Raw genomic sequence first — 57,475 nt, forward strand, 5'->3', positions numbered from 1 at the left:
GCAGTAGAGTTCGAGCACCTGCTTCTGCCGCTCCAGATCGTCCTTCTGGTCGTGGCTGGAGACGCGGGCATAGGCCACGGTGCGGCGCTGCGCGTCTGCTTCGGCGCGGAACAGTTCAGGCTTGAGCTTGGCAAGATCGTACCGGCGGTGGCCGCCCGCCGTGTGTTCGGCGACCAGCCGACCCGATGCCTCCCAGCGGCGCAGGGTCGTGATAGACACACCCAACACCGAAGCAGCTTCACCTATGCTAATCAATCTTTCCATATTGGAGAGATTAGCATAGTTATGCACAGATTTGGCACAAACTGTTGAAACCCCCTTTCGTCGCTAAAGCGGGGGCGCTTCAGGTCTCCCGCCGCTCACTTGGCAACGTACTGCGCCTCGCCGTTGCCGAACGACCAGTTCTCGGGCAACACCTCCACCAAATTGATGAAGACATCCTCCTTCCTGACGCCCGGGTTCTCCGCCAACAGCTCGACGATACGGCGGTAGAGGGCCTGCTTCTTTTCAAGCGGCCTGGTGTTGCTGACTGTCAGTTGGATCATCACGAAACCGTCGCTACGCTCGATGCCGAGGTAGCCGCGGTTGTAGATCAAGTCCTCGGGGGCATGCTCGGTGAGGACCATGAACTGGTCGTCCTTCGGTACGTTGAACGTCTCGACGAGCGCACGCAGCACGCCGTCGGTCAGCGCGGTTTTGTATTCGACCGAACGGCCGGCGGGGAGCGAAATACGAGCGAGCGGCATAGCGGTTCTCCGTGTTGTTCATGGGGCGTAGTCAGAATACGGCGCGCGATACATAATGAACAGAAATGAATCATGATTTCTCCCATTTACGTTTGAAATGAAAGTGCTCGATCTCGATACGGTGCGCGCCTTCGTTCACGTTGCAGATCTACGCAGCTTCACGCGTGCGGCCGACCTGCTCGGGACCACGCAGTCCGCCGTCAGCTTGAAGGTGAAGCGGCTCGAAGCGCATCTTGGCAAACCGCTCTTCGAACGCACCCCGCGCACGGTCCGTTTGTCCTCCGCCGGGGGCGCGTTCCTGGAGGCCGCGCGCGAACTGCTCCAAGTGCACGACCGTGCGTTGGGTTCGCTCGGCACCGAGCGCCGGCGGCTCAAGGTCGGGCTCAGCGAACACGTCGCCGGGCCCGATCTCGCCCCGCTCGTCGCGAGCCTGCATCGACACGATCCGCGCCTGCTGATCGAGATGCACTTGGGCTCCTCGGCCGCGCTCATCGCTCAGTACGACGAAAGAAGGCTCGACGCCGCCATCGTGCGGCACGAGCCCGACGAGGTCGCGGCGCGCACCGCGCATACGGGCGGCATGCCGGATGGCGAAGCGCTGTTCGTCGAACCGCTCGTCTGGCTCGCCGCGGCCGATTGGACGCCGCCAGTCGACGCGCCGTTGCCGCTGGCCGTGCTCTCGGGGCCGTGTGGCGTACGCGCCGCCGCGGTTCGGGTGCTCGAGCGCGCATCCATCGCCTGGGAGGAAACGTTCGTCGGCGGCGGCATGGCGGCGCTCGGGGCGGCCCTGTCCGCCGGGCTCGCCGTGTCGGCGCTCGCTCGGCGCGTGGCGCCGCCTGGCGTGGTCGATGTCGGCGAGAAGTTCGGCTTGCCGCGGTTGCCGCAATCGCATGTCGTGATGTATTCGCGCGTGCGCGATCCGCGCTCGGCGGATGCGCTGCGGACACTGGCAAAATCGCTCGCCCGGGGGTAGCTGCGCCATGCTTCGCCGATCGCTCCGCACACGGTCTACGGAGCGCGGCGGCTGGCGGCGGAAGCTCAGCCGAGGTCGACGCGGTACTGCACGAACTCGCTGCGCGGCGTATAGCTGTCGTAAAGACCACGCGCCCGATAGTTGTTTTCTTTCGTCGTCCAGTACACGCGCGACCAACGCTGCGCGCGCGCCTCGGCGAGCAACCAGTCGATCAATTGGCGTCCGACGCCGCCCGCCCGCACGAGCGGATCGACGAACAGGTCCTGCAGGTAGCAGACGGGCGTCAGCAGCGATGTGCTCTCGTGAACGATGTAGTTCGCGATGCCGATCACCTCGCCGTCCCGCTCGGCGACGATGGCATGGACCGGCGAATGCTCATCCATAATCCGCGCCCAAGCGTGGCGCGTGACCGGCTCCGAAGGCTCGCGTTCGTAAAAGCGCGTGTAGCCGTCCCACAGCTCACGCCACCGCGCTTCGTCGCGCGCCTCGATTCTGCGTATCGTCGTTGTCATCGGTGGTAATCCCCGTCGATAGAATGGTAGCCAGGCATCTAGGCGCCACGGCAGCACGCCAAAAAATTTCATGAACATCCGAGTTATAGGAGAAATTTTATCCACGAATCAGTCGTTTTGACATAGATTTAAAACGCAAATACTAGTATCCGCCGCGTAGCATCTAGCCCATTCGAATCTCTTTTCGATCCCCTTCTCGCTCCGGCAGACGAATGAACAATTTCAAGTATTTCGACTATGCAGCGACGACTCCGGCGGATGCGCGGGTTATCGAGGCAATGTGTAGTTGCCTCGGCTATTCCGGCGCATTCGGCAATCCGGCATCGAGTTCCCACGCCGCCGGCCTGCAGGCACGCGACCTCGTCGAACGTGCGAGAGAGCAGGTCGCGAACCTCATCAACGCGCGACCCGACGAGATCATCTGGACCTCGGGCGCCACGGAATCGAACAACCTCGCGCTCAAGGGGTTCGGCGATCTCTCGCCTGAGGCGCATCTGATCACGAGCAGACTCGAGCACAAGGCCGTTCTCGATACCGCCAACAGCCTCGAGCGGCGCGGTATGCAAGTGTCCTATCTCTCGCCGAATTCCGATGGCTGTATCACGCCCGACGCTGTCGCTGCCGCGATGCGCGGCGACACGGGTCTGGTCTCTGTCATGCTCGTCAACAACGAGCTGGGGACGCTGACTGACGTCGCAGCGATCTCGCGCCTGGTTCATGCCGCGGGTGCGCTTCTTCATGTCGACGCCGCTCAAGCGCTCGGAAAAACGCCGATCGACGTGCGTGAAATGGGCGTCGACCTGATGTCGATGTCCGCCCACAAGGTCTATGGCCCGAAGGGCATAGGCGCTCTATACGTGAGTCCTTTGGCAGCCGGTCGGGTCGCCTGTCAGATGCACGGAGGCGGCCATGAGCGGGGTTTGCGCTCGGGCACGCTGGCCACGCACCAGATCGTCGGCATGGGGCTCGCATGTGACATCGCGCGCGTAGAAATGGGCGCAGAAAGCGAGCGTATCGCCGCGCTGAGCGAACGGCTGCTCCACGCCCTGCTTGCGCGGGGCACCGTCACGCATAACGCTGCCGGCGCCCCGCGCATTCCACACACAATCAGCCTGACGATCGATTTGCCTAGTTTCTTCCCGTTTATGCTGACCGATCACCTCGCCGTTTCGTCGACATCTGCATGCAACTCGGCAGCCGGTACGCCATCGCATGTACTGACTGCAGTGGGTCTGACCGAAGAGCGCGCCGAACGGACCGTGCGTCTCAGCCTGGGCCGCTTCACGTCCAACGAGGACGTCGATTTCGCAATCGACTGCTTCAGCCGAGTACTGGAGGAGTGCGGTGCAGTCGCGATGACGCCCGAAGCCGAGCATGCATGATCCGCTACTGCCGTTTCCGGCGACCGGTGCGGGCGATACAGCGTCGTCGCCCCTTGAATGAGGAATTGGAAGTGACCGGGCCGGAAGCCGGATCACAGGTCATCTCAACAGAAGTGAATGATGAAACCTTCGTATTCAGTGGAAGCATTCGTCGACGAAGTCTCGAACACGGTTAGCTACCTTCTCCTTGATGAGGCTTCAAGAGCGTGCGCATTGATCGACACGGTTCTGGATTTTGACGCGAAGACCGGACGTACGGCTACGACGTCGGCCGACCGAATCGCATCGAGAGTGCGGGACCTCGACGCAACCGTGGAATGGTTGCTCGAAACACATGTCCATGCCGACCATCTGTCCGCCGCGCCCTATTTGAAAAGCGTCGTGGGCGGAAAGATTGCGATCGGTGCTCGGGTGACCGAAGTTCAGAAACTTTTCAGGGGAGTCTTCAACGCAGAACCGGGTTTTTGTACGGACGGCACGCAATTCGATCAGCTGCTCGCAGACGGTCAGAAGATCGCGGTCGGGATGCTCGAAGTGGAGATAATGTTCACCCCGGGCCATACACCCGCATGCGTCACCTATGTCGTAAGCAGGGAGTCAAACGGATGCGCGTTCGTTGGAGACACGCTTTTCATGCCCGACTACGGGACAGCCCGTTGTGACTTTCCCGGCGGAAATGCGCGGGCGCTTTATCGGTCGGTAAAGAAGGTGCTGTCGCTTCCACCAAAAACAAGGTTGTTCATTTGCCATGACTACTGCCCGGGCGGACGGCCGTTGCAATACGAATGCTCAGTCGCGCAAGAGCGTGAAGAGAATATTCATTTGGCCGTCGGCGTCGCCGAGGACGACTTCGTTCGCATGCGTCAGGCAAGAGATGCCACGTTGCCTATGCCCGCGCTGATGCTCCCTTCGGTGCAGATAAACATGCGTGCAGGACATATGCCCGAACCCGAGGACAACGGTGTGTCCTATATCAAGATTCCGATCAACATGTCCCTGCAACACGGAACCTCAGAATGAATGTAAAGTATTTGAGCGACACTTTCGCGGTTACGGCTCAACTCGCCCCGGCGGATCTGCGAGAGGTCAAGGCGCAGGGTTTCAATTCGGTCATCTGCAACCGTCCCGATTTCGAGACGCCGGATCAGCCGACTTTCCGGGAAATCGAAGAGGTAGCCCGCGAGGCAGGGTTGGTCGTGCATTACCTTCCAGTTCAAAGCGGCCGGCCTTCGCCTGACGACGTCGATCAATTCCGCAAGCTGCTCGAAAGCGTGCCCAAGCCTGCGCTCGCCTACTGCCGGACGGGCACGCGGTCCGCGATGATCTACACGATGTCGAAGCAAGCAGCAGACCAGGCTGGCAAGTGAACGCATGGTCCTCTCGCTATTGCTCGGCGCTGCTATTGGCGCAATCCTCGGGTTGACAGGCGCAGGCGGCGGCATTCTGGCGGTACCGGCACTGGTCGCGGGCATGGGCTGGCCGATGCAGCTTGCGGCACCCGTCGCCCTGATCGCCATTTCCGGCAGTGCCGCGATTGGTGCGATCGACGCTTTCCGCAAGCGTCTCACGCGTTACCGGGCAGCCTTGGCCATGGCTATTGCCGGGATCCCCATGACGGCGGTGGGCGAACACATCGCAAAGCATCTCTCGCAGCGCAGTCTGACGCTCGGATTCTGTTGCGTGATGTTGTTCGTGGCCGCTCGTCTGTTGCGCGAGGCGTATGCTCCACGCCGCACAGCGGACCGCGGCTCGTCCTCCTTTATCGCTCGCGTCGATGCGCATACCGGTCGATTCATCTGGTCGCTAACAACCTGGATTTGTCTGCTCGGAACCGGTGCGGTGACCGGCCTGGTGACTGGTCTGCTCGGAGTCGGCGGCGGCTTTATCATCGTTCCGCTGCTACGCAAGTTGACCAATCTCGCGATGCACGGCATTGTGGCCACTTCGTTGATGGTTATTGCGCTCGTCGGTGGCGGCGGAGTTGCGCTCATGTTGCTGCGAGGCACCGTGCTGCCCACCCAGTTCGTTCTGTGGTTTGCGGTCAGCACGGCCGCGGGAATGGTTACGGGCAGAACGGTCTCGCATCACCTCGACGCGAAGCAGGTGCAGGTGCTGTTCGCGATTGTTCTGCTTTGCGTGTCGCTTGCAATGCTGGTGAAGACTATTCACTTGTAGTGTGCCGGCCGACATCGCACCCGCTGCGCAGGAAAGCAAGCCGGTCTTAAACGCGCTACGCCTCCCGCGCTGCTGCGGGAGGGTCTCTTCAGGTATCCATCTCCTCTATCTCCGCGGCGCGGTGGCACGCTACCTGCCGTCCTTCCGCTTCGCGCAACTGCGGTACCTCTTCGCGGCACCGGTCGATCGCATACGGGCAACGCTGATGAAACGTGCATCCCGACGGCGGATTGAGCGGCGACGGCAGCTCGCCTTGCAGCTTGATCTGAATGCGCCGGTCCGACTCGAAGATCGCCGGCGTCGCCGACATCAGAGCGCGCGTGTACGGATGCCACGGCCTCGCGAAGATCGTTTTCTTGTCGCCGAACTCGGCGACACTACCGAAGTACATCACCATCACGTCGTCGGCGACGTGCTCCACCACGGACAAGTTGTGCGAGATGAACACGTAGCTCGTCTTGAACTGATCCTGCAGGTCCATGAATAGGTTCAGGATCTGCGCTTGGATCGACACGTCGAGCGCGGAGACCGGTTCGTCCGCAACGACGATCTGCGGATCGAGGATCATCGCGCGCGCAATTGCCACGCGCTGGCGCTGGCCACCCGAAAACATGTGCGGATAGCGCTTCGCGTGCTCGGGCCGCAGGCCGACCGTGCGCATCATCTGCGCGATGCGCTCGGCGCGTTCAGCCGTCCCCAGGCTCGTGTTGATCACAAGCGGCTCGTTGAGTGTCTGCTCGACGGTCTTACGCGGATTGAGCGACGCGAACGGGTTCTGAAACACCATCTGAACACTGCGGCGCAGCCTGCCGATCTTGGTCTTGTCGGCGCTCCCGACATCGATGCCGTCGACGACCAGACGACCTGACGTGAGCGGATCGATTAGCGTAAGCTGGCGGGCCAGGGTCGACTTGCCGCAACCCGACTCGCCCACCACCGCAAGCGTCTTACCGCGCGCGAGCGAAAACGAGACGCCGTTGAGCGCCTTGACGGTTCCCTGCCCGAACATCCCGCGCCGGACTGGGTAGTGCTTCGCCAACTGGTCGGCGACGAGTACGAGATCGTTGCCATGCTGAGCGCGAGGCGCCTGATGCGTCCGGGGCGCTTGCGGTGCTCGAATCGTTTGAGGGACTGCGTTCATGATGCGACTCCAAGCGAGGAGGGGGGCGAAGCGTGCAAATGATGCGTCCGGCTCGACGAATTTGCATCGAGGTTGAGCGGCTTGATGCAACGTGCACGCATCCGTTCGTCGGACGCGTCAAGCATGGCAAGCGGCGGCCGCGCCTTCATGCAATCGTCCGCCGCGTACTTGCAGCGCGGCGCGAACATGCAGCCCTCCGGACGGTCGTCGCGGCCCGGCACCATGCCCAGCAATGCGGCGAGTCGCAACGCGCCGACATTGTGCTCGGGAATCGCCGCGAGCAACGCCTCCGTATAGGGATGATGCGGCCGCGCGAAGATGTCGGGTACGCGATTCGTCTCGATGACTTCGCCCGCATACATCACCGCCACGCGCTGCGCCACCTGCGAGACGACGGCCAAGTCGTGCGAGATCAGCACAAGCGCCATGCCGCGCTCCTTCTGCAGCTTGACGAGCAGATCCATGATCTGGGCCTGGATCGTCACGTCCAGCGCCGTGGTCGGCTCGTCCGCGATCAGCAGCTTCGGATTGCAGGCCACGGCCATCGCGATCATCACGCGCTGATTCATGCCGCCCGAGAGCTGATGCGGAAACGCCGTAATGCGGCTCTTGGCGTCGGGGATGCCCACCTGATCGAGCAGCTCGAGCGCGCGCCGATCGAGCGCCGCGCCGCGCAAGCCTTCGTGCAGCTTCAGCACTTCCTTGATCTGATAACCGACGGTATAGCTCGGGTTCAGGCTAGTGAGTGCATCCTGGAACACCATCGCAATGTCCTTGCCGATAATCTTCCGGCGCGCTTTCGCCGAAGCGTTGAGCAGATCTTTGCCATCAAACGTGACTTCATCGGCGGTAACAATGCCGGGCGCGTCGATGAGGCCCATCAGCGCCATTGTCGTCACACTCTTACCCGAGCCCGACTCGCCGACGATGCCGATCGTCTCGCCCGGCGCGATGTCGATATCGACGCCGTCGACGGCCGGCAGGCCGCTGAAATTCACCCGCAGGTTGCGGACGGTCAGAAGATTGTTGATCGTCGTCATCACACCATCCGTTTTAGTTTGGGGTCGAGCGCGTCGCGCAACCCGTCGCCGAGCAGGTTGATCGCGAGCACCGAGATCAGAATGGAGAGGCCTGGCATCGTCACGATCCACCACGCGTTGTCGATGTAATCGCGCGCCGAAGCAAGCATCGCGCCCCACTCGGCCGTCGGCGGCTGCACGCCGAGGCCGAGAAAGCCGAGCGCAGCCGCGTCGAGAATCGCCGACGAAAAACCGAGCGTTGCTTGCACGATCAGCGGCGCCGTGCAGTTGGGCAACACCTGCGAGAACATAAGCCGCAGCGTGCCGGCACCTGCCACGCGAGAAGCGGTTACGTACTCCTTGTGCAGTTCGCCCTGCGCCGACGCGCGTGTCAGACGTACATAACCAGGCAATGCGACGATCGCGATTGCGAACATCGTGTTCGTGAGCCCGGGACCGATGATCGCCACCACCGCCACCGCGAGCAGCAGCGACGGCAGGGCGAGCAGCACGTCCATCGCGCGCATGATCGGCGTGTCGGCCCACCGGAAAAACGCCGCGCACAGACCTAGCACGATACCCGGGATCAGGGCGAGCACGACGGAAACAAAACCGATCCAGAACGACATCCGCGCACCGAACATTAGGCGGGACAAGATGTCGCGACCGGCTTCGTCGGTGCCGAGCAGAAACTTCCAGTTGCCGCCGTCGAGCCATGCCGGCGGGATCTTGATGTAGTCCCGATGTTGCTCAATCGGGCTGTGCGGCGCGATCAGCGGCGCAAAGAACGCGACGAAAATCAACGCGAGCACGATCGCGCCCGCCATGACGGCGCCGCGATTGCGCGAGAAGTTGGCCCAGAATTCTCGCAGGGCAAGCGTGCGGCCGCTGGAGGGCGTGACCGCTTGGGGGACTGAGATATGGATATCTGCCATAACTTGTTTACCTCGTATGGCGAATGCGCGGGTTGAGCACACCGTACAGCAAATCGACGACGAGATTCACGACGATCACAAGCGTCGCGATCATCAGAATCCCGCCTTGCACGACCGGATAGTCGCGTCGGCTGATCGCGTCGATCAGCCACTTGCCGACACCCGGCCAGGAGAACAGCGTCTCGGTCAACACGGCGCCGGCAAGCAACGTACCGACCTGCAGCCCGATCACGGTCACGACCGGAATCAGAGCGTTACGCAGCGCATGCACGACGACCACGCGCACCGGCGAGAGGCCCTTCGCACGTGCCGTCCGGATGTAGTCCTCGCGCAGCACTTCAAGCATCGACGAGCGCGTCATCCGCGCGACCACCGCCAAAGGAATCGTGCCGAGCACGATCGCCGGCAGGATCAAGTGGCTCACCGCCGACTTGAACGAGCCTTCGTCGGGCGCGAGCAGGGCGTCGATCAGCATGAAGCCAGTTACGTGCGAAATGTCGAACTCGGCCGCGATGCGGCCCGACACCGGCGTCCAGCCCAGACCGGCCGAGAAGAACATGATGAGGATCAAGCCCCACCAGAAGATCGGCATCGAGTAGCCGGTGAGCGCAGTGCCCATCACACCGTGATCGACCACCGTGCCGCGCTTGAGCGCCGCGAACACGCCGGCCGGCAAGCCGACGACGAGCGCGAAAATCATCGCGCAGAACGACAGCTCGACGGTCGCCGGGAAGCGCGCGAGGAATTCACCCGTGACGCTCGTATTGGTGATGAGCGACATGCCGAGGTTGCCGTGCAGCGCGCGGCCGATGTAGTGGAGATACTGCAGCGGCAGCGGCTCGTCGAGACCGAGCTGGTGCAGCGCGGCGGCGTGCACAGCCGGATCGACGCCGCGCTCGCCCATCATCAATTCGATGGGGTCACCCGGTATCAAGTGGATGAGTGCGAATGCGAGGATGGTAATGCCGATGAATGTCGGTATCACCATGCCGATGCGTCGAAAAAGGAATTGGACCATGGTACGCCTGGAGACACAAATTGAAGCAGCGTGGGGCTCGGGACACGATCCTGCACATCCGCGCCTGCTTCAATGCAACCGTTCACGCCGCCGGCCGTACCGCCCCTAGCGCGGGCAGTTCGACCGGCGGACCCGCTTAGAACTTGTGGCGCATGCCGATCACTACGACTTCCTGCGAGTTCGTTCCGGAGTTGACGCCGAACGAGCCGATCGACGCGTCCGCGCTTACCATCGCTCCCTTCGAGTTCAGTGTGGTGCCGCTAGCCTTCTGGTAGCCGCCCATGGCATAGAAATCGGTACGCTTCGAGATCGAATACGTTGCGCCAAGGTTGAGCTGGTTGTAGTGCGCGCTCACCGGGCCGGTGAGTGACGTGTAGTTGTAGCCTAGGCCCACCAGCAATGCAGGCGAGAAACGGTAGTTCGCGTAAGCGGAACCGTTGTTGAACTTCGCCGTCCTATGGAACGCCGATAGCGAATCGCTACCATATTGCGTGTTCGAATACGCGGCGCCGAGCGTCGCTGCACCGATGTTGTACTGTGCGCCGACGCGGGCAATCTGGATCGAGTCTGCACTACCAAAACCCTGGTTGATGACGGTATTGAATAGCGTGTCGGAGCTGCTGCTCCAGGTGCGCACGCTCGGTGTCGCCGATGTCGTCGTGTTACCGCCGTTCGCGTAGAAGAACGCCGCAGCAACCGCGAACGGCCCCTGTGCGTACGAAGCGCCGAAGCTGTACGTACGGCCGTTGCCGGCCTCGCCCGCTACGCCGCCGAGGCCATACATACCTTCGAACTGAAATCCGGCGAACGTCGGACTCACGTACTTGATCGAGTTACTGACGCGCAGGCTATTGTCGTAGTTGTCGAGATCGCCCGGGCTCGCGAAGATACCGCCGAAGTAGCCGTCTTCGGTATATGGTTGGACGAGGTCGACGACGACATCGTACTGCCGGCCCAACATCAGCGTGCCCCACGTCTGGTCCGCGAGGCCAACCATTGCCTTGCGGCCGAATTCACGCTGCCCTTGACCGAGCGCGCCTGTGCCGACATTGAAGCCGTTTTCGAGTTGGAAGATAGCCGACAATCCGCTGCCGATATTTTCGGTGCCCTTCATGCCCCAGCGGCTGCCGGACAGGTTGTTGCTGCTGAACTTCACGAGGCTCGACTGGTTTGCGCCTGACGAGTCCTGTGCATTGTGGACATACGCGATGCCCGAATCGACGATGCCGTAAAGGGTGACCGAGTTCTGCGCATAAGCGTTGGCGCAGCAAAGAAGAGCAGGAGAGACTGCCAGGGCGATAAGGCGCTTCATCATGTTTCCAGGTATTTTTATCGGACGCACCTTTGCGGGGCACGTCATAGCTTGTACGAAGTAGTATTGGTTGTTGATTGCGAATGATTTGTGTTAGATGTGACGACTCTCCTTCGAAATGGTCCCGACTACCGCGCCCGAGTCCGACTTGTCACGAGCCCGCGCGCAACGCCGCGGCGCCGGACAAGCGGACATCGTGCAGATCACATCCGGGCGGCGGCAATGCACTACCCGGACAGCCAACGTCAAGGCGCGATCATTGAAGCGAGACATCCGCGAAGTTTTGCCGGCCGAACGGACTCACGCGGTAGCCGGACACGTTCGCCCGCGTCAGCGCGGCAGCGGTTGGATAGCCCAACGGAATCCACAGCGCCTTGTCGTGGATGATCTTTTGCGCAGCACCGTACGCGTCGATACGAGCGGAAAGATCAGTCGTGCTGCGGCCTTGCACGATCAACTGATCGAGCTTCGCGTCACAGTAGCGGGCGAAGTTGATACCCGACTTCACCGCATTGCAACTGAACAGCGGAGACATGTAGTTGTCGGGGTCGCCGTTATCGCCAGCCCAGCCCATGAAGAGCATGTCGTGCTGCCCAAGCTTTGCTTCCTTGATGAGTTCGCCCCATTCGATCACTTTCACGTCGGCCTTCACGCCGATCTTCGCAAGGTCGGCTTGCAGCATTTCCGCGCCCGCCTTCGGGTTCGGATTGAGCACGCTGCCGTTCGGGCGCACCCAGATGGTCGTCGAGAAGCCATTGGGCAGCCCGGCCTCGGTAAGCAGCTTCTTCGCCTGGGCCGGATCGTACGGGTATGCCTTAATCGCCGAGTCGTAGCCCCAGGTGTTGGGCGGGAACGGATTCACGGCCGGCGTCGCCGTATCGTTGAAGACGACCTTCAGGTACGCCGCTCGGTCAAAGGCGAGGTTCACCGCTTGACGCACCTTTTCGTTGTCGAAAGGCTTCTTCTGCGTGTTGAGCGCGACGAATGCCGTCATGAACGCGGGCGTCTCCACGACCTTCAGCGCCGGGTTCCGCTTCGCATCGGCGACGTCCTGCGGCTTCGGCGATAGTGCAATGTCGCACTCGCCCGCCTTCACCTTCTGTGCGCGCACCGTGGAATCAGGCGTGATCACGAACACAAGCTTGTCCGACTTCGGCTTCGGCCCCCAGTAGCTCGGGTTCGCGTCATAACGGATCACGGCGTCCTTCGCATAGCTCTTCAGTTGGTACGGGCCGGTTCCGATCGGCTTGGCGTTGAGGTCGCCCATCCGACCTGCACGCATCAGCTGGTCGGCGTATTCGGACGAGTAAATCGACGCGAAGCCCATCGTCAGCATCGAAAGAAACGTGGCGTTCGGCTCGTTGAGCGTGAACTTGACCGTGTGCTCGTCGACCTTCGCGACCGACTTGACCAACTTCGTGAGCCCCATCGACTGCGCATGTGGAAAGCCGCTCGAGCCGGCCACCTTGTGCCATGGGTTGCCGTCATCGAGCATGCGGCTAAACGTGAATACCACGTCGTCGGCCGAGAACGGGCGCGTCGGCTTGAAGTAGCCGGTGGTCTGGAACTGCACGTTCGGACGAAGGCGGAACGTGTAGATCAGGCCGTCGCCGCTCACTTCCCAGCTCTGAGCCAGCGCGCTCTCGACCTTCTTCGCCGGGTCGTACGAGACGAGTGTATTGAAGATCACGTCCGCTGACGCATTGGTCGTTACGAGCGAATTGAACTGCACGACATCGAAGCCGTCCGGGCTAGCTTCGGTGCAAACGGTTAGCGGCTTCGCAATGGCGAGGGCCGGGGCGATGCATAAGGCGACAGCGCATGTAGCTGCCAGCGAGTTGACACGCTTGAATGAGGACATGGCGGGTAAAAGGTCTCGTCGTCGATTGCTTTGAATACGTCTTTGGCGTCGCCGCGAGTTGGCGTAGCGACTCCCCAAACGCGCCCTGATAGTATTCGGCAACGGGAAAAAGAAACTACTAAAAATCCGCCCAAGCCTGCAGAGAAATGGAAAATTTTTCTACTTACGATTAAGCAAACAAAAGAGATAATGTGTGAGCAGGACTCTACGCAGCTTTCCCATCTATTCACCAACAAAATGTGTCAGCTCCTCGCCCTCAATTGCGCCGAACCGAATGACGTCACCTTCTCCTTTACCGGATTCACAGCCCGCGGCGGCGTAACGGACCATCATGTGGACGGTTGGGGCGTCGCCTACTTCGAAGAGAAATCGTGGCGGCTGTTCGTCGACAACCAGCCGGCATCGTCCTCGCCGATGGCGGCATTCCTAAAAGAACATCCGATCCGCTCGCGCAACGTCATCGCACACATCAGGAAGGCAACGCAAGGCAGCTCGCGGGTCGAAAACTGCCATCCGTTCATGCGCGAGTTCAAAGGACGGCAATGGGTGTTCGCCCATAACGGTGATATCGACGATCCCCAATCGGTCGCTTCCGGACCGTTCGAGGCAGTGGGATCAACCGACAGCGAAGCAATCTTTTGCTCGGTGCTTAACGCCCTGTCCGAGCGCTGCCCGGACAGGGCGACTACGCCGGAAGCGATCTTCGACCAGATCGAAGCGCTCACCGCGGTTATCACAAAGCGCGGCATCTTCAACTTCCTGCTCTCGAACGGCGAGTGCCTATACGCGTATTGCTCGACGCGGCTGTCGTACGTCATCCGCCAATGGCCGTTCTCCAGCGCCCGACTCGTCGACGACGATCTGTGCGTGGACTTTGCGCAGCGCAACCAGCCAACCGACAAGACCGCCGTCATTGCGACGGTGCCGCTCACCGACGAGGCCTGGACAAAGTGCCAACCCGGCGACCTGCTGATGTTCCGCAACGGCGATCTCGTCGCCTGCAGGCATGTGCCGGTACCACCCGAGGTGCTGGCGCGCTCAAGCTATGCGCTCTCCGAAATGTCACTCTCCGCGCCGCAGCCCGCCGAAGCTAACGGGTAAGCCCGCTTCCCTTGACGTGGCCCCAGCTAGCGCAGCAGCGCATCGCGCCGCCCGAGCGGCTCGTAAGAGGTGGCACTGTGCGGCGCCACCTCTTGCAGGAAGGTCCCGCCGGTGCCGGGAATGAAGGCGGTCACCGAGAACTGCCGTCCCGAGACGGTGCTTTTGATCCGCTCGCCCAACGATTTTTTCTTGCGCGTGTCAATGGGCTGCGGCGCCGAACGATCGGCGCTACGCACCGCTTCGCGCGGCCGCAGCGGCTTCAAAGCCTGCGAGCGAGAAAGTCCGCGCTGCGTCGAGGAAGATCCCGATTTTGCCTGCGCGGTCCCCGAGTTGCTGCCTTCGCCGCTTGAGCCTTGCGCCGGCGCGGACGTGAGGGGCAGCGAGGTCCCTTGTGATCCGCCGCCTGCGTCGTCTCTACCTCGCCGCCAGCACAAGCCGTCGCACGGCTCGGCCTCCATTTGACGAGCGACGTTGCGGAATCGGCACGACCAGCTTGCATTAATCCATAAATAGACTAAGATCGACTTGTAGTTCAAATAGAGATCGATCATGCCGCCCGCCTCCGCCTCCGCCCATCGCTTGTCCGCCGCGCACGCGCGCAGGCAGGCGCCCGCCACCGCTCCGTCCATGGCGGACATGTCCGCCGCCGGCCTGCGTGCGTTCTTCAACATCGCGCGAGACTGGGGGCTCGGTATCGACGAACAGATCGTGCTGTTGGGCTCGCCCGGGCGCTCGACGTTTTTCAAATGGAAAGCGGCGCCCGCCTCGGCGCGGCTCTCGCGCGATACGCTCGAGCGCCTCTCGCTGCTGCTCGGCATCTATAAGGCATTGCAGATTCTCTTACCCGAGCCCGCCACGGCCGACGCATGGATCAAGCGGCCGAACAGCGCGCCGCCGTTTGGCGGGGCCAGCGCGCTCGAGCGCATGCTGGCGGGCAACGTCGGCGATCTCCTCGCCGTGCGGCAATATCTCGACGCGATGCGGGGCGGATGGGCGTGACGACGGCGAAAGACCGCCTCCCTCCTACGCGCGTCGCCCGTATCGATTGGTCGCCGGCCTATCGCGTCATCCCAACGCGATTTCCCGCCGTCAATCTGTTCGATCGCGTGGCATCGTCAGAAGATTTCGACGCGCTCTATGCCCTCGAAGCGATGACGAACGACCGCCTGCGCACCGAAATCGGCGAACTCGATCTCGTGCCGCCCGGCGAACGTCGCTTCGGCCCCGGCTATGGGCCGATCATGGCGGCATTCACGCATTTGAATCCCCTCGGCAGCCGGTTTTCGGACGGCAGCTACGGCATCTTCTATTGCGCCCGCGAGGCTCGCACGGCGATTGCCGAAACGCGCTATCACGCCGCCCTGTTTCTAGCCGCGACCAAGGAGCCGCCGCTGCGCCAACAAATGCGGCTCTATACGGTGCTCGCCCGCGGCGAAGCCGTCGATCTGCGCGACGATCCGACGCTCGACGCCGCCGTGCTCTCTCCGATCGACTATTCGGCCGGCCAAGCGCTCGGGCGGCGCGTTCGGCAAGCAGGTGCCGCGGGCATCGTTTATCCGTCCGTGCGCGATCCGTCGGGCGAATGCCTGGCCGCCTTCAAGACGACCCTGCTGCGCGACTGCCACCATGCCGCCTACTTGGAATACAACTGGAACGGGACGGCCATCGATAGCGTGTTCGAACTCAATCGGGTCGGATAGGCCAGCGGCATCGGCGCCCGATGGCCGCTACCCGGCTCTTGCGCCAGGTCACGGCAGCGACATCTGGCTTGCCCCTTCGAGCAGCGCCTGCTCCACCGACACCGACCACGCGCGCGACGTCAACGCTTCGGTGACGGTCAGCTTGCCCGTGGCGGCGAATGCGCCCGTATCGATGAAGATCTGCGCGCCGATACGGCCGATTTCGCGCATCGGCGTATGGCCGCAGTAAGTCGGCGATAGTCCCGCCTGGCGTTCGACGATGCCGCTACCCAGCGCGAGTTCGCGGCCCCACAGCACCTGCTGACGCACGCGCTCCGGGAAGAAGCCGACGTCGAGCATGGCATCGTCGCCGAAGAACTCCGCGTGCAAGACGTTGAAGCGCCGCGGGCCGCTGCCCACGACACGCACGAGCGGCAAGGTGCGCAGCCGTTTGGCGTACGCGCGCAGCGTGCGATCGGGCACCGACCGAGCCCAGTCGCCGCCAAGCGCGTCCCAGGCGCTGCGCCGCATACTCCCTTCCGCCACTAGGCAGAGCGCCTCCTCGTGATTGCCGAGCACGGGAAAGAACCACGGCTTATCGAGCAAGGCCAGCGCTTGTTCCGATTGGCTGCCGCGATCGATGAGATCGCCCACCGAGAACAGCCGATCGCAAGCGGGATCGAAGACGATCTCGCGCAACAGGTAACGCAGCGCATCGACGCACCCGTGCAAATCGCCGACGACGAAATCCCGGCCCGCGGTATTGGCCGCGTGCCGGCAGACGATGGGATAGGCCTCGCTTGTCGTGTCCATACGGGCATCATAGTCCGGCGGGTTCGGCTTGTTCGATCTAGCGCGCAGGCGGTGTGGCTGCGTGGGACCGAGCCGCCGCTACGGCTGGCGCCGGCGCAATTTCGCGACGTCGTCCACGGTCACGGTCGCTTTCGGATCGCCGAAGCGATTCGTCACGTAATTCGCGATTGCGGCGATTTGATCGTCGGTCAATTCGTCGCCGAAGGCCGGCATCATCACGTCCGCCTCCTTCGTCTGTCGATTCACGCCATGCAAGATCACCATCGCCAAATTGGAGGCATCGGGCGAGCCCACGACACTATTGTGGATCAACGAAGGGTACGCGAGCGGCGCCGATGCGCCGATGCCTTGCCCCGTCCAGCTATGGCAGCTTGCGCAGTTCGCCACGAACAGTTGTGCGCCGTCGACGCCCGTGATCCGGCTACCGCGCAAGCCTTTCACGTCGTCCGCGGGGCGGCCCCACTGATCGCGCGGACGGGTTTGTCCGCCCGCGACCGGCGGCACCGAGCGCAGATAGACGGCGATCGAGCGCAGATCGTCGGGCGTCAAATATTGCGTGCTGTCCGCCACCACCTCGGCCATCGGCCCCGCCGCGTTCGCTCGCCCAGCCACGGCGCCCGTGGCGAGGTAACGCACGATCTCGTCGTCGCTCCAATTGCCGATCCCGCCTGCTTTGTCAGGGGTGATATTGAATGCGCGCCACCCTGCTTGGACTTCGCCCGAGAAGCGATCGCTCGATTTGAGCCCCTGCATGACGTTGCGCGGCGTATGGCATTCCTCGCAGTGCGCCAGGCCCTCGACGAGGTAAGCGCCGCGATTCCATTGCGGGCTTTGCTTCGGATCGGGCACGAAGCGGCCTTCGTGGAAATTGAATAGATTCCAGAAAAACATCAACCAGCGCTGGTTGAACGGAAAGCTCAACTCGTTGCGCGGCGGCGTATAGCGAATCTGCGTCAACGTGTTCAAGTAAGCGCGAATCGCCAACACGTCGCGTTCGGTCACGCGCGTGTATTCCGCGTAAGGAAAGGCAGGATACAAATGCTGACCGCCTTTGCCGATGCCTTGCTGCATGGCGCGCAGGAAGTCGGCGTCGGTCCAGCGGCCGATACCCGTCTCGGGATCGGGCGTGATGTTCGGTGTATAGAGCGTGCCGAACGGTGTGCCGATCGGCACGCCGCCCGCGTACGGCCGGCTCTTGTCGGCCGTGTGGCAGGCGATGCAATCGCCGGCGCGGGCCAGATATTCGCCGCGCTTCACGAGATCGGCCGAATCGGCATCGATCGCCGGGGCGCCGGCCGCCGGCGTGTCCGACCCGCCCGAAGGTCCCGCTACGGCAGCCGTTGCAGCGCTCGCCGGCCCCGAACGCGATGCGCTGTCCGGAACGGAAGCCGCGTGCGCGAGCGTCGTAGCGGTAGCCGACGGCGATGGCCCGAGTCCCGATGCAGCCGACGCAGCCGACGCAGCCGATGCAGCCGATGCAGCCGATGCAGCCGCCGCAGCGTTCGCCGTAGGCGATGCGCCCGCAGCCGTCGATGCACTGGCACCGAACGTCGTGCTCGCATGCGCGGACCCCGACGCCCCCGCCACGCCTACCTCGCTCGCGCCTTGCGCCTGCGCCGCCGAAAGCGGCAACTCGTCGGCGGGCAACGACTCGAGATCGTTCGACGCATGCCACGCCAGATAAAGCGCGAATACCGAAAAGGCGGCCGCCAGCACGTTCATACTCGTCGGGCGCCGCCGGACCGGGTGAGGCGTCGATCCGTGGCGCAGGTCGGTCGCATCGGAACGCAGTCGCAGATTCGTCATCGGAAATCTCATCGAGTCGTCGCGTTTCAAAGCTCGCGCTTGAGCTTGTCGGCCAGCCGCAGTGCCAGCGCTGCAATCGTCAGCGTGCAATTGACCGAGGCAGCGGAGGGCATCACACCGCTCGTCGCCAGAAACAAATTCGGCGAATCGTGCGTCCGGCAATCGGCATCGACGACGGAATCTTGCGGATCGGTACCCATGATCGTCGTCCCCATGATGTGGTTGTTCGGGGCAAACCGATCGTCGAACGTCACGTCGGTACCGCCGAACAAGCTCGCGATTTGGGCGTAGAGTTCATGCGTGTTGGCCGCGCTCTTTTTGACGTAATCGTTGATCGAGTAATGGATCTCGGGCTGCGGGATGCCGAGCGCATCCTTGCGATCCGAGGACGGCACGATGCGGTTCTGCGGCTCGGGCAAATGCTCGTGGAAGCTGTTGATCGTCAGCGTGCGCGCCGCCCGATCGCGGATCTGCCGATCGAGTTCGCCGCCCGTCACGCCTTTGTCGATCAATGCCGACGTGACCGCCATCGTCGCCACGCCGTTCGATAGATGCAGCTTCTTCGCGGCGTAATCCGAGCGGAAAGCGCCATCGCGAAAATTGACGACGGAGGTCATCTCCATCGGGCCGCGTCCCGGCCACAGCACCTCGTTGGCGAGAAAGCTCACCCCCGTGCCGGGGTGATCCATCAAATTGCGACCGACTTGATCGGAGCGATTGCCGATGCCATGGGGAAACTTATCGGACGTCGACATCAGCATGAGCTTCGGCGTTTCGATGCCGTTCGCCGCCAGCACGAACAGCTTGCCCGCGACGCGGGTCGTGCCGCCCGACGGGTCCTTGTAGTGCACCGCCGTGACGAGGCCTTTGTCGTCGGCTTCGATGCGGTAGACCACGGCGCGATCGATCAGTGTTGCGCCGGCTTTTTCCGCTTTCTCGGCGTGCACGATGCCGTTGTACATCGCGGCGATCGGGCAGATCGGCATGCAGTTGTTGTTGCCGCAACACGTGGGGCGCGCATCGTAGGGGCGGCTGTTGCGTGCCACGGGCTCGGGCACCACCTTGAAGCCGTTGGCATTGAGCACGTCGGAAAAACGCGCGTCCATATACGACAGCGGCAATTGCGGCATCGGATACGGCTTCGAGCGCGGCGAACCGAGATCGACGGCGAGGTCGGGCCCCGACACGCCCAGTTCGACTTCGGCCGCGTAATACCACGGCTCGAGCGTTTCGTAGGGAAACGGCCAATCGCGACCGACGCCGTACATCGTCTTGAGCTTGAAATCGGACGGCAACAAGCGCCAAGTGGCCGCGGCCCAGTGCCACGTCGTACCGCCCACGAGCCGCAGGTACTGCGACTCGTAGGGATAGTCGCCCTTTTGGATCAGATAGCCGTTGGCCGGCGAATACTCGGGATGCGGGGCGTAAGGCATCGACGGATACGGCGTCGCGAAGTCCTGCTTAGCCGGCGAATTGCGAAAGTTTTCGACGATCTGCCAACGCGCGAGGCGCGGCCCCGCCTCCAAGAGGATGACCGATGCCCCCGCCAATGCGAGTTGGTGCGCGACGAGGCCGCCCGCCACGCCCGAGCCGACGACGACGACATCGGCCGAAGAATTCTTTGCCATAAGCGCTTCGCCTATTTCATTGCTCTGCAGTGCCGAATACGGGGTTCAAGGAACGATGCACACAGGGCGCGTCGCCTTGGCTCGGCACGGCCCCGTCATACGGCCGCCGGCTTGTGCGCCCAGTAGAAGGGCACATCCCGGCAATACGATGGGATCGTGAGAATGTCGTTCACCGGGTCGAACATCAACGCGTGCTCATAGGCGAGCACGCGAGTGGTCGGCATGGGGCCGACGAGGCCGAGGTACCAAGCGCGCACGATATCCACAACCGCCTTCGCCAACGCCGGATCTTGGCTCTGCAGCGCGGCGATCACTTGATCGCTCGGTACGCCGGCATGCGTCTTGAGCCACGTATTGAGCGCGGCGACATGGGAGACGAATGCGCTATCGGACTGGGACAGCGCGTCGTAAATACGCGAAGCGAGGGAGGGATCGAGCAACGCGCGCCCCGTGAGCTGTTGCGTGAGGGCAGTGAAAGCATCGAGACCGCTTCCGGCCGGCGGCGAAAACGCGAATGCGCGCGAGATCGCGAGCGGCAGCCCGAACGCCGACACGAACGCGGTGGCCGCCGCCGAAGCGCCGGCGCTGAGCAGGAATTGTCTACGAGCGGCACCCGGCCGCGCCTCGCAGGGGCGGCCGGTTCGAGCGTCTGTCATTTGGGCTCCAGCATCGTGTCCAAGACACCGCCGGCCTTGGCCGGCGGTCTGCGCCCCCGATTCCGGTCTGATACGCCGCCCTAGACATGGCGGTCTTTCCTTATCGGTAATAACCCTCGGGCAGTGCCCACTGGCAGCGACTATAGCCGCGTCCCAGCATTTAGACAATCGGCATAGCGTGTTCGCGCATCGTCGGCGGGATTTGGCGGGGCTCGGCGTTGGCGGACTGGATGAAATCGATTGCGTCCGCACTTTCCCACGCGCGGTCGAAAATGCAGATACCTACCGCGGGTCGTTCAACCTCGATGGCGGCGCCGATGTAAAAACGCGCCGCCGGCTGTCACATTTACACCGCACCCGGCAGACGAATCCGCCATCGAGATCGGTCGATACGCGAGGTCCTCGCTGTTCGCGCCGAACCGAGCGCCATGGCGCAAAAGCGTATGCCGGCCCCCGCCAACGCGCGCATACTGGACGCGATCGACGCCTTCCGTTCGTCGAACGCGACCCCTGCTCGGGGCTCGGCGGCATGCATCGTGCTTTCCGCTTTCTGGCGCGCTCGTGCCTGCCGCTGCCCCGGCGAATCGCCGCGCCGGCGTACGGGATCATCGAGCGCCGCCTGACAACGCGATGCGATCGCACGCGCAACGTGCATCCACATCGCCGACGAACCGGAACGGACCGATGGAATATCGTCACGCGTATGCGCCGCGGATTTATTTTCTTCACCCCTTGCTCGTCGGGCCGCTCGACGCCTGGCCCGCACAGTTCGAGCGCGCCGCCGCGCTCGGCTTCGATCATGTTCTGATCGGCAATCCGTTCGCCACCGGGCAAGCCGGACACGCTCAACTCGTCGCCGATCACGCGCGGCTGCACCCGGCGTTCGGTGCATCCGTGGACGCGGACACCGGCCTGCGCCGGCTCGCCGACGCCGCCCGTGCTGCCGGTCTAGCGCTGCTCGTCGACGTCGTGCTCGATCGCATCGCAGCCGACAGCGAATTGTTGCGCACTCATCCTCAATGGTTTCATCCGTACGAGCCGGCACGCGTTCGGCTCGACCCGCGCCACGCCAGGCACGAAGACAACGCGGCGTATGCCAACTTCGGCGATCCGCACGCGGCCGCGCAGCTCGGCGCTTGGTGGAGCGAACGACTCGCCGCACTGGCCGATGCCGGCGTCGACGGATTCCGGTTCGACTCGCCGCATCACGTGCCCGTCGATCTATGGCGCGAGCTGACGGCCGCCGTCCGCGCGCGACGCGACACCGTGCGCATGCTCGCCGCGACACCAGGGCTTGCGCGCAGCGACCTCGCTCGTCTGGAACCGGCACGGTTCGACAGTGTGTTCTCTTCGGTACGTTGGTGGGATTTTCGCGAGGACTGGCTCGGCGAAGAGCATGCGGCGCTCGCTCGCGTCGGCGCACCGATTGCGTTTCCCGAGGCGCCGTATGGGCCGCGCCTCGTCAGCGAGCTTGCCCATACCGCCGATGCGGGCGCGATCGAGCGAGCCTATCGCCGCGCCATGACCACCAGCGCTTCGCTCGGCACCGGGTGGCTCGTGCCGATGGGCTTCGAATATGGGGTTGCCGAACCGCTCTCGTACACGGCCAGCGGCAGCAGCGCGGACCGATATCGCCATGCCTGTGCGGCGCCCCGTTTCGACTTGAGCGATGCCGTGCGCGAAGCCAACGCTTTACGGCAATACGCCACCGTGCTCTCGACGGTAGGCGAGCTGCGGCAACTGTCGGCGGCGGGATCGAACGTCGCGGCTGTCATGCGGGGCGAACGCCCCGATCTGCGCGATTCGCGCGAGGCGGTCCTGCTCATCGCCAATCCCGATTTGACGCGCCCGGCGTATGTCGAGCCGGCGCATTTCCTCGACGGCGTGCCGGGCAACTTCATGGCGTTCAAGCCGTTGGCCAACCCTTGCACGGAGCCGGCCGAACCGCTCGCCGCGTTCTCGCTTGCGCCCGGCGAAACACGCGTCTATCGAGCACAACCTTGCCCCAACGTTTCGGTGCGGCGCGCGACGAAGCGCGGCGCGGTCGTGTCGGCCACGGAAGCGCTCGCCGCGCCGAGAATTGCGATCGAGAGCGTGACACCTACGGTCGACGGCGGACGTTTCGTCGTCAAACGCGTCGTCGGCGAGGCCATCGATATCGGCGCAGCGATCTTCGGCGAAGGTCACGACAAAATTTCCGCCGCCGTCATCTGGCGTGCGACGGACGAAACGGCCTGGCGCGAGACGCCGATGCGGCCCGCCGAACCGGCAGGGCTCGACCTGTGGCGCGCCACGATCACCCTTTCTCGAGTCGGACGCTACGAGTTCACCGTCATCGCCTGGCGCGACGATTTCGCCTCGCTCGTCGATCACATCCGAAAGAAGCTCGACGCGAATCAATCGGTGGAACTCGAACTCGAAGAGGCGCGCCATCTGCTCGCGCGCGTCTTGGCGGAAGCCGAGACCGCCGACGCAACCGGCGCGCAGCAGCAGATCCATCACGAGCACCGCGAACACGATGCACGGCACGCCGCGATTGCCGAATTGAAGCGCATCGCCACGCGTTTCGCGCAAGCCAACCACGCCGCGCAGCTCGAGGCCGTCCTTGCGCCGGAAACGTTCGATGCGGTCACCCAGGCGCGGCATCGCCCGTTTCTCTCGCGCGACGCGACGATCTATCGCATCGATGCCGAGCGCGCCGCGGCCCGCTCCAGCAGTTGGTACGAAATCTTCCCGCGGTCGATGAGCGGCGACCCTTCGCGCCACGGGACGTTCGACGACGTCATCGCCCAATTGCCGCGCATCCGCGACATGGGCTTCGACGTGCTCTACTTTCCGCCGATCCACCCGATCGGCAAGATCAATCGCAAGGGCCGCAACAACACGCTGAAAGCGTTGCCGGGCGATGTCGGGAGCCCCTACGCGATCGGCAGCGACGAAGGCGGCCATACGGCCGTGCACCCCGAACTCGGTACGCTCGACGATTTCAAGCGCATGCTCGCCGCCGCACACGAGCACGGGCTCGAGATCGCGCTCGATTTCGCCATCCAGTGCGCGCCCGATCATCCCTGGCTGACCGAGCACGCGACGTGGTTCGCCTGGCGCCCCGACGGCACCCTGCGCTACGCCGAAAATCCGCCGAAAAAGTATCAGGACATCGTCAACCCCGAGTTCTATGCGCACGATGCGAAGCCTGCGTTGTGGCTCGCCTTGCGCGACATCATCGCGTTCTGGGTCGATGCCGGGGTCCGCATCTTCCGCGTCGATAATCCGCATACGAAGCCGCTGCCGTTTTGGGAGTGGATGATCGCCGACATTCGATCGCGCGAGCCCGATGTCATCTTTCTCTCGGAAGCCTTCACGCGCCCGCGTCTCATGTATCGGCTCGCGAAACTCGGCTTTTCGCAGTCCTATACCTACTTCACGTGGCGCGAATCGAAAAGCGATTTCACGGAATATTTAACCGAACTCACGCAGACGAACGTGCGCGAGTTCTTCCGGCCGAACTTCTTCGTGAATACGCCCGACATCAACCCGCGCCACTTGCAAGCGCAGGGCCGCGCGGGCTTCATGATCCGCGCGGCGCTGGCCGCAACGCTATCCGGCCTGTGGGGCGTCTATAGCGGCTTCGAGCTGTGCGAAGCGGCCGCCCTCCCGGGCAGCGAGGAGTACCTCGATTCGGAGAAGTACCAACTGCGTTCGTGGGATTGGCAGCGGCCGGGCAACATCGTGGATGTCGTGACCTTGCTGAACCGTATTCGTCGCGCCAATCCCGCGCTGCATTCGCATCTCGGCCTCACCTTCTTGACCGCGCATAACGATCGCATCCTGTTCTTCGAGAAAGCGACGCGCTCGCGCGAAAACGTGATCCTCGTCGCGATCAGCCTCGATGCCTTCGGGCCGCAAGAGGCCGATCTCGAACTGCCGAGTTCGATATACGAGCACTGGCGCATGCAAGATTGGGAGGCGCTGGCCGTCACCGATCTCGTCACGGGGCAGCGCGTCGAATGGCGCGGCCGACGCCAGCACGTCAGGATCGAACCCGATACACGCCCCTTCGCCATTTGGCGTATCGCGCCCGCCGCGGGCTTGCCGCGCGATGAACGCGCGCAAGCCTCCCTAGGCCGTACCGCCCCGGGAGGTCTCGCCGCCCACGGCGCCTCGGAGACGCACCATGAAGCGTGAAGATCACCCTCTGGACTCTGCCGCCACGCAAGCGGAGTCGACCCGGCGTTCGCGCACGGCGCGGCGAGCGGCCAGCTCGGCGCTGTCCGACGATCCGCTCTGGTACAAGGACGCGATCATCTACCAGGTGCATGTGAAGTCGTTCTTCGATGCGAACAACGATGGCGTAGGCGATTTCCCGGGCCTCATCGCGAAGCTCGACTACATTGCGGAACTCGGCGTCAACACGATCTGGCTGCTGCCGTTCTATCCGTCGCCGCGCCGCGACGACGGCTACGACATCGCCGATTACCGCAACGTGCACCCCGATTACGGCACGCTCGCCGATCTGCGTCACTTCATTCAAGGCGCGCATGCGCGCGGCATGCGCGTCGTGACGGAGCTCGTCATCAATCACACGTCGGATCAGCACCCCTGGTTTCAGCGCGCGCGCCGCGCGAAGCCGGGCTCGAACCACCGCAATTACTACGTGTGGTCCGATACCGACAAGCGATACGAAGGCACGCGCATCATCTTCATCGACACCGAGCCGACGAACTGGACGCACGATCCCGTTGCCGGAGCCTACTACTGGCACCGCTTCTACTCGCACCAGCCCGATCTGAATTTCGATAATCCGTCGGTCCTGCGCGAAGTGCTGCAGGTCATGCGTTTCTGGCTCGACATGGGGATCGATGGGCTGCGGCTCGATGCGGTGCCCTACCTCGTCGAGCGCGAGGGCACGAGCAACGAGAATCTGCCCGAAACGCACGCGATCCTCAAACGCATTCGCGCCACGATCGATGCCGAGTATCCGAACCGGATGCTGCTCGCGGAAGCGAATCAGTGGCCCGAGGACGTGCAGGAATACTTCGGCCAGGAAGACGAATGCCACATGGCGTTTCACTTCCCCCTGATGCCGCGCATCTACATGGCGATCGCGAGCGAGGATCGCTTTCCGATCACCGACATCATGCGGCAAACGCCGGAGCTGCCGCCGTCTTGCCAATGGGCCATCTTCCTTCGGAATCACGACGAACTCACGCTCGAGATGGTGACCGATTCCGAGCGCGATTACCTGTGGAACACCTACGCGAGCGATCGGCGCGCGCGGCTCAACCTCGGCATCCGCCGCCGCCTCGCACCGCTGATGGAGCGCGACCGGCGCCGCATCGAACTCATCAACTCGCTGCTGCTGTCGATGCCGGGCACGCCCGTCATTTACTACGGCGACGAACTCGGCATGGGCGACAACATCCATCTCGGCGATCGCGACGGCGTGCGCACACCGATGCAATGGTCGTCGGATCGCAACGGCGGCTTCTCGCGCGCGGATCCCGAACAACTCGTCTTGCCGCCCGTCATGGGCACGCTGTACGGCTTCGATGCGATCAACGTCGAAGCGCAAACGCGCGACCCGCATTCCCTCTTGAACTGGACGCGGCGCATGCTCGCCACGCGCCGGTCCAAGCACGCGTTCGGCCGCGGCACGATCCGTTTCCTGCGTCCGTCGAACCGCAAGATCCTCGCGTATCTGCGCGAGATGGAGGGCGAGGCGCCGATTCTCTGTGTCGCGAATCTGTCGCGCGCGCCGCAGGCGGTCGAACTCGACTTGTCCGAGTTCGCCGGTCGCGTGCCCGTCGAAATGACGGCCGATTCGGTGTTTCCGGCGATCGGTCAGCTCACTTATCTCCTGACGTTCCCGCCCTACGGTTTTCTTTGGTTCTCGCTCTGCAACAGGGAAGATCGTCCCTCGTGGTCGCAGCCGGGATCGGAGCAATTGCCCGAATTCGTGACGCTCGTGATGCGCGCGGGACAAACGGGCCCGACGCCCGAAAACGTCCGGTTGCTCGAATCGGAAGTGCTGCCCTCGTACTTGAGCCGCCGCCGCTGGTTCGCGTCGAAGGACCAGAAGCTCCATGCGGTCAAGCTGGCGGCACTGACGACGATCCCCGATGCAGGCTTCGCCTTTACCGAAATCGAAGCCGACGTCGGGCGCCATACGGAACGCTACGTGTTGCCGCTCGCCATTACGTGGGGAGCCGATACGACGGTGCCGCTGTTCATGCAGTTGGCACTGGCTCGCGTGCGGCGCGGTCGCACGATCGGGCATTTGACCGATGCATTCTCGCTGCCGCTGTTCGCTCATAGTGTGCTGCACAAGATGCGCGAAAAGGCCGTCGTCCCCACCGTTCAAAAGAGCGAAATCCGTTTTGTACCCACGGCTCGCTCTAGCGAACTCGACGAACTCGGCGATGCGCCCGAGATTCGCTGGATCTCGGCGGAGCAAAGCAACAGCTCGCTGATCGTCGGCGAACGCGCCGTCTTGAAGCTCGTGCGACGGCTCATCGGCGGCATTCATCCCGAAGCGGAAATGAGCCGGCATCTGACCGAGATCGGCTATGCGAATACCGCGCCGCTTTATGGCGAAGTCGTGCGAGTCGATCCCCAGCAAGTGCCGCACACGCTCGCGCTGCTGCAAGGCTTCATCGAGAACCAAGGCGATGCATGGAATTGGGCGCTCGATTATTTGCGTCGCGTGATCGACGAACTGGTGCTGACACCCGAAACCGAGGAACCGGATCCGGAGAAATTCGCGGGATACCGCGCGCTGACAGGCACGATCGGCCGGCGCCTCGGCGAGCTGCACGCCGCGCTCGCCGCACCATGCGACGACCCCGCCTTCGCCCCGGAAAAGGCCACGCGTGCCGACGTGCGCGGGTGGGTGGAAGGCGCGCGTGCGATGCTCGAACACGCGCTGGACGTGCTGGCCGCGGAGGCGCCGAAAGAAAGCACGGCGATCGACGACGAGACGCGCGCGCTAGCGCAGTGGCTAGTCGAGCGCCGCGCGGCGCTCGTCGAAGCGCTGGAGCGGCACGTGCCGCATCACGTCGATGCATTGCGTATCCGCGTACACGGCGATTTCCACCTGGGCCAAGTCTTGATCGCGCAGAACGATGTCTACCTCATCGATTTCGAAGGGGAACCGGCACGTCCGCTCGACGAGCGCCGCATGAAACGCAGCCCGCTCGTCGATGTGGCGGGCATGCTGCGCTCGCTCTCGTATGCGAGCGCAGCGGCCCAACCCGTCTCGGAAAATGCGCCGACGCTGACGGCGGATCGCAAGCGCGCGTTGTTCGAGCGCTTCCGCGAAGAGGGCCAGCAAGGTTTCCTCGACGGTTATCGGGAGGCGGTCGGCCACGCGGTCCATCCACTGGTTTCGCCGGAAGCGGAAGGGGTCTTGCTCGACTTGTTCCTCGTCGAAAAGGCCGCCTACGAAGTGCGCTACGAAGCGGCGAACCGGCCCACTTGGCTCGGGCTGCCGCTGCGCGGCCTCGCCGCGCTGGCCGCGAGACTGCTGGGCGAAACGCACGACGGCGAGGCGGGTAGCGCGCCTGCGCAAACGTGAGAACTGTCGAAATGGGATCCATGAACGACCAACCTTCGCGCGTACGCGAGATCGCCGACCGCGATCCGACCGTAGGCATGCAACCCGTCGATATCGAAGCGCTCGTCGACGGCCGCCACCCCGACCCGTTCTCCCAACTCGGGCCGCACCGGACAAAGGCGGGTCACGCCGTGCGGGCGCTGCTGCCGGGCGCGTCCGGTGTCGCTGTCGTCGCCCGCCGCAACGGCGAGTGCCTCGGCAAGCTCGCGCCGATCGACGCGCGCGGGCTTTTCGCTGGGCTGGTCGAACGCGACGAGCCCTACCGCCTATGCATCGATTGGCACGGTGTGGAGCAAGAGATCGAGGATCCGTACTCGTTCGGCCCCGTGCTCTCCGAGGAAGCGCTCGCGCGCCTCGCCCGCGCCGATCCTTACGCGGTGCTCGATTGCCTCGGCGCGCGGCCCTGCACGCTCGAAGGCATACCGGGCGTTCGGTTTGCGGTCTGGGCGCCGAATGCGCGACGCGTGTCGGTGGTCGGCGACTTCAACGCCTGGGACGGACGCCGCCACCCGATGCGGATGCGGCACGTGGCCGGTGTGTGGGAGCTGTTCATCCCTCGGCTGTGCGCGGGCGCACGCTACAAGTACGAGATCGTTTCGCGCGACGGCCATACGCTGCCGCTCAAAGCGGACCCCTGTGCGCTGCAAACGGAGCGCACGCCGGCGACGGCATCGGTCGTGGCCGATTGGAACGAACTCGAGCAATTCGCCTGGACGGACGGCGCTTGGATCGCCAACCGCGCCGCGCTGCAAAGCGCCCGCTCGCCGATCGCCATCTACGAGGTGCATGCCGAATCGTGGCTGCGGATCGAAGAGGACGGCCGCCGCGGCCTCGATTGGTACGAGCTGGCCGATCGCCTGATTCCCTATGCGCTGGGGATGGGGTTCACGCACGTCGAATTCTTGCCGATCGCCGAGCATCCGTTCGGCGGCTCATGGGGCTATCAACCGCTGTCGCCGTTCGCGCCCTCGGCGCGCTTCGGGCCGCCGCTCGGTTTCGCGCATTTCGTCAATCGCGCGCACGAGGCGGGGCTCGGCGTCATCCTCGATTGGGTCAGCGCGCACTTTCCGAACGATGCGCACGGGCTCATCCAATTCGACGGCACGCCGCTTTACGAACATGCGGATCCGCGCGAGGGATACCACCAAGATTGGAACACGATGATCTACAACCTCGGCCGCAACGAGGTCAGCGCGTTCCTCATCGCCTCGGCCCTCGCCTGGCTGCTGCGCTATCACGTGGACGGGCTGCGCGTCGACGCGGTGGCGTCGATGCTCTATCGCGACTACTCGCGCGCCGAAGGCCAGTGGGTGCCGAACATTTATGGCGGACGAGAGAACCTCGAAGCGATCGCATTCTTGAAGCGGGTCAACCATGAAGTCGTCTATGCCCCTGGCGTACCCGGCGCGATCACGATCGCGGAGGAATCGACGGCGTGGCCCGGCGTGACTGCGCGGCCGGAGGACGGCGGCCTGGGCTTTCACTTCAAGTGGAACATGGGGTGGATGCACGACACGCTGCATTACCTGCAGGAAGACCCCGTCTACCGTCGCTACCATCATCACAACATGACCTTCGGCATGGTCTACGCCTACTCCGAACGGTTTGTCCTGCCGCTTTCGCACGACGAAGTCGTCCACGGCAAGGGCTCGTTGCTCGGCAAGATGCCGGGCGATCGCTGGCAGCAGTTCGCCAATCTGCGCGCGTATTTCGGCTTCATGTGGTCGCACCCGGGCAAGAAGCTGCTGTTCATGGGCGGCGAATTAGCCCAATACGCCGAATTCGATCACGACGCCTCGCCGCATTGGCATCTGCTCGACGAGCCGATGCATCACGGCGTGCAAACCTTGGTCCGCGACCTGAACCGCCTGTATGCGGCGGAGCCGGCGCTGCACGCGCTCGATGCCGAGCCCGGCGGATTCGAATGGCTCGTCGGCGACGACAGCGCCAACAGCGTGTTCGCCTATCGGCGCTGCGACGGCGCGGGCCGCGAAATCGTCGTCGTCTGCAATTTCACGCCGGTGCCGCGTCATGGCTACCGCATCGGCATGCAGCGCGCGGGCTGGTGGAGCGAAGTGCTCAACACCGATGCCGCTGTCTATGGCGGATCGAATGTCGGCAATAGCGGGGGCGTCGTCACCGAAGAGGTGCCCAGTCACGGCAAACCGCAATCGGCCGTGCTGACGCTGCCGCCGCTCGCCACGATGGTGCTGCGCGCCGAATGATCGCGCCCGCCGCGACATCGCCGTGCCCGATGCGACAGAACCTGAACGCCTCTCATCGATACCCGAACACCAGGACGCGGCATGGCGAATTCGATACCCGACCGACTCGAAACCGGCGCACCCTATCCGCTCGGTGCGACGTGGGACGGTCTGGGCGTGAATTTCGCCGTGTTTTCGGCGAATGCGCAGCAGATCGATCTGTGCTTGTTCGATCCGGCGGGCCACAAAGAACTCGCCCGGCTGCCGCTGCCCGAATGCACCGACGAGGTCTGGCACGGTTATCTGCCCGGCGCGCACCCGGGCACCGTCTATGGATTTCGCGCATATGGCCCCTACCAACCGCAGCAGGGCCATCGGTTCAATCCGGCCAAGCTGTTGCTCGATCCGTACGCGAAGAAGCTGACGGGCCCCTTTCGCTGGGCCGATGCGCTGTTCGGCTACCGTGTGCATTCGAGCCGCCTCGATTTGTCGATCGATAAGCGCGACTCGGCGCCCGCAGTGCCCAAATGCGTCGTGATCGACGAAGCGTTCGATTGGTCGCGCGACGTGCGCCCCGACGTACCGTGGTCCGAAACCGTGATTTACGAAGCCCACTTGCGCGGTCTATCGATGCTGAACCCCGACGTCCGCCAGCACGAGCGCGGCACGTTCGCGGCGCTGGCCTCGCCGCGTCTCGTCGATCATCTGCACGATCTGGGCATTACGGCGATCGAGTTGCTGCCGATCCACGCGTTTATCGACGAACGATTCTTGCTCGAACGCGACCTCACGAACTACTGGGGCTACAACACCGCCGCGTTCTTCGCGCCGCACCCGTCTTACCTTTCCACCCGGCGCTTGAACGAGGTGCGGATCGCCGTGCGCCAACTTCATGCAGCCGGCATCGAAGTGATACTCGACGTCGTCTACAACCACACGTGCGAAGGCAACGAACTGGGCCCGACCGTCTCGTGGCGCGGGCTCGATAACGCGAGCTACTACCGGCTCATTCCCGGCGACGAGCGTCATTACATCAACGATACCGGCTGCGGCAATACCCTCAATCTCTCGCATCCGCGCGTGCTGCAAATGGTGATGGATTCGCTGCGCTACTGGGTCAGCTCGTTTCACGTCGACGGATTTCGTTTCGATCTCGGCGTGACGCTCGGGCGCGAAGGGACCGGCTTCGATCCCGGATCGGGCTTTTTCGACGTCATTCGGCAAGACCCCGTGCTGTCGCAACGCAAACTCATTTCCGAGCCATGGGATGTCGGTCCCGGCGGCTATCAGGTTGGACACCATCCGCCGGGATTCGCGGAATGGAACGACAAGTTCCGCGATTGCGTGCGGCGCTTTTGGCGCGGCGATGCATCCATGCGGGCCGAGCTTGCCGCGCGTATCGCGGGTTCGGCCGAATTGTTCAACCATCGCTTCAGGCGCACTTGGTCTTCCGTGAACTACGTGGCATCGCACGATGGCTTCACGCTCGCCGACGTCGTCTCGTACGAGCACAAGCACAACGAAGCGAACGGCGAAAACAACGCCGACGGCCACAACGAGAATTGCAGCGCGAACTGGGGGACGGAGGGCCCGTCCGACGATGCCGCCATCCACGCAACGCGAGCGCGCGTCGCCCGCTCGATGCTCGCGAGCGTATTCACGTCGCTCGGTACGCCGATGCTCGCGGCCGGCGATGAATTCGGGCGGAGCCAGCGCGGCAACAACAACGCCTACTGTCAGGACAACGAACTATCGTGGCTCGATTGGGCGCATGCGGATGCGCCGGAAGGCCGCGCGTTGATCGCCTTCACCGCGCGCCTGATCGCGCTGCGCCGTCAGCATCCGCTGCTGCGCGATACGCGGTTCCTGCGCGGCGACGCCGACGTGCTACCCGGCGTGAAAGACGTCGAGTGGTTCGACGAACGCGGCCAGGCGCTCACGAGCGAAGCCTGGCAGGACCCCGAAGCGCGCACGCTCACCTTGCGTCGCGCCGGCTTCGATCTCGACGGAGAGATCGAGGTGGTGCTGTTGATGCACAACGGCTCGCATGAAGACGTGACGTTCGCATTGCCGCCGCCGCGTCTGGAATGGAATGTGCTCGCGGACAGCACGGCACCCGAGGCAGCCGCGCACCGTCTCGCGAGCGAGCAGCGGCAAGTGGGCGCGCACGGCTTCGTCCTGCTCGTCGCGAAGCCGCTGCTTGACGCTAGCGCGAAGCCGGCGCCCGCGCCGACGCCCTACGACGTGATATGACGCCGCAGATTGACGACAAGCCTCGTGTTCTCGAACAAGGAGCCGCTGATATGTCCGTAGATCGATCCGACCCGCACGAGCGCCGCGCGCATCGGTTCGGATTCGGCGCCGAATGGGTCGGCGCATCCGCAACCGGAGCACCGCTCACACGCTTTCGGGTGTGGGCGCCGTCGTGCACGGCCGGGCACGTCGAGTTCGAATATCGGGGCAAGGCGAATACCGCTCGAATGCAGACAACCGGCGACGGCTGGTTCGAAGCGCAAGCCGAATGCGGCGCCGGTACGCGATATCGCTACCGGCTCGACGCAGACTTGGCCGTGCCGGACCCTGCGTCGCGATTTCAGCCCGAGGATGTACAGGGGCCGAGCGAGGTGATCGATCCGCTCGCCTATCGCTGGCGGCAGACCGAGTGGCGAGGCCGTCCCTGGGAAGAGATGGTGATTTACGAATTGCACGTCGGGGCGATAGGCGGTTACGCGAACGTGGCCCGAAGGTTGCCGCACATCGCGGAACTCGGTGCGACCGCGGTCGAACTGATGCCCCTGAACGACTTTTCGGGGCGGCGCAACTGGGGCTACGACGGCGTGCTGCCGTTCGCGCCCGATTCGGCGTATGGGCGTCCCGAAGAGCTGAAGGCGCTGATCGATCGCGCGCACGAGTTGGGGCTGGCCGTCCTGCTCGACGTCGTCTACAACCATTTCGGCCCCGACGGGAATGACCTGCCGAAGTACGCTCGCGCGTTCTTTCGCGACGACGTGGCGACGCCATGGGGACCGGCCATCGATTTTCGTCGCCACGAAGTGCGCGAATTTTTCTTTCAGAACGCGCTTTACTGGCTGCACGAATACGGCTTCGACGGCCTGCGCCTCGATGCCGTCCATGCGATCGGCGACGACGGCTGGCTGCGCGAGTTGTCCGACCGGGTTCGCGCCTCTTTGCCGCCGCATAGACACGTGCATCTCGTGCTGGAAAACGAGCACAACACGGCCAGCCTGTTGCAGTCGCATTTCGACGCGCAATGGAACGACGACGCGCACAACGCGCTGCACGTCCTGCTGACGGGAGAGCACGAAGGCTACTATCGCGCCTACGCCGATCGCCCCATCGCCAAACTCGCACGCGTCCTCGCCGAAGGGTTCGCGTACCAAGGCGATCCGTCTCCGATCCACGACGGCGCCCCGCGCGGCGAGCCGAGTGCGCACTTGGCGCCGACGGCCTTCGTCATGTTTTTGCAAAACCACGACCAGATCGGCAATCGCGCGTTCGGCGAGCGTCTGCGCACGTTATGCGAGCCCCAGGCGCTGCTCGCGGCGACGGCGCTGCTGCTGTTGTCGCCGCAAATTCCGCTGCTGTTCATGGAGGAAGAGTTCGGCTCGACCCAGCCGTTCCTTTATTTCACCGACTACGGAGGGGAGCTGGCCGAAGCGGTACGCGAGGGCCGGCGGCGTGAATTCGCCAAGTTTTCCGCCTTCTCCGATCCCGAACGACGCGCGCGCATTCCCGATCCGAACGCGGTGCAAACGTTCGCACTCTCGTCGCCGCCGACCGAGGAAGAACCCAACGGCACCGGCACCGCACCGCCTTCCGCGCACGGCGAACGGGAGGCATGGTTGCATTTCTACCGGTCGGCCCTCGCGGTGCGCGCGAAGCTGATCGCCCCGCGGCTGCGCGGCGCGCGTTCGCTCGATGTCGCGCTGCTCCGGACAGCGGTCGGCCACGACGCCAACGCGCTGGTCGCGCGCTGGCAATTGGGCGACGGCGCAACGCTTTCGATCGCGCTGAATCTGACGTCCGACACGCTACCGTTCGATACGTGCCCCGACGGCATGGTCGTCTTCGAAACCCCGGCCCGCGCACGCGACAGCGTCGAGGCCAAGCAATTGCCGGGCTACGCGTGCATTGCGTGGCTGACGGGCGACGTGAACGCGTTCGCGCTGCAGCACGACGTTCGCGTCCATACGCCCCCGAGGAGCGATTCATGAACACACCTGGACCGGCATCGTCATCGCTCGGCCGGGACACGATCGAGCGGATTGCGGCGCGAGCCGGCTTCGAAGTGCATTGGGAAGACGCCGACAAGCGCACGCACCGCGTGAAGACCGACACGCTCGCCACGCTGTTGGCCGCCCTCGGGCTGCCCTGCAGTACGGCCGACGAAGCAAAGCAGACGTTGGCGATGCTCGATGCCGAACGCACCGCGCATGCGCTGCCGCCGCTCGTGACGGCCGAATGTCATCGCGCGACGGCGCTGCCGTTGGCGGGGACTCAAACCGGTGGGGCGTACCGGATCGAACTCGAAAGCGGCGGCATCGTCGAAGGCCGCTTCGGCATGCCGAAGGGCGAGTCGGCGATGCTCGCCCCGATTGCGGAGCCCGGATACCACACGTTGGAAGTTGCCGGTCAGCGCGTGTGTCTGGCGGTCGCGCCGCCGCGTTGCTATACGGTCCACGATGCATGGCGCGATGCGAACGCCCGCGCGAACGGTCAGCGCACGCGGCGCAGCGATGCGGATGCGCCGCGCACCGTCTCGCTGTGGGGTATCGGCGCGCAGCTCTACGGCCTACGTCGCGTCGGCGACGGCGGCATCGGCGATTACACCGCGCTCGCCTCGTTCGCGCGGCACAGCGCGAACGAGGGCGCCGATGTGCTCGCGGTCAGTCCGACCCATGCCATGTTCAGCGCCGATCCGCGCAAGTTCAGCCCCTATGCGCCCTCTTCCCGCTTGTTCCTCAATGCCGCGCATATCGACCCGTCCGCCGCACTCGGCATGCAAGCGTTCGAGGCTGCGCTCGAGATGGCGCAGGTGGACGGTCGGCCATCGCCTCGCGAACGGTGGGCCGCGCTCGAGGCGCAGCCGCTCGTCGATTGGGGCGAGGCGCTCGAACTTCGACTCTCGGTGCTGCATGCGCTTTACGACCGGTTTTGCGCGCACGAGCGCCCGGCCGCAACCACGCTCGCCCAAGCGTTCGACACGTTCTGCGCTCGAGGCGGCCGCGCACTCGAAGATCACGCACGCTTCGAAGCGATCGACGCAATGGAGCGCGCCACCCACGGTGCCGGGCACTGGCGCGAGTGGCCCGAAGCGCTGAGAGACCCGCGCCGCCCCGAGGTAAAGACGTTCTCGCACGCGCATCGTCACGAGGTCGAATTCCACTTGTTCTTGCAGTGGCTCGCCGCGAAGGGACTAGGCGATGCGCAACGCGCCGCGCGCGAGGCGGGCATGGCGATCGGGCTCGTGGCCGATCTCGCGGTCGGTTGCGACGGTGCGGGCAGCCATGCCTGGTCGTATCCGGACGATATGCTGCGCGCGGTCTCCGTCGGCGCCCCGCCCGATTTGTTCAATCAAGCCGGCCAGTCCTGGGGACTCACGACGTTCTCGCCGCGCGCCATGCGCATGCAAGGCTTCAGCGCCTTTATCGATATGCTGCGTGCGACCTTCGCGTACGGGGGCGGCTTGCGGATCGATCACGTCCTCGGGCTGCAACGGCTGTGGCTGGTGCCCGAAGGCGCCAGTGCAGCGGACGGCGCCTATCTGCGCTACCCGATGACGGATTTGCTGCGGCTCATTGCGCTCGAATCGGCGCGCCACCGCGCCATCGTCGTCGGCGAAGATCTCGGCACCGTCCCCGAAGGGTTTCGCGAACGCCTGGCCCGTCACGGCATGCTCGGTATCGGCGTACTGTGGTTCGAGCGCAGCGAGGACGGCGGCAGCTTCAAGGCGCCCGCGCAATGGAGCCACACGGCCCTAGCCACCACGACCACGCACGATTTGCCGACGGTCGCAGGCTGGTGGAGCGGACACGACATCGCCTGGCGCGACAGAGTCGGCCAAACAGCGCCGCGCGCGGACGGGCGCGACCCCGTCGCGCTGGCCAACGCGCAGCGCGCGGCCGACCGTCACGCGTTGTGGCGTGCGTTCCAGCAAGCGGGTGTCGCGGCATCGGGCGTGGGGGCGCCGCCCAAAGACCAGCCGCCCGTGGACGAAGCGCTGGCCTTCGTCGCCTCGACGCCGACACCGCTTGCGCTGTATCCCCTCGAGGATCTGCTCAACCTCGCCGATCAACCGAATTTGCCGGGCTCGATCGACGAGCATCCGAACTGGCGCCGACGCGTACCCGCGCCGATCGATGCGCTGTTCGAAAGCGGCGCCTTGACCGACCGCCTACTCGCGCTCTCGCGCAGGCGCACGTGTGCCGCGCGCCCGCGCCAGGGCCCAGCCTCCGAACCGTCTCGCACGCCATGACTGTCCCGCGTTCCACGCTCCGTCTCCAGCTCCACCGGGGCTTCACATTCGACGATGCGCGCTCGCACGTCGATTACTTCGCCGCGCTCGGCGTGAGCCATCTGTACTTGTCGCCGATGACGACTTCGACGCCCGGCTCCCTGCACGGCTACGACACGATCGACTACACACGTGTGAACCCGGAACTCGGCGGCGAGCCGGCGCTCCTGCGCCTGGCCGATGCCTTGCATGCGCGGCAGATGGGGCTCATCGCCGACATCGTGCCCAATCATATGGGCATCGCGGGCGGCCATAACGCCTGGTGGCTCGACATCCTGGAATGGGGCCGGCACGCCACCTACGCACGGTACTTCGACATCGACTGGCATTCGCCCGATCCGGCCTTGCGCGGTAAGGTCCTAGCACCGTGCCTTGGGGCGCCGTACGGCGAGGAACTCGCGGCAGGCCGGATCCATTTGTCTTTCGATGCGCGGCAAGGCCGCTTCTTCGCGTGCTACGGCGAGCATCGGCTGCCGATTTGTCCCGTCGACTATCCGCTGATCCTGCGCGGCGTGGCGCACGGGGTGCATCCGGAATTGACGGCGCTCGCCGAGCGCTTCGAAGGCTTGACGACCCAGCCCGAGCAGCGGCCGCGCGCGCAGGCTGCGCAAGAGGCCTTACGCGCGTATGCGTCGGCTAATGGCGTGCAGCCGTTCGACACCGCCCTAGCCGGCTACGCGCCGACGAACGCCGCCGCGCGCGAACGCCTGCATCGATTGCTGGAACGGCAGTTCTTTCGTCTCGCGTGGTGGCGCACCGCGGCCGACGAAGTCAACTGGCGGCGCTTCTTCGACATCGGCACGCTCGCCGCCATGCGCATGGAACGCGCGGAAGTATTCGATACCGTGCATGCGCTGGTGTTGCGCCTGTTTGCGCAGGGCGTGATCGACGGTGTGCGGATCGATCATGTCGATGGCCTGGTCGATCCGCGCGAGTATTGCCAGCGATTGCGCGAAAAACTCGCGGAACGCGAAGCCGAGCGGCCGACCCAACTCGATGGCTCGCGCGCCTATGTCGTCGTCGAAAAGATCCTCGCTCACGGAGAAGCGTTGCCTTCGGATTGGGGAGTCGACGGCACCACGGGCTACGACTTCATGAACGACGTCGGTGCCCTACTGCACGATGCCCGAGGCGAAGCGCCACTGACGGCGACATGGGCCGAGTTATCGGGAACGAATACGCCTTACGCGGAACTGGTGTGCGATGTGCGGCGTAAGGTTCTCGCCGAGAACTTGTCGGCCGAACTCGATCGCGCGGCCCGTGGCCTGCATCGAATCGCGCGCGAACAACCCGTCACGCGCGACTTCACGTTCACGGCGATCCGTCGCGTGCTGGCGGAATTGGCCGTCCATTTCCCCGTCTATCGGATGTACGCGCGCAACGGATCGCCGACGAACGCCGACGACGCGTATTTCCGCCAGGCGCTCGCAGGGGCGCGCCGCACATTGGCGCGCGGCGATCATGCGGTGCTAGCGTTCGTCGCGTCGTCGCTCGGCGCCGAAGGTCGCGACGATGTCGACGAGCGCAACGCCCGAGAGGCACGCGGCGGCGATGCAAGTTCGGCCGGGCACGCGCTACCGAGCCGCGAGCGGCGCGCGGCGGCTACGCTGTTTGCGCAGGTCACCGCGCCATTGGCCGCAAAGGCCCTCGAAGATACCGCGTTCTATCGTTACGGCCGCTTGCTGTCGCGCAACGAAGTCGGCGCCGATCCGGGGGCATTCGCGCTCGAGGTCGACGGTTTTCATGCGGCCAATCTCGAACGCGCGCGACGCTTCCCGCATGCGCTGATCGCCACCGCCACGCACGATCACAAGCGTGGCGAAGACGTACGAGCCCGGCTGGCCGTATTGAGCGAAATCGCCGACGAATGGACGGCGACGCTGCGCGCATGGTCGACGTTGAATGCGCCCCATCGTCGCGCGTACGAGCCCACGCACGACATCGACGAGACAAACCGCGCGATCGACGAGGCTGGAAGCCCGCCGGAAACGAGGCAAGCGGGCGACGCCCTGCCCCCAGCGAAGCCCGCGACGATCTCTTCGGCCACTTCGGCGCTCACCGGAACGACATCGACATCGGCTGGGGCTATGGCGGCATCGGCGGGAATTTCGATGGCCTGCACCCCGCTACCGGGCGCGGCGCCGAACTGGGCGCCCGGGCCGACGGCCGAGGCCATGCTTTACCAAACGCTGGTTGGCGCATGGCCGTACGAACTCGACCATGCCGATGCCGACGGCGTCCAAGCGTTCGCCGAACGAATCGCGCAATGGCAGCTCAAGGCGCTGCGCGAAGCCAAGCTGGAGACGAGCTGGCATGCCGCCGACGAAGCCTACGAAGCGGCATCGCGCGCCTTTCTCCTCGACATCTTGGCGCCGCAGCGGCGCGACGGTTTCCTGCGCGAGTTGTCGTCGTTCGTCGCGCGCATCGCCCGGGCCGGCGCGATCAACAGCTTGTCCCAAACGCTATTGCGGACGACTTGCCCCGGCGTGCCCGATCTCTACCAGGGCACCGAGCTGTGGGACTTTAGCCTCGTCGATCCCGACAACCGTCGCCCCGTCGATTTCGGACAGCGCAGCGCGTGGCTAGTGGACACGCCCCCGAGCGAGCAATTGCGCAGTTGGCGCGACGGCCGTGTGAAGCTCGGCGTCCTGCACCGGGCGCTGACGTTGCGCGCGGTTTCCCCTGCACTGTTTCTGCAAGGCTCGTACATTCCGCTGCCGGTAACCGGCCCGCGCGCGCGGCATGCGATTGCGTTCGCACGGCGGCACGGCGACGCTTATGCCATCGTCGTCGCGACGCGGCTCGCGTCGTCGTTGATCTCGGATTCCAGCGATTTGCCGCTCGTCGATCCGGCGGCGTGGGAAGACACGTCGATCGAATTGCCGTCTGCGCTGGCCGGGCGCGCACTCTTCGATTGCATGAGTCCGGCCGCGCCCAAAGCCGACGGCGCAGGCAGGCTCGCGCTGCGCGACGCATTGTGTGCGTTGCCCGTCGCGCTGCTCGTCGAAGAAGGCGTGCCGCGCGGGTAGCTCGCCGTTTGCCTAGGCATCACGCATCACGCATCACGCTCCGTGCGCCTATGGGGCGATGGGCCTATGGGGCGACGGGGCTACGGGCCTATAGAGCGGAAAGGGGAATGCGCAGGACGAGGGCCGTCGCTTCGCCGTCGAGCATCGGCCCTTGCTCGAACGTCCCGCCGTGCGCGGCAGCGACCCGTTGAACGATCGCTAGCACCCAGGCAATGCGCCCGGCCTCGCGGGGAAGCATTGCCTGCGTTCGTGCGAATGGCTCCAACGCGTGGGGCAAGTCGGCATTGGCCAGCGCAGCGAAATCGGGCGTAAAGGCCACCTCGCTCCGCCAAAAACCGGCCTCCAACGCCGTCTTGAGCGCGACGGCGCCACTGGGCGCACTGGCTTCCGCCGCAAAAATCAGCATGGCCCATAGCGCCTGCGCAAGGCGCTCGCTATCGCCGTCGCATCGCTCGGCATCGAACGACGATACGACGGTCAACGTCGTGCCGCGAGCGTCGAAGAGCGCACGACGCGCATCGTCGAGTGCTCGATCGATCGCCGCGCGAATGGGGAACGCCTCGCGGGCGAGCGGCAACGATTTGGTTTCGGCGCGCGTCTTGTCCACGGCTTCTTCGAGCAGTTTCACTTGCTGCTCGACGCCCGAGCGGATGCCGGCGAGCGCGCGTTGCGCCGAGGCGTCGGCAGCATCGAGCTTGCGTTCGAGCACATAGGCCCAGCTATGAATGGCGTTCAGCGGACTGCGCAAATCGTGCGATACCAGGGACAGAACGTGATCGCGCATGAAAAGCGCGACTTCCGCCCGCAAATGAGCAAGACGTTGGTCGGATGCGGCAGCGGCGTTGGAAAACGTCGACACGATCGGCCTCTCGTAAGATCGCTCGGCTGTGGCGGTTGCACCGCTGCAACGCGAGCGCGAACGCGGCTCGCAACGTTGCAACGACCGCGTCGGGCCGTAGGCTTGTTGAGTAGACGGACATTATAGGCACCGGCGCGGGTGCAGCGCCTACAATGACGGTTTCATCTGAAATCGGAGCGTAACAATCATGACAATCGTCACAACCGAATCCGGGTTGAAGTACGAGGACTTGACCGAAGGCACGGGTGCCGAAGCCGCGGCGGGGCGTACGGTCACGGTCCATTACACGGGCTGGCTCACCGATGGCCAGAAGTTCGATTCGAGCAAGGACCGTAACGATCCGTTCGCGTTCGTGCTCGGCGGCGGCATGGTCATCAAGGGTTGGGACGAAGGCGTGCAAGGGATGAAAGAAGGCGGCGTGCGACGCCTGACGATCCCGCCGCAACTCGGTTACGGCGTGCGTGGCGCGGGCGGCGTGATTCCGCCGAATGCGACGCTCGTGTTCGAAGTCGAATTGCTGAAGGCCTGAGCGCGCTTCGGTGTGCAATCTGCATACGGCATGACGATGCACGCGCACACAATCGCCTCGCCGGCGCTATCGCTGCGCCGCTATGGCGCGGTGAGCGCGTGCGACGTGCACCCATTCCATCAGATCGTGCTTGGCGTGGATGGGGCGATGGAGATGGCCGTGGACGGAGTCGGCCATCGTATCGACGCGCACCACGCTTGGTTGATCCCAGCGGGTGCCCGTCACGAGTATGCGGGCGTCGGCGAGAACCGGCAGCTCGTGCTCGATGTGCCTTGTGCGTCGTTGGCGTTGCCGGAGCGCTTCTTCTCGCGCTCGGTGCCGTTGACGATGAACGACGCGCTCGTGCGCTTAGTGCATGAAGCCGCCGCGTATGCTGCTGCGGTGAATACCGCGGCGGCCTCCCAACGGCGCGAGGCCGGCGGTCGTGAAGAGCCGGACGATACGTCGCATGCCGGACAGCTGACTCGCCGCATGGCTTGGGATACGGCGGCGCGCTTGGCCCGGTTGCTGGGCGACAGCCTGGGGATCGAGGCGCCGGTATCGGGGCTCGACTATGCGCGGATCGATAAATGGTTGCGTGCGCATCTATCGGAGCCGCTGCGGGTAACCGATCTCGCCGCGCACTGCGGTATCGGCGAGCGTCGGTTCCATCAGCTATTCGACGAGGCATTCGGTGCGACGCCGCACCGGTATCTCCAACGGCTGCGTCTCGATACGGCGCTCACGTTGCTGAGCGATGCGCGCCTCACGTTGACCGATATCGCACTCACGGTGGGGTTCGCCGACCAAAGCGCCTTCACGCACGCGTTCACCCGCCGTTTCGGGCTGGCGCCGGGGCAGTGGCGGGCAACGCGGACGCATTAATTCGTGCGATGGATAAAGGAAAGGCCACGATTGCATCTACTTTATCTTGACGAGTCGGGACACCCCGACGATCCCAATTCAAGCTTCTTCGTCCTTGCCGGGTTCGCTATTTTCGAGCGGCAAACGGCATGCTGTACACGCCACGCGCGAAGCGTGGCGCGCAGCCCTCACTCCACCGACAACTGCAAATGCAGTTGCGAGCGCGTCACCGAGCCGTCCACCGCATCGCCCGCCGAATCGCGCTCCGATTGCGATTGCGGCGAAAGCCGCGCACGCTCGATCGCATCGAGATACTGCGAAGTAATGTCGCCCGTGATGTAGTCGCCGTCGAAGCACGACGCTTCGAAATGCGTAAGCGCCGGATTGATGTCGCTAACGGCTCGCTTGAGCGCGTCGACATCCTGGTAGACGAGATGATCGGCGCCGATGATCTTGGCGACGTCCTCATCGGTGCGGCCATGCGCCACGAGTTCGCTGCGCGTCGGCATATCGATCCCGTAGACGTTCGGATACTTCACCGGCGGCGCCGCCGACGCAAAGATCACGCTCTTGGCACCCGCATCGCGCGCCATCTGCACGATCTCGTGCGAGGTCGTCCCGCGCACGATCGAATCGTCGACGATCAGCACGTTCTTGTCCTTGAACTCGATCGTCATCGCGTTCAGCTTCTGACGCACCGATTTCTTGCGCACCGCTTGGCCCGGCATGATGAACGTGCGGCCCACATAGCGGTTCTTGAAGAAGCCTTCGCGATACTCGACACCGAGCTTGGCGGCAACCTGCATCGCAGCCGGACGCGACGAATCGGGAATCGGCATGACGACATCGATCGGCACACCGGGCAGCACGCGCTTGATCTTCTCCGCCAGATAATCGCCCATGCGCAAGCGCACGTTGTAGACGGATACGCCATCGAGCACCGAATCGGGACGCGCGAGGTACACGTATTCGAAGATGCAGGGGTTCAGGCTCGGCGTATCGGCGCACTGCTGGCTGTGCAGATGGCCGTCGATGTCGATGAAGATCGCTTCGCCCGGCGCCACGTCGCGAACGAATTCGAAACCGATGCCTTCGACGGCCACCGATTCCGACGCAACCATCCACTCGACGCCGTGCTCCGTTTCATGCTTACCGATGCAAAGCGGACGAATACCGAACGGATCGCGGAAAGCGAGCAACCCGTAACCGGCGATCAGCGAAACGATCGCATACGAGCCGCGCACACGGCGATGCACGCCGGCCACCGCCTTGAACACCGTGCTCGGTTCGAGCTGCAACCCGGAGCTAGCCAACTGCATTTCATGCGCCAGCACATTGAGCAAGACCTCGGTATCCGAGTTCGTGTTCACGTGACGACGATCGATGCGGAACATCTCGTCTTTCAGTTGCTGCCAGTTCGTGAGGTTACCGTTGTGCGCGAGGATGATGCCGAACGGCGCGTTCACGTAGAACGGCTGTGCTTCCTCTTCGCTCGACGCCGAGCCGGCCGTCGGGTAACGCACCTGGCCGATGCCGGCGGTGCCGGGCAAGCTGCGCATGTTGCGCGTGCGAAACACGTCGCGCACCATGCCGTTGGCCTTGTACATGTGAAACGTGCTGCCGTTCGCCGTCGCGATACCGGCTGCATCCTGGCCACGATGCTGCAACAGCAAGAGACTGTCGTAGATCAGTTGATTGACCGGGGAATGGGAGACTACGCCTACGATGCCGCACATGGCAGGGTCCTTCAAAGATACGAAAACTTAAGCGCCGGCCACGCGGCCGGCACTAGCGTCACACGCGAACGTACGCGGCGAGCGCCGGGGGTAGCAGGGGCTTCAACTCGCGCACGCCTTGCTCGGCATAGGGCCGCAGCAGCGCCTTGCGCCAAAATTCTTGCTTCGGCAATTGCGTCAGCCCCGCCAGCGCTACCAGCAGCAGGACGAACACCGCACCGCGCACGATGCCGAACAGCAAGCCGAGCGAGCGATCCACGCCGCCGAGACCGCTCACGGCTACGAGCCGCGCGATCAAGGCATTGGCAACACTCGCCACGAGCACCACGCCGATCATGATCACCGCAAATGCCAAGAGCCATTGCGTGAGCGCGCCGCCGGGCCAGTCGCTTGGAATATAGGGCACCAGGAGCTGTACGTAGTGGCAGGCAACAAAAAAAGCCACGACCCAGCCGATCAATCCGAATATTTCCGACAACAAGCCGCGCCACGCGCCGCGCAGTGCCGATAAACCGATGACGGCAAGCGCCGCGTAATCGAATGCGGTCAGCATCGGGCCGTCACTGCGCCGCGTTGCCGGTATTCGCCGTCAAGCCGGCGTCGCGCACTTTCGCGATCGCAGCCGAGGCAGCAGCGCGATCGGCGAAGGGCCCCGCGAGCAACCAGGCTCGCGTCTTGCCGTCCGCTTGCTTGCGATGTTCGACATAGGCCGGCACGCCCGCGGCTTTGAGCTTCGTTTCCCAGCCGCGCGCCCGCGCCTCGTCGGCGAATACGCCGAGCTGCAACGCGAACCGCGCGCCAGGCGGCGCAGCCGGTGTGCCCGAATCGGCCTGTGCCGGGCTCGGCGCGGGAACAGCCGTCGCGTTGCCGGCCTGAGCCTCGCTCGAACGCGCCGACGCGCCATCCGATTGCGCTTGCTTGGCCGACGTCGACTTCGATTCCGTTTGCTTCGATGAGGTTGGCGCAGTGGCTCCCGACGACGGTTGAGCCCCCTTGCCTTGCTTGACGGCGGCCCCAGCAGCGGGTGCCGGCGCCATGCCCGCTACCGCGGTACCCGAGCCGGCGGCCGTCTCGCTCGCATCGGCCCGATCGGGCGCAACGCCGGCCTGCGTGTCGTCATTGCTATCGTCGCTCACCCGCGACGGCACCGTTGCGGGACGGTTCGGAATATCGATAGCGATATCGTCGGTCACGGGTTTCGGGTGCGAATCCAGCACCATCGGGAGGATGACGATCGCCGCGACCACGAGCGCAATCGCGCCGACGAGCCGGCGGCGCGCACGCTGCTTTTCAGGCAGGGTCGGATCGAGCAGCATCGCGTCGGCATCGCGCGTGCGTTCGCTGCGGCGGGTACGCCGCGCCTCGCGCCCTTCGTGCGCCGCCCCGCTACGCGTGGATTGCGTAGCGGCGCTCCGCCGGCGCGGTGCGTCGTCTTTCTTGCCGAACGAGAAAAATCCCATGAATCGCTGAGTTCGAGGGGGCGGCCACGAGTCTGGCACGCATCGGTCAATGTTGCCGGGACTTACGGTAGGCCATCACGCCTGCGACCGTATAGAAACTGCCGAAAACCGCGATTCTATCATCCTCTGTCGCCCGGCTCAGTGCGTCTTGAAACGCCTCGGCCGGCGTAGCGAAGCGCGCGACGCTGCTGTCCGGTCCATCCTCGACGCCGGCTTCGCGCAAAATCTTCTCGAGATCCTCGGCGCGAGCCGCCCGCCCAAGCGGCAGATCGGTCAGGCACCAGTGGTCGATCTCGCCTTTCAGATGCTTCACGACACCCGCGATGTCCTTGTCCCGCATGGCGCCGAACACGGCATAGGTATAACGAAAGAACCCCATGCTGCCCAGATTCTGGGCAAGCACGGCGGCTGCGTGCGGGTTGTGGCCCACGTCGAGCACGACTGCGGGCCGCCCGGGCAGGACCTGGAATCGCCCCGGCAGCTCGACGTTGGCCAAACCGAGCCGCACGTCTTGCGCGGAGACGGGCAAGCGATCGCGCAAGGCCTCGAGCGCGGCGAGCGCCGCCGATGTATTGATGAGCTGGTTCGCGCCGCGCAGCGCCGGATACGCGAGCGCCGAGCGCCGCATCGTCGGCCCGACGTAGCTCCACTGCTGCCGCTCGCTCCCCGCCTGCCCTTCATATCGAAAATCGCGGCCGAACAACCACAGCGGTGCACCGATGGCCTGTGCATGATCGATCAGCGTCTGCGGCGCGGCGGGGTCGGCGCAAATGGCAGGCCGGCCCGGCCGGAAGATGCCCGCTTTCTCGTAAGCGATCTTCTCGCGCGTATCGCCGAGATATTCCGTGTGGTCGATGTCGATGCTCGTCACCACCGCGCAATCGGCATCGACGATATTCATGGCGTCGAGCCGCCCGCCCAACCCAACCTCGAGAATCACCGCATCGAGCTTGAACGAGGCATACAGATGCAAAATGGCGAGCGCCGTGAACTCGAAGTAAGTCAGCGAGACGGGTTCGATAAGGCTCGTGCGCGCCGCCTCCACTGCTTCGAAATGCGGGAGCAGTTCCTCGTCGGTCGCGTTGCGGCCGTCGATTCGCGCGCGCTCGTTGAACGCCAGCAAATGCGGCGAGGTATGACAGCCCACACGATAGCCGGCCGCGCGCAGGATCGACTCGAGCATCGCGCACGTCGACCCCTTGCCGTTCGTTCCGCCCACGGTGATGACGGGACAATCGAGCTTCAGCCCGAGCGCATCTTTCACCTTGCCGATGCGCGTGAGGCCCATGTCGATGCCGACCGGATGCGCCGACTCGAGATGCGCGAGCCAGGCGTCGAGAGAAGAAAAAGTGGTCATCCGAAGCCGCGGGCCGTCCCGCGTTAAACAGCGTTGAACGTTTCGTTTAGGCGACGGCGTCGGCGGGCTGGCGCGTCAGCAATGCGATGAGCCGGGCCAATTCCTCGCGCAGCTTGCGTCGGTCGACGATCATGTCGATCGCGCCCTTTTGCAGCAGGAATTCGGCGCGCTGGAAGCCTTCCGGCAGCTTTTCGCGCACGGTTTGCTCGATCACGCGCGGGCCGGCGAAGCCAATCAGCGCCTTGGGCTCGGCGTTGACGCCATCGCCCAGGAACGCGAAGCTCGCCGACACGCCGCCCATCGTCGGATCCGTCAGCACCGAAATGAACGGCAGTTTGGCGTCGGCCAGCTTGGTCAGCATGGCTGTTGTCTTCGCCATTTGCATGAGGGACAGCAAGCTTTCCTGCATCCGGGCGCCGCCCGACGCCGTGAAGCAAATGAACGGCACTTGCTGTTCCAGCGCATTTTGCGCGCCACGGGCGAAGCGCTCGCCGACAACCGAGCCCATCGAGCCGCCCATGAACGCGAATTCGAAACAGGACACGACCACGGGCAGCGTATGGATCGCGCCCCCCATGACGACCATCGCGTCCGTTTCGCCCGTATCGTCCATTGCATCCTTGATGCGATCGGGGTACTTGCGGCTGTCTTTGAACTTCAGCGCGTCGACCGGGACGATTTCCTGGCCGATTTCGTAGCGGCCTTCGGCATCGAGCAGCCCGTCCAGGCGGGCGCGTGCCCCGATGCGCATGTGATGGCTGCATTTCGGGCAAACGTGCAAGTTGGCTTCGACGTCATTGCGGTACAGCACCGCCTCGCAAGCCGGACACTTGACCCACAGCCCCTCGGGGATGCCCTTGCGGCTCTTCGGGTCGGTCTGTTTGATCTTGGGCGGCAGCAGTTTGTCGAGCCAGCTCATCGTTATTCCTTCAAATGGTGTTGTTTCGTCCACGTGTCGCGCGTCGCATCGCTCGCCGTTCAGGCCCCGGCCCGAATGAAACCGGGCCCGGGCCGCTCGCACGGGAACGTCAGGCAGCGTCGAGCGCCTGGCGAATCTCGGCGACGAAGCGCGTCAATTGCGCCGCGGCATCGCCCGGCGGCACTTCTTCGAGCAGTTGGACCAAACGGCTGCCGATCACGACGGCATCGGCCACGTCGGCGACTGCGCGCGCCGTCGAAGCGTCCCGAATACCGAATCCGACCCCGACAGGCAGCCGCACTTGCGACTTGATGGCCGGGATTTTACTCGCGATGGTGGAAACGTCCAGATTTGCCGCTCCGGTCACCCCCTTGAGGGAGACGTAATAGACGTATCCGCTCGCCACCTTGCCCACTTGCGCAATGCGCTCGTCGGTCGACGTCGGCGCGAGCAGGAAGATCGGATCGACGCCGGCGCCGCGCAAGCGCGCGGCGAATTGCTCGCATTCCTCGGGCGGGTAATCCACAGTCAGCACGCCGTCGACGCCGGCGGACGCCGCCGCGGCCGCAAACGCATCGACGCCCATTCGTTCGATCGGATTGGCATAGCCCATGAGGACGACCGGCGTGTTCGCATCTTGCTCGCGAAACCGCTTCACGTCGGCCAGCACCTGTTTGAGCGTCACGCCGGCCGCCAGCGCGCGTTCGGAAGAACGCTGGATGACCGGGCCGTCCGCCATCGGATCCGAGAACGGCACGCCGAGTTCGATCACGTCGGCGCCGCCGGCCACGAGCGCATGCATGTATTCGACGGTGCGTACCGGGTCCGGATAGCCGGCGGTGATGAACGGGATCAAGCCTTTCTTGCTTTGCGCGGCCAGTGCCGCGAATGTCTGTTCGATACGGGACATGGTGTCTTCTCTACCGATAAGTGCGATACGCCGCGCCGCTTACGAGGCGACGGCGGACGCGTCGGACGGTGCGCCGCTCATGGCGGCCACGCGTTCGCGCGCGATCGCGCAGTAATTTTCATTGATCTCATAGCCGACGAATGCTCGCCCGTGCCGTGCGCAGGCCACCGCCGTCGTGCCGCTCCCCATGAAGGGATCGAGCACGCGGCCGCCGGGCGGACAGCTCGACAACACCATCCGCTCGACGATTTCCAGCGGCTTTTGCGTCGGATGATCGACCCGCTCGGCGTGTTGACGGTGCAAACGCGACACCGACCAGACGTCTTTCGGGTTGTAGCCGACTTCGAGCCACTTGCTGCCTTCGAACAACTTGCGCGAACGTGCCTTTTTCGTCGCCGCGTCGTACGGAATGCGCACGGGATCGAGATCGAAGTAGTAATCCTTCGATACCGCGAAAAACCCGATGTTGTCGTGCACGGACGTGAAACGGCGTGTCGTGCCGCCCATGCTGGGTACGCGTCGGTCCCAGATGATCTCGTTGACCATCGTGAGCTTCGTCTTCAAGAAGGAGAAGATTTCCGGCGCGTACTGCCAGGTGCAGAACACATAGAGCGAACCGCTGGGTTTGAGCTTCGGTACGGCCAACTCGAGCCAACCCCGCGTCCAAGCGAGGAAATCCTCGCCGGAGCGCAGATCGGAATCGTTGCCGTAGTCTTTGCCGAGCCCATAGGGCGGATCGGCGACGATCAGATCGATCGAGCCGTCGGGCAATGCCTGCACATCCGCCAGAAAGTCGCGGTTGAGTATCTCGATGGGCAAGCGAGGCGCGCCCGTGCTGCCAAGCGCACCGCCCGCGGCCGCCGGCCGCGGCGCGTCGAATTCGTCGATGAGATCGCGCATTGCCGATTAGCGTTTAGAGCGCGAGGCCCGAACGTTCGGCGACCGTGTGCATATCCTTGTCGCCCCGGCCCGACAAATTGACGAGCAAGTGCGTATCGCGCGAAAGCGTCGGCGCGATCTTGGCCGCATAGGCGAGCGCGTGGCTCGACTCCAGCGCAGGGATGATGCCTTCGATCCGACAGCAGTCGTGAAACGCTTTCAACGCTTCTTCGTCGGTGATGCCGACGTACTGCGCGCGCCCGCTATCCTTCAGCCAAGCATGCTCGGGACCGACGCCCGGGTAGTCGAGGCCCGCCGAGATCGAATGCGTCTCGATGATCTGGCCGTCCTCGTCCTGGAGCAGATAGGTGCGGTTGCCGTGCAGCACACCGGGGCTGCCGCCGATCAGCGACGCGGCGTGACGCCCCGTCTCGATCCCGTCCCCCGCGGCCTCGACGCCCACGAGCTTGACCGCCGTGTCGTCGATATACGGATAGAAGATACCCATCGCATTGGAGCCGCCGCCGACGCACGCGATCACCATGTCCGGTTGACGCCCGGTCAGCTCGGGCATCTGCACGCGGCATTCGTCGCCGATCACGCGCTGAAAGTCGCGCACCATCATCGGATACGGATGCGGACCCGCCACGGTGCCGATGATGTAGAACGTGCTTTCGACGTTCGTCACCCAGTCGCGCATCGCCTCGTTCAATGCATCCTTGAGCGTGCGCGAACCCGATTCGACGGGCACGACCGTGGCCCCGAGCAGCTTCATCCGGTAGACGTTGGCCGCTTGCCGGCGTACGTCTTCGGAGCCCATATAGACCACGCACTCCATGCCGAAACGCGCCGCGATCGTGGCCGTGGCCACGCCGTGCTGGCCCGCCCCGGTCTCGGCGATCACGCGCGGCTTGCCCATGCGCTTGGCAAGCAGCGCTTGGCCGATCACGTTGTTGACCTTGTGCGCGCCCGTGTGATTCAAATCCTCGCGCTTGAGGAACACCTGGGCCCCGCCGAGCAGCTCGCTCCAGCGCCGAGCGTGATACACGGGCGACGGACGGCCGACGAAGTACTTCAGCTCGCGCTGGTACTCGGCCATGAAATCGGGATCGTTGCTGTACTTCTCGTAAGCGAGACGCAATTCGTCCAAGGCGTGGACGAGCGTTTCGGCGACGAACGTGCCGCCGTACGGGCCGAAGTGGCCGCGTTGATCAGGAAGGTTGTACATGGTCGTCACTCTTCGCAGCGGCGGCGAGGCGCGTTTTCGTGTAGCCGCGCCGCCTTGCCTTTGTCACCCGGCGTCCGCCTCGCGCACCGCGCGCACGAACGCCGCCATTCGGGCGGGATCCTTCACGCCCCTGGCGCCCGGTACTTCGATGCCGCTCGAGACATCGACCGCGTACGGGCGCACGCGTCGAATGGCGTCACCGACGTTTTGCGCGTTCAACCCACCACTCAAAACGGCCCGACGCGCGAGCTCTGCTGGAATAAGTGACCAATCGAATGTCTTCCCGCCGCCGCCATAGCCTTCGACGAGTGTGTCGAAGAGCAAGCCGCCGGCTGTCGAATAGTTAAGGGCCGATTCTACCAAATCGGCCGGCTGCGTATCGGCGCCGATGCGTAAAGCGCGCAACCACGGCAATCCGGCCACGCTCGCGAGTTGCTCGCACTGCGCAGCGGATTCGTCGCCGTGGAACTGCAGCATGGTGAGCGGCACATTGCTCGTGACTTCACCGATCCATGCCGCGCTCGGGTTCACGAACAGGCCGACGACGGAGACGAACGGCGGCAATGCGCCGGCCAGGTCGATGGCCTCCGCCACGCCGACCGAACGCGGGCTCGGCGGATAGAAGACGAGACCGATCGCGTCGGCGCCGAGTTCGACAGCCAACTCGACATCGGCGCGGCGCGACAGGCCGCACAGCTTGATGCGCGTGCGCGCGGGGATCGAGCTGACGGATGGCGAAACGGGGACAGCGCTGGTCATGGGCTCACTCGCTCCAAATGCCGCTCCAAGGCACGCTTCCGAGGGGCGCGGGCGGCACCGCAAAGACCTCGGGGTAGCCGACATGGGCCAAATACAGGCCCTCCGGCATGAAGGTGGGCGCGGCGCGATCGCGATCTCGGCTGGCCAGCACGTCGGCCAACCACGTTGCCGGATAGCGGCCCCGGCCCACAGCGACGAGGCAACCCATCAGGTTGCGCACCATATGATGCAGGAATGCGTTCGCCCGAAAACGAAAATGGATCAAATCGCCGGCCCGCCGGATGTCGATTTGATACAGGTGCTTCACCGGGGTCTTCGCCTGGCACTCCGACGAGCGAAACGCCGAGAAATCGTGCTCGCCGATCAAGCACTGCGCCGCCGCCCGCATGGCATCGAGATCGAGCGGCGTGTGAATCCACCCGGCACGGCCCGTCAGCATCGGCGAACGCACCGGATGGACGTATAGCACGTAGTAATAGGTGCGCTCGAATGCGGAAAAGCGGGCGTGAAAATCGTCGGCCATCCGCTTGGCCCACAGCACCGCCACCGACGACGGCAAGAAGGCGTTCGTACCGCGTACCCACGAAAAGTCTTCGCGATCGAGATCGGTGTCGAAGTGCACGACTTGTCCGAGCCCGTGCACGCCGGTATCCGTGCGGCCGGCCACGATCGTGTGCAACGGCTTGCACGCGAAATCCGCGAGCGCGCGCTCGAGCGCGTCCTGAACGGTCTTGCCGTGCGGCTGCGACTGCCAGCCGCAAAAGGCGGTGCCGTCGTATTGAATGCCGAGAGCGATACGCATAGCGAAGGCGAGCGCGTCAGGACAGCGGCGCGAGCGTCGCCAGCAACGCGTGCGCTTCGTCGTGGGTGCCCGGGTCGTTCGACTCGATCACCTCGTGGATCAGCGTACGCGCCCCGCCGAGGTCGCCGAGTTCGATGTACTCCGTCGCAAGATCGAGCTTGTTGCGGGCAATTCTCGCGAGCTGCTCGGGCGTGAATTGCGGCAGCGGCGCGCAATCGGCCGATTGCCCCTCGCCCGCCTCCCCGCCCGGCAGATCGAGATCGAACGACAACGCGAGGCGGCCGACCGGTGCGGCGCCCAAGCCCGTCACCGCGGGCGGGGCGGCAGGCGCGTGCGCGGGGACCTCGCCTCGCTCTGCAGACTCTGCAGACTCTGCAGACTCGGTAGGCTCCGCAGGCTCGGCAGCCCCGGCTGCTTCGGCGATCGGGGCCGGTTCTGCCGTCCGTTCGTCGGGGCGCGGGGGGGCTTCATGCTCGGGGGCGCCATGCGCCGCGCTTTCCGCCGCAGGAGCGACGCGCGGCGGCAAGCCGAAGTCGAGCCCGTCCCGTGCGGCGACCGCCTCGGGCGGCAGGGTCGGTTCGCCCTCTGGCGCGACCGGCGCGACAACCGCCTCGGCCTTGTGCGTTTCCGGTTGGGCCGGCGGCGCGTCCTCGGCCCGGTCCCCGCCGGCCTCGGCGAGATCGGCTTCGTGCCGCCCGCTCGCTTCGGTCGGGGCTTCGCTCGATGGAAGGCCTGCGTCGGCGGACGCTGTCGGTAGCGGAACGTCGCTCGGCGATGCCGGCTGCGCTGCCTGCACCAATGGCGGCTGTACGTCGCGCGAAACGCCCTCCGCAGCGGCGGGCGCGACTTTGGACGACCCTTCTTCGGCCACGGGCGGAGCAGCAGCTTCGGGGGCGGGAGCAGGCGTTTCGACCGCTTCGTCCCTTGGCGCCAAGACGGCCTCATCGGTTTCGCCGGTGTCGAGTGCGTAGAGCGGGTTGTCCGGATCGAGCTGACGGCCGATGGCCGCGACGTGAGTCCAATTCGGACCGCGACCGCCCGAGAGCCGGTAGATCCGTTGAGCGATCTCGTCGAATCCTTGCGCGTTCTTTCGCTCGGCGTAATGCGCAGCGAGCCCCATGAGCGCGCGCTTGCTGGACGGCGTCCGCGCAAGAATCGCTAGGTACTCGGCCTCGATCGGATCGTCCGTCGCCGCGGCCGGCGCGGCCGCCGTCTGCGCGGCGTCCACGCTGCCCTCGGCCGATGGGCTGGCGATCGGCGAACCCTTGGTCGAACCGGGCACGGACGCCTTAGGCTGCTTAGGCCGACCGCGACGGCCGAGACCGAGCGCGATCAGCAAGACGAGCAGCGCCGCCACGACCGCGGCGGCGATAGCCGCGACGGCGGGAATCTGATTGCGCGCCAAGCTGAAGCCGTAGCCGCCCACGCCGATGAACCGCTGATTGGCGGCCGCCGCGGCACGAGACTGTGCCGCCGCAGCCGAAGCCGAACCCGAGGCGGGCCGCGCCGCGAAACTCGGCGCACCGGCGGGTGCGCCGGCCGTGGTACCCGGATGCGTCGCCGGTTGGGAGCCGATCCCGTGCCGCTGCAGTTCCATCAACACGCGATTTTTGAGCGCGAGCAATTGCTGAAGACTCGACACCTTCGGATGCGACGCGGCAACGGCCGGCGCTGCACTGGAGGGGGCGATCACCGCAGCCTTCGGCGTGCTCGCCGCGGCGGGCGCGGAGCCGGCCCCCGCGGCGGCGCTGCTTGCCGCCGCCGGGCTAGCCGCCGAGGCGGCCGGTGCGGAAGCCGGTGCGGAAGCCGGCGCGGCACCGGATGCGGCGACGCCGGACGCGGCCGCCGCGCTTGCCGGCGTTTGCGCAACCGAGCTGGCCGGCGCAACCGGCGCTGGCTGAATAGCGCCCGACCAGGCATGTCCGCCGCTTGCGCCGCTCGGGGCGCTCGGCTGCGGATGAGGCACCGAGGTAGAGGCCGTCGTGGAGGCGCCGCCAACCGCGGGCGTGGCCGCTTTCGCCGTGGACGCGGCCGCGCCCGTGGCGGCGCTGGCAGGCGACGGCGATACGCCGGCCGGCGTCGATGCGGGCTTCGCACCGAGCGTGCCGCTCGCCTTCGCCCCTGCTGCGGCGGCTTGCGACGCCGCCGCAGCAGCCGGCGCCGGATTCGATGCGCTCGCTGACGCCGCCGCCGGCGCTGCTTGCTCTTTGGCCACGGCACCGGTCGCATCGAGCGCGGGAACGTTGAGCACGGCGCCCAGCTTCAATAGGCTCGGGTTGCCGCGCATGAATGCCGACGGATTTGCGTCGAAGATCGATCGTGCGGCTTGGGCGAGCACGGCCTTGTCGTGCGAGCCCGTCGCCGCCGCGGCGATATCGGCCAGCGATTGCCCGGGCTTGACCGTGATTTGCGTCGAAGTGGAAGCTACCGGCGCGGCGGCAGCGGAAGCGGAAGCGCCCGCGGCGCTTTGTCCCGCAGGCGCGGCCGCCGGGGTAGCCCACGCGGGCGACGTGCAGACGAGCCAAGCGCAGGCGATCGCAAGCGGGACGGCCCGGCGCGTCGAACGTGTAGTCATGAAGGTGTCACGCGCGTGCAAGCGCGCCTCGAGATGGCGTTTGGGATAGACCAAGGTTCGCTGCGGCAATTAAAAAAGGCGTCGCGGCAAAGCGACGCCTTTTGGGGTTCTATGCGTCGTAACCGCATAGTTTACGTGAGGAACACGGGCAAGACCACTGCAAGGTCGGGCGGACCGCATACGGCGCCCTGGCGCGTGGCCTTCATACGCCGTGAATTACCGCTCGAGCAAGATACGCAGCATGCGGCGCAGCGGCTCGGCCGCGCCCCACAGAAGCTGATCGCCGACCGTGAACGCCGACAGGTACTCGCCGCCCATCGCGAGCTTGCGCAGACGGCCAACGGGCACCGACAGCGTGCCGGTCACGACGGCCGGCGACAGTTCGCGCATCGAGGCTTCGCGCTCGTTCGGCACGACCTTGACCCAATCGTTGGCCGCCGCCAGCATGCCGTTGATCTCGTCGAGCGGCACGTCCTTCTTGAGCTTGATCGTCAACGCTTGCGAGTGGCAGCGCATGGCGCCGATACGCACGCACAAACCATCGACGGGGATCGAACCCGGCTGCCCCATGGCCGGCTTGCCGAGAATCTTGTTCGCTTCGGCGCCGCCCTTCCACTCTTCCTTCGACATGCCGTTGCCGAGATCCTTGTCGATCCAGGGGATCAGCGAGCCCGCGAGCGGCACGCCGAAATTTTGCGTGGGCATCGCGTCCGAATTCATCGTCTCCAGCACGCGCCGGTCGATGTCGAGGATGGCCGAAGCGGGATCGGCCAATTGCTCCTTGACCGCGCCATGCAGCGTGCCCATTTGCGACAGCAGTTCGCGCATGTTCTGCGCGCCGGCGCCCGACGCGGCCTGATAGGTCATGGCGGTCATCCAGTCGACGAGGTTCTCGTTGAACAAGCCGCCGAGCGCCATCAGCATGAGGCTGACCGTGCAATTGCCGCCGATGAAATTCTTGGCGCCGTTGACGAGCGCGCTCTTGATCACGTCCAGGTTGACGGGATCGAGAATGATGACGGCGTCGTCGGCCATGCGCAGCGACGAAGCGGCATCGATCCAGTAGCCGTTCCAGCCGGCGGCACGCAGCTTCGGGAAAACCTCGTTCGTGTAATCGCCGCCTTGGCAGGTAATAACAACGTCGCACTTCTTCAGATCGTCGATGCTCTTGGCGTCTTTGAGCTTCGTCTCGTTCTTGGCGAACGACGGCGCGTTGCCGCCAACGTTGCTGGTGCTGAAAAACACCGGTTCGATCAGATCGAAATCGCCTTCCTGCTGCATGCGCTGCATCAGGACGCTGCCGACCATACCGCGCCAACCTACGAGACCTACGTTCATGATTATCCCTTCGAATGGACGCTTCCCCGCAACCTTGCCCGGCGTGACCGCGCGGGGAAGACGGGCGGACACGGCGGACGATCAGCTTTTCGTGATCGTTTTGGGGGTAATCGTTTTGATCGAAATGATGCCGGCCACGCCAATGGCGCCGGCAATGGCGAATCCCTGCGCACCGAGCGTTGCGCCAACGAGCGTTGCTATCGAGGGGATAGAGGGGATTCGCAGCATCGCGACAGTCTACACGAAAACGTCCTTACAATGCCGCACGCACCGCATCGCCCATCTCGGCCGTGCCGACCTGGCGGCAGCCCGGTGTCGCGATGTCGCCCGTCCGGTATCCGGCTTCGAGCACCTTTTGCACCGCCTTTTCGATGCGCTCGGCTTGCTCCGCCTTGTTCAGCGAATAGCGCAGCATCATCGCGGCCGACAGAATCGTGGCGAGCGGATTGGCCACGCCCTTGCCCGCGATATCGGGCGCCGAACCGTGCGAGGGCTCGTAAAGACCCTTGTTGTTCTTGTCGAGCGAAGCCGACGGCAGCATGCCGATCGATCCCGTCAGCATCGCCGCTTCGTCCGAGAGGATGTCGCCGAACATGTTGCCCGTGACGATCACATCGAACGACTTCGGCGCCTTGACGAGCTGCATCGCCGCATTGTCGACGTACATATGCGAAAGCTCCACGTCGGGGTACGCCTTGGCGACCTCGATCATGACTTCCTTCCAGAGCTGCGACGTTTCGAGCACGTTCGCCTTGTCCACCGAAGTCAGCCGCTTGCCGCGCTTTTGCGCCGCCTGGAACGCCACGTGCGCAATGCGGCGCACTTCGGGCTCCGAGTAGCGCATCGTGTCGAAGCCTTCGCGCTCCCCTTCGAATGCACCGTCGGGTGCCGGGCGAATGCCGCGCGGCGCGCCGAAATAGATGTCGCCGTTGAGCTCGCGCACGATGAGGATGTCGAGCCCCGAGACGATCTCGGGCTTGAGCGACGATGCGCCGGTCAGCTGGGGATAGCAGATCGCCGGACGGAAATTGGCAAAGAGCTGCAGATGCTTGCGCAGACCGAGAATGGCCTGCTCGGGACGCAATGCGCGTTCGAGCGAATCGTATTTCCAATCGCCCACGGCGCCGAACAGAATCGCGTCCGC

44 protein-coding genes and 2 pseudogenes are annotated in these 57,475 nt (G+C 64.6%); 18 read left to right on the forward strand and 28 right to left on the reverse strand.

The window, feature by feature from the left end:
* Together ACTHN9_RS05550 and ACTHN9_RS05555 are read right to left on the reverse strand one after the other, a co-directional pair.
* Window positions 1–264, reverse strand: a 264-nt coding sequence (locus ACTHN9_RS05550; RefSeq protein WP_440535751.1) for an IS607 family transposase, incomplete at its 3' end; no start/stop codon positions are given.
* 95 nt (window positions 265–359) lie between these two features.
* Window positions 360–746: a tautomerase family protein gene (locus ACTHN9_RS05555; RefSeq protein WP_440535752.1), complete on the reverse strand. Its 387-nt coding sequence runs from the start codon at window positions 744–746 to the stop codon at window positions 360–362.
* 97 nt (window positions 747–843) lie between these two features.
* Between ACTHN9_RS05555 and ACTHN9_RS05560 the strand changes: the two genes are divergently transcribed.
* The gene (locus tag ACTHN9_RS05560; RefSeq protein WP_440535753.1) at window positions 844–1,719 is read left to right on the forward strand and encodes a LysR family transcriptional regulator; all 876 of its coding nucleotides are present in this window, start codon (window positions 844–846) and stop codon (window positions 1,717–1,719) included.
* Between the two features lie 65 nt (window positions 1,720–1,784).
* On the opposite strand, the gene ACTHN9_RS05565 is transcribed toward ACTHN9_RS05560, so the two are convergent.
* A complete protein-coding gene (locus ACTHN9_RS05565) occupies window positions 1,785–2,231 on the reverse strand; it encodes an N-acetyltransferase family protein (protein WP_440535754.1) in 447 nt (148 codons plus the stop codon).
* A gap of 212 nt (window positions 2,232–2,443) precedes the next feature.
* On the opposite strand from ACTHN9_RS05565, the pseudogene ACTHN9_RS05570 reads away from it, so the two are divergent.
* The 4 genes and pseudogenes from ACTHN9_RS05570 to ACTHN9_RS05585 form a co-directional block, all read left to right on the forward strand.
* Window positions 2,444–3,592: pseudogene (locus ACTHN9_RS05570) on the forward strand (cysteine desulfurase family protein); the annotation flags it as partial.
* 138 nt (window positions 3,593–3,730) lie between these two features.
* Window positions 3,731–4,633, forward strand: a complete 903-nt coding sequence (locus tag ACTHN9_RS05575) for an MBL fold metallo-hydrolase (RefSeq protein WP_440535755.1) — start codon at window positions 3,731–3,733, stop codon at window positions 4,631–4,633.
* The gene (locus ACTHN9_RS05580) at window positions 4,630–4,980 is read left to right on the forward strand and encodes a TIGR01244 family sulfur transferase (RefSeq protein ID WP_440535756.1); all 351 of its coding nucleotides are present in this window, start codon (window positions 4,630–4,632) and stop codon (window positions 4,978–4,980) included. Before ACTHN9_RS05575 ends, ACTHN9_RS05580 begins: the two co-directional genes overlap by 4 nt.
* A gap of 4 nt (window positions 4,981–4,984) precedes the next feature.
* Window positions 4,985–5,788 carry a sulfite exporter TauE/SafE family protein gene (locus tag ACTHN9_RS05585; protein ID WP_440535757.1) on the forward strand — a complete coding sequence of 268 codons (804 nt, stop codon included), beginning with the start codon at window positions 4,985–4,987 and terminating at the stop codon, window positions 5,786–5,788.
* Between the two features lie 88 nt (window positions 5,789–5,876).
* On the opposite strand, the gene ACTHN9_RS05590 is transcribed toward ACTHN9_RS05585, so the two are convergent.
* The 6 genes from ACTHN9_RS05590 to ACTHN9_RS05615 all read right to left on the reverse strand — a co-directional run bounded on the left by ACTHN9_RS05590 (window position 5,877) and on the right by ACTHN9_RS05615 (window position 13,074).
* Window positions 5,877–6,929 carry a peptide ABC transporter ATP-binding protein gene (locus tag ACTHN9_RS05590; protein ID WP_440535758.1) on the reverse strand — a complete coding sequence of 351 codons (1,053 nt, stop codon included), beginning with the start codon at window positions 6,927–6,929 and terminating at the stop codon, window positions 5,877–5,879.
* The gene (locus ACTHN9_RS05595) at window positions 6,926–7,960 is read right to left on the reverse strand and encodes an ABC transporter ATP-binding protein (RefSeq protein ID WP_440535790.1); all 1,035 of its coding nucleotides are present in this window, start codon (window positions 7,958–7,960) and stop codon (window positions 6,926–6,928) included. The genes ACTHN9_RS05590 and ACTHN9_RS05595 overlap by 4 nt, the downstream gene beginning before the upstream one ends.
* 8 nt (window positions 7,961–7,968) lie before the next feature.
* Complete coding sequence (locus ACTHN9_RS05600; protein WP_440535759.1) at window positions 7,969–8,883, reverse strand: ABC transporter permease subunit; 915 nt, start codon at window positions 8,881–8,883, stop codon at window positions 7,969–7,971.
* 7 nt (window positions 8,884–8,890) lie between these two features.
* A complete protein-coding gene (locus ACTHN9_RS05605) occupies window positions 8,891–9,901 on the reverse strand; it encodes an ABC transporter permease subunit (RefSeq protein WP_440535760.1) in 1,011 nt (336 codons plus the stop codon).
* A 136-nt stretch (window positions 9,902–10,037) separates the two neighbouring features.
* Entirely contained in the window at window positions 10,038–11,213 is a 1,176-nt protein-coding gene (locus ACTHN9_RS05610; RefSeq protein WP_440535791.1) for a porin, read from the reverse strand.
* Between the two features lie 256 nt (window positions 11,214–11,469).
* On the reverse strand, window positions 11,470–13,074 hold the full coding sequence (locus ACTHN9_RS05615; protein ID WP_440535761.1) for an ABC transporter substrate-binding protein: 1,605 nt from the start codon (window positions 13,072–13,074) through the stop codon (window positions 11,470–11,472).
* Between the two features lie 189 nt (window positions 13,075–13,263).
* On the opposite strand from ACTHN9_RS05615, the gene ACTHN9_RS05620 reads away from it, so the two are divergent.
* The gene (locus tag ACTHN9_RS05620) at window positions 13,264–14,175 is read left to right on the forward strand and encodes a class II glutamine amidotransferase (protein WP_440535762.1); all 912 of its coding nucleotides are present in this window, start codon (window positions 13,264–13,266) and stop codon (window positions 14,173–14,175) included.
* Window positions 14,176–14,201: 26 nt separating this feature from the next.
* Here the strand turns inward: ACTHN9_RS05620 and ACTHN9_RS05625 are convergent, their stop codons facing one another.
* Window positions 14,202–14,813, reverse strand: a complete 612-nt coding sequence (locus ACTHN9_RS05625) for a hypothetical protein (RefSeq protein ID WP_440535763.1) — start codon at window positions 14,811–14,813, stop codon at window positions 14,202–14,204.
* Between ACTHN9_RS05625 and ACTHN9_RS05630 the strand changes: the two genes are divergently transcribed.
* Both ACTHN9_RS05630 and ACTHN9_RS05635 read left to right on the forward strand, forming a co-directional pair.
* Complete coding sequence (locus ACTHN9_RS05630) at window positions 14,803–15,174, forward strand: MbcA/ParS/Xre antitoxin family protein (RefSeq protein WP_440535764.1); 372 nt, start codon at window positions 14,803–14,805, stop codon at window positions 15,172–15,174. The genes ACTHN9_RS05625 and ACTHN9_RS05630 overlap by 11 nt on opposite strands.
* On the forward strand, window positions 15,165–15,875 hold the full coding sequence (locus ACTHN9_RS05635; RefSeq protein ID WP_440535765.1) for an RES family NAD+ phosphorylase: 711 nt from the start codon (window positions 15,165–15,167) through the stop codon (window positions 15,873–15,875). Before ACTHN9_RS05630 ends, ACTHN9_RS05635 begins: the two co-directional genes overlap by 10 nt.
* A gap of 48 nt (window positions 15,876–15,923) precedes the next feature.
* Here ACTHN9_RS05635 and ACTHN9_RS05640 read toward each other — a convergent pair whose 3' ends face one another.
* From ACTHN9_RS05640 to ACTHN9_RS05655, 4 genes are all read right to left on the reverse strand, one after another.
* A complete protein-coding gene (locus ACTHN9_RS05640) occupies window positions 15,924–16,667 on the reverse strand; it encodes a metallophosphoesterase (RefSeq protein ID WP_440535766.1) in 744 nt (247 codons plus the stop codon).
* Between the two features lie 78 nt (window positions 16,668–16,745).
* A complete protein-coding gene (locus tag ACTHN9_RS05645; RefSeq protein ID WP_440535792.1) occupies window positions 16,746–17,948 on the reverse strand; it encodes a cytochrome c in 1,203 nt (400 codons plus the stop codon).
* Between the two features lie 551 nt (window positions 17,949–18,499).
* On the reverse strand, window positions 18,500–20,101 hold the full coding sequence (locus tag ACTHN9_RS05650) for a GMC family oxidoreductase (RefSeq protein ID WP_440535767.1): 1,602 nt from the start codon (window positions 20,099–20,101) through the stop codon (window positions 18,500–18,502).
* Between the two features lie 95 nt (window positions 20,102–20,196).
* A complete protein-coding gene (locus ACTHN9_RS05655) occupies window positions 20,197–20,757 on the reverse strand; it encodes a sugar dehydrogenase complex small subunit (RefSeq protein ID WP_440535768.1) in 561 nt (186 codons plus the stop codon).
* Between the two features lie 684 nt (window positions 20,758–21,441).
* Between ACTHN9_RS05655 and ACTHN9_RS05660 the strand changes: the two genes are divergently transcribed.
* From ACTHN9_RS05660 to treY, 7 genes are all read left to right on the forward strand, one after another.
* Window positions 21,442–24,942, forward strand: a complete 3,501-nt coding sequence (locus tag ACTHN9_RS05660; RefSeq protein ID WP_440535769.1) for a maltotransferase domain-containing protein — start codon at window positions 21,442–21,444, stop codon at window positions 24,940–24,942.
* A complete protein-coding gene (gene treS / locus ACTHN9_RS05665; RefSeq protein ID WP_440535770.1) occupies window positions 24,932–28,330 on the forward strand; it encodes a maltose alpha-D-glucosyltransferase in 3,399 nt (1,132 codons plus the stop codon). Before ACTHN9_RS05660 ends, treS begins: the two co-directional genes overlap by 11 nt.
* 77 nt (window positions 28,331–28,407) lie before the next feature.
* The gene (glgB, locus tag ACTHN9_RS05670; RefSeq protein WP_440535793.1) at window positions 28,408–30,594 is read left to right on the forward strand and encodes a 1,4-alpha-glucan branching protein GlgB; all 2,187 of its coding nucleotides are present in this window, start codon (window positions 28,408–28,410) and stop codon (window positions 30,592–30,594) included.
* Between the two features lie 81 nt (window positions 30,595–30,675).
* Complete coding sequence (gene glgX / locus ACTHN9_RS05675; RefSeq protein ID WP_440535771.1) at window positions 30,676–32,826, forward strand: glycogen debranching protein GlgX; 2,151 nt, start codon at window positions 30,676–30,678, stop codon at window positions 32,824–32,826.
* Between the two features lie 50 nt (window positions 32,827–32,876).
* Complete coding sequence (gene treZ, locus ACTHN9_RS05680) at window positions 32,877–34,808, forward strand: malto-oligosyltrehalose trehalohydrolase (protein ID WP_440535772.1); 1,932 nt, start codon at window positions 32,877–32,879, stop codon at window positions 34,806–34,808.
* The gene (malQ, locus tag ACTHN9_RS05685) at window positions 34,805–37,069 is read left to right on the forward strand and encodes a 4-alpha-glucanotransferase (protein WP_440535773.1); all 2,265 of its coding nucleotides are present in this window, start codon (window positions 34,805–34,807) and stop codon (window positions 37,067–37,069) included. Before treZ ends, malQ begins: the two co-directional genes overlap by 4 nt.
* Window positions 37,066–40,137 (forward strand): malto-oligosyltrehalose synthase, encoded by a 3,072-nt coding sequence (gene treY / locus ACTHN9_RS05690; protein ID WP_440535774.1) that lies wholly within the window; start codon window positions 37,066–37,068, stop codon window positions 40,135–40,137. The genes malQ and treY overlap by 4 nt, the downstream gene beginning before the upstream one ends.
* Before the next feature lie 88 nt (window positions 40,138–40,225).
* On the opposite strand, the gene ACTHN9_RS05695 is transcribed toward treY, so the two are convergent.
* Window positions 40,226–40,996, reverse strand: a complete 771-nt coding sequence (locus ACTHN9_RS05695) for a sensor histidine kinase (RefSeq protein WP_440535775.1) — start codon at window positions 40,994–40,996, stop codon at window positions 40,226–40,228.
* 187 nt (window positions 40,997–41,183) lie between these two features.
* On the opposite strand from ACTHN9_RS05695, the gene ACTHN9_RS05700 reads away from it, so the two are divergent.
* The 3 genes and pseudogenes from ACTHN9_RS05700 to ACTHN9_RS05710 all read left to right on the forward strand — a co-directional run.
* A complete protein-coding gene (locus tag ACTHN9_RS05700) occupies window positions 41,184–41,525 on the forward strand; it encodes an FKBP-type peptidyl-prolyl cis-trans isomerase (protein ID WP_440535776.1) in 342 nt (113 codons plus the stop codon).
* A 36-nt stretch (window positions 41,526–41,561) separates the two neighbouring features.
* The gene (locus tag ACTHN9_RS05705; RefSeq protein WP_440535794.1) at window positions 41,562–42,389 is read left to right on the forward strand and encodes a helix-turn-helix domain-containing protein; all 828 of its coding nucleotides are present in this window, start codon (window positions 41,562–41,564) and stop codon (window positions 42,387–42,389) included.
* Window positions 42,390–42,392: 3 nt separating this feature from the next.
* Window positions 42,393–42,512: pseudogene (locus ACTHN9_RS05710) on the forward strand (DUF3800 domain-containing protein); the annotation flags it as partial.
* A gap of 44 nt (window positions 42,513–42,556) precedes the next feature.
* On the opposite strand, the gene purF reads toward ACTHN9_RS05710, so the two are convergent.
* The 13 genes from purF to leuB form a co-directional block, all read right to left on the reverse strand.
* The gene (purF, locus tag ACTHN9_RS05715) at window positions 42,557–44,104 is read right to left on the reverse strand and encodes an amidophosphoribosyltransferase (protein WP_440535777.1); all 1,548 of its coding nucleotides are present in this window, start codon (window positions 44,102–44,104) and stop codon (window positions 42,557–42,559) included.
* Window positions 44,105–44,162: 58 nt separating this feature from the next.
* Window positions 44,163–44,657 carry a CvpA family protein gene (locus ACTHN9_RS05720; RefSeq protein ID WP_440535778.1) on the reverse strand — a complete coding sequence of 165 codons (495 nt, stop codon included), beginning with the start codon at window positions 44,655–44,657 and terminating at the stop codon, window positions 44,163–44,165.
* A 7-nt stretch (window positions 44,658–44,664) separates the two neighbouring features.
* Entirely contained in the window at window positions 44,665–45,564 is a 900-nt protein-coding gene (locus ACTHN9_RS05725; protein ID WP_440535779.1) for an SPOR domain-containing protein, read from the reverse strand.
* Window positions 45,565–45,610: 46 nt separating this feature from the next.
* Window positions 45,611–46,921, reverse strand: a complete 1,311-nt coding sequence (folC, locus tag ACTHN9_RS05730; protein ID WP_440535780.1) for a bifunctional tetrahydrofolate synthase/dihydrofolate synthase — start codon at window positions 46,919–46,921, stop codon at window positions 45,611–45,613.
* Between the two features lie 46 nt (window positions 46,922–46,967).
* Window positions 46,968–47,840, reverse strand: coding sequence for an acetyl-CoA carboxylase, carboxyltransferase subunit beta (gene accD / locus ACTHN9_RS05735; RefSeq protein ID WP_440535781.1), 873 nt, complete (start codon window positions 47,838–47,840; stop codon window positions 46,968–46,970).
* Between the two features lie 109 nt (window positions 47,841–47,949).
* The gene (gene trpA / locus ACTHN9_RS05740) at window positions 47,950–48,750 is read right to left on the reverse strand and encodes a tryptophan synthase subunit alpha (RefSeq protein ID WP_440535782.1); all 801 of its coding nucleotides are present in this window, start codon (window positions 48,748–48,750) and stop codon (window positions 47,950–47,952) included.
* A gap of 39 nt (window positions 48,751–48,789) precedes the next feature.
* Window positions 48,790–49,650 carry a DNA-methyltransferase gene (locus tag ACTHN9_RS05745; protein ID WP_440535783.1) on the reverse strand — a complete coding sequence of 287 codons (861 nt, stop codon included), beginning with the start codon at window positions 49,648–49,650 and terminating at the stop codon, window positions 48,790–48,792.
* Window positions 49,651–49,663: 13 nt separating this feature from the next.
* Window positions 49,664–50,857 carry a tryptophan synthase subunit beta gene (trpB, locus tag ACTHN9_RS05750; protein WP_440535784.1) on the reverse strand — a complete coding sequence of 398 codons (1,194 nt, stop codon included), beginning with the start codon at window positions 50,855–50,857 and terminating at the stop codon, window positions 49,664–49,666.
* A 63-nt stretch (window positions 50,858–50,920) separates the two neighbouring features.
* Window positions 50,921–51,616, reverse strand: coding sequence for a phosphoribosylanthranilate isomerase (locus tag ACTHN9_RS05755; RefSeq protein WP_440535785.1), 696 nt, complete (start codon window positions 51,614–51,616; stop codon window positions 50,921–50,923).
* Window positions 51,617–51,620: 4 nt separating this feature from the next.
* Complete coding sequence (gene truA, locus ACTHN9_RS05760) at window positions 51,621–52,418, reverse strand: tRNA pseudouridine(38-40) synthase TruA (RefSeq protein WP_440535786.1); 798 nt, start codon at window positions 52,416–52,418, stop codon at window positions 51,621–51,623.
* Between the two features lie 16 nt (window positions 52,419–52,434).
* On the reverse strand, window positions 52,435–54,993 hold the full coding sequence (locus tag ACTHN9_RS05765) for a FimV/HubP family polar landmark protein (RefSeq protein WP_440535787.1): 2,559 nt from the start codon (window positions 54,991–54,993) through the stop codon (window positions 52,435–52,437).
* A 216-nt stretch (window positions 54,994–55,209) separates the two neighbouring features.
* On the reverse strand, window positions 55,210–56,331 hold the full coding sequence (asd, locus tag ACTHN9_RS05770; RefSeq protein WP_440535788.1) for an aspartate-semialdehyde dehydrogenase: 1,122 nt from the start codon (window positions 56,329–56,331) through the stop codon (window positions 55,210–55,212).
* A gap of 253 nt (window positions 56,332–56,584) precedes the next feature.
* On the reverse strand, window positions 56,585–57,475 hold an 891-nt coding region (gene leuB, locus ACTHN9_RS05775; protein WP_440535789.1), incomplete at its 5' end, for a 3-isopropylmalate dehydrogenase.

The sequence above is a fragment of the Trinickia sp. genome (assembly GCF_051953405.1).
Taxonomy (GTDB): domain Bacteria; phylum Pseudomonadota; class Gammaproteobacteria; order Burkholderiales; family Burkholderiaceae; genus Trinickia.

What these genes read in the sequence shown, in the direction of transcription:
- folC (WP_440535780.1), bottom strand. Translation starts at nt 46,921, where the DNA reads ATGACCACTTTTTCTTCTCTCGACGCCTGGCTCGCGCATCTCGAGTCG.
- asd (WP_440535788.1), bottom strand. Translation starts at nt 56,331, where the DNA reads ATGAACGTAGGTCTCGTAGGTTGGCGCGGTATGGTCGGCAGCGTCCTG.
- purF (WP_440535777.1), bottom strand. Translation starts at nt 44,104, where the DNA reads ATGTGCGGCATCGTAGGCGTAGTCTCCCATTCCCCGGTCAATCAACTG.
- treS (WP_440535770.1), top strand. Translation starts at nt 24,932, where the DNA reads ATGAAGCGTGAAGATCACCCTCTGGACTCTGCCGCCACGCAAGCGGAG.
- ACTHN9_RS05585 (WP_440535757.1), top strand. Translation starts at nt 4,985, where the DNA reads ATGGTCCTCTCGCTATTGCTCGGCGCTGCTATTGGCGCAATCCTCGGG.
- ACTHN9_RS05650 (WP_440535767.1), bottom strand. Translation starts at nt 20,101, where the DNA reads ATGGCAAAGAATTCTTCGGCCGATGTCGTCGTCGTCGGCTCGGGCGTG.
- ACTHN9_RS05655 (WP_440535768.1), bottom strand. Translation starts at nt 20,757, where the DNA reads ATGACAGACGCTCGAACCGGCCGCCCCTGCGAGGCGCGGCCGGGTGCC.
- ACTHN9_RS05660 (WP_440535769.1), top strand. Translation starts at nt 21,442, where the DNA reads ATGGAATATCGTCACGCGTATGCGCCGCGGATTTATTTTCTTCACCCC.
- glgX (WP_440535771.1), top strand. Translation starts at nt 30,676, where the DNA reads ATGGCGAATTCGATACCCGACCGACTCGAAACCGGCGCACCCTATCCG.
- treZ (WP_440535772.1), top strand. Translation starts at nt 32,877, where the DNA reads ATGTCCGTAGATCGATCCGACCCGCACGAGCGCCGCGCGCATCGGTTC.
- trpA (WP_440535782.1), bottom strand. Translation starts at nt 48,750, where the DNA reads ATGTCCCGTATCGAACAGACATTCGCGGCACTGGCCGCGCAAAGCAAG.
- ACTHN9_RS05630 (WP_440535764.1), top strand. Translation starts at nt 14,803, where the DNA reads ATGGCGGACATGTCCGCCGCCGGCCTGCGTGCGTTCTTCAACATCGCG.
- ACTHN9_RS05640 (WP_440535766.1), bottom strand. Translation starts at nt 16,667, where the DNA reads ATGGACACGACAAGCGAGGCCTATCCCATCGTCTGCCGGCACGCGGCC.
- ACTHN9_RS05615 (WP_440535761.1), bottom strand. Translation starts at nt 13,074, where the DNA reads ATGTCCTCATTCAAGCGTGTCAACTCGCTGGCAGCTACATGCGCTGTC.
- ACTHN9_RS05755 (WP_440535785.1), bottom strand. Translation starts at nt 51,616, where the DNA reads ATGACCAGCGCTGTCCCCGTTTCGCCATCCGTCAGCTCGATCCCCGCG.
- malQ (WP_440535773.1), top strand. Translation starts at nt 34,805, where the DNA reads ATGAACACACCTGGACCGGCATCGTCATCGCTCGGCCGGGACACGATC.
- ACTHN9_RS05720 (WP_440535778.1), bottom strand. Translation starts at nt 44,657, where the DNA reads ATGCTGACCGCATTCGATTACGCGGCGCTTGCCGTCATCGGTTTATCG.
- ACTHN9_RS05560 (WP_440535753.1), top strand. Translation starts at nt 844, where the DNA reads ATGAAAGTGCTCGATCTCGATACGGTGCGCGCCTTCGTTCACGTTGCA.
- truA (WP_440535786.1), bottom strand. Translation starts at nt 52,418, where the DNA reads ATGCGTATCGCTCTCGGCATTCAATACGACGGCACCGCCTTTTGCGGC.
- ACTHN9_RS05610 (WP_440535791.1), bottom strand. Translation starts at nt 11,213, where the DNA reads ATGAAGCGCCTTATCGCCCTGGCAGTCTCTCCTGCTCTTCTTTGCTGC.
- treY (WP_440535774.1), top strand. Translation starts at nt 37,066, where the DNA reads ATGACTGTCCCGCGTTCCACGCTCCGTCTCCAGCTCCACCGGGGCTTC.
- trpB (WP_440535784.1), bottom strand. Translation starts at nt 50,857, where the DNA reads ATGTACAACCTTCCTGATCAACGCGGCCACTTCGGCCCGTACGGCGGC.
- ACTHN9_RS05635 (WP_440535765.1), top strand. Translation starts at nt 15,165, where the DNA reads ATGGGCGTGACGACGGCGAAAGACCGCCTCCCTCCTACGCGCGTCGCC.
- ACTHN9_RS05605 (WP_440535760.1), bottom strand. Translation starts at nt 9,901, where the DNA reads ATGGTCCAATTCCTTTTTCGACGCATCGGCATGGTGATACCGACATTC.
- ACTHN9_RS05700 (WP_440535776.1), top strand. Translation starts at nt 41,184, where the DNA reads ATGACAATCGTCACAACCGAATCCGGGTTGAAGTACGAGGACTTGACC.
- ACTHN9_RS05625 (WP_440535763.1), bottom strand. Translation starts at nt 14,813, where the DNA reads ATGTCCGCCATGGACGGAGCGGTGGCGGGCGCCTGCCTGCGCGCGTGC.
- ACTHN9_RS05745 (WP_440535783.1), bottom strand. Translation starts at nt 49,650, where the DNA reads ATGCGCGATCTCATCGACGAATTCGACGCGCCGCGGCCGGCGGCCGCG.
- accD (WP_440535781.1), bottom strand. Translation starts at nt 47,840, where the DNA reads ATGAGCTGGCTCGACAAACTGCTGCCGCCCAAGATCAAACAGACCGAC.
- ACTHN9_RS05590 (WP_440535758.1), bottom strand. Translation starts at nt 6,929, where the DNA reads ATGAACGCAGTCCCTCAAACGATTCGAGCACCGCAAGCGCCCCGGACG.
- ACTHN9_RS05580 (WP_440535756.1), top strand. Translation starts at nt 4,630, where the DNA reads ATGAATGTAAAGTATTTGAGCGACACTTTCGCGGTTACGGCTCAACTC.
- ACTHN9_RS05705 (WP_440535794.1), top strand. Translation starts at nt 41,562, where the DNA reads ATGCACGCGCACACAATCGCCTCGCCGGCGCTATCGCTGCGCCGCTAT.
- ACTHN9_RS05565 (WP_440535754.1), bottom strand. Translation starts at nt 2,231, where the DNA reads ATGACAACGACGATACGCAGAATCGAGGCGCGCGACGAAGCGCGGTGG.
- ACTHN9_RS05575 (WP_440535755.1), top strand. Translation starts at nt 3,731, where the DNA reads ATGATGAAACCTTCGTATTCAGTGGAAGCATTCGTCGACGAAGTCTCG.
- ACTHN9_RS05765 (WP_440535787.1), bottom strand. Translation starts at nt 54,993, where the DNA reads ATGACTACACGTTCGACGCGCCGGGCCGTCCCGCTTGCGATCGCCTGC.
- ACTHN9_RS05725 (WP_440535779.1), bottom strand. Translation starts at nt 45,564, where the DNA reads ATGGGATTTTTCTCGTTCGGCAAGAAAGACGACGCACCGCGCCGGCGG.
- ACTHN9_RS05620 (WP_440535762.1), top strand. Translation starts at nt 13,264, where the DNA reads ATGTGTGAGCAGGACTCTACGCAGCTTTCCCATCTATTCACCAACAAA.
- ACTHN9_RS05555 (WP_440535752.1), bottom strand. Translation starts at nt 746, where the DNA reads ATGCCGCTCGCTCGTATTTCGCTCCCCGCCGGCCGTTCGGTCGAATAC.
- ACTHN9_RS05600 (WP_440535759.1), bottom strand. Translation starts at nt 8,883, where the DNA reads ATGGCAGATATCCATATCTCAGTCCCCCAAGCGGTCACGCCCTCCAGC.
- glgB (WP_440535793.1), top strand. Translation starts at nt 28,408, where the DNA reads ATGCAACCCGTCGATATCGAAGCGCTCGTCGACGGCCGCCACCCCGAC.